The organism is Gordonia sp. McavH-238-E (assembly GCF_022348225.1).
GTDB lineage: Bacteria > Actinomycetota > Actinomycetes > Mycobacteriales > Mycobacteriaceae > Gordonia > Gordonia terrae.
Genome location: NZ_JAKRFE010000004.1, coordinates 343,092 through 399,514, shown reverse-complemented (window position 1 = coordinate 399,514; position 56,423 = coordinate 343,092). Strand labels below are relative to the sequence as shown.

The 56,423-nt window shown below is 67.7% G+C and carries 48 protein-coding genes; 21 read left to right on the top strand and 27 right to left on the bottom strand.

Features of this window, described 5'->3' with window-relative positions; genetic code table 11:
- Nucleotides 1–150: 150 nt before the first annotated feature.
- A complete protein-coding gene (locus MHN80_RS08160; protein WP_239400791.1) occupies nucleotides 151–1,143 on the bottom strand; it encodes an LLM class F420-dependent oxidoreductase in 993 nt (330 codons plus the stop codon).
- A 142-nt stretch (nucleotides 1,144–1,285) separates the two neighbouring features.
- Here MHN80_RS08160 and MHN80_RS08155 point away from each other — a divergent pair, with 142 nt between their 5' ends.
- Entirely contained in the window at nucleotides 1,286–1,954 is a 669-nt protein-coding gene (locus MHN80_RS08155) for an HAD family hydrolase (protein ID WP_239400789.1), read from the top strand.
- 75 nt (nucleotides 1,955–2,029) lie between these two features.
- Nucleotides 2,030–2,992 (top strand): 4-(cytidine 5'-diphospho)-2-C-methyl-D-erythritol kinase, encoded by a 963-nt coding sequence (locus tag MHN80_RS08150; RefSeq protein ID WP_004019662.1) that lies wholly within the window; start codon nucleotides 2,030–2,032, stop codon nucleotides 2,990–2,992.
- Nucleotides 2,993–3,069: 77 nt separating this feature from the next.
- Here MHN80_RS08150 and MHN80_RS08145 read toward each other — a convergent pair whose 3' ends face one another.
- Both MHN80_RS08145 and MHN80_RS08140 read right to left on the bottom strand, forming a co-directional pair.
- A complete protein-coding gene (locus tag MHN80_RS08145) occupies nucleotides 3,070–5,004 on the bottom strand; it encodes an FUSC family protein (protein WP_239400787.1) in 1,935 nt (644 codons plus the stop codon).
- Entirely contained in the window at nucleotides 5,001–6,032 is a 1,032-nt protein-coding gene (locus tag MHN80_RS08140; protein ID WP_239400785.1) for a linear amide C-N hydrolase, read from the bottom strand. The genes MHN80_RS08145 and MHN80_RS08140 overlap by 4 nt, the downstream gene beginning before the upstream one ends.
- 745 nt (nucleotides 6,033–6,777) lie before the next feature.
- On the opposite strand from MHN80_RS08140, the gene MHN80_RS08135 reads away from it, so the two are divergent.
- The 7 genes from MHN80_RS08135 (at nucleotide 6,778) to MHN80_RS08105 (ending at nucleotide 15,072) form a co-directional block, all read left to right on the top strand.
- The gene (locus MHN80_RS08135; RefSeq protein WP_239400783.1) at nucleotides 6,778–7,545 is read left to right on the top strand and encodes an ATP-binding cassette domain-containing protein; all 768 of its coding nucleotides are present in this window, start codon (nucleotides 6,778–6,780) and stop codon (nucleotides 7,543–7,545) included.
- Nucleotides 7,546–7,547: 2 nt separating this feature from the next.
- Nucleotides 7,548–9,512, top strand: coding sequence for a YhgE/Pip domain-containing protein (locus MHN80_RS08130; protein ID WP_239400781.1), 1,965 nt, complete (start codon nucleotides 7,548–7,550; stop codon nucleotides 9,510–9,512).
- An 84-nt stretch (nucleotides 9,513–9,596) separates the two neighbouring features.
- Nucleotides 9,597–11,009: a glutamate decarboxylase gene (locus MHN80_RS08125; RefSeq protein ID WP_239400780.1), complete on the top strand. Its 1,413-nt coding sequence runs from the start codon at nucleotides 9,597–9,599 to the stop codon at nucleotides 11,007–11,009.
- 75 nt (nucleotides 11,010–11,084) lie between these two features.
- Entirely contained in the window at nucleotides 11,085–11,750 is a 666-nt protein-coding gene (locus MHN80_RS08120; protein ID WP_239400779.1) for a hypothetical protein, read from the top strand.
- Nucleotides 11,747–12,775, top strand: a complete 1,029-nt coding sequence (locus MHN80_RS08115) for an AraC family transcriptional regulator (protein ID WP_239400777.1) — start codon at nucleotides 11,747–11,749, stop codon at nucleotides 12,773–12,775. The genes MHN80_RS08120 and MHN80_RS08115 overlap by 4 nt, the downstream gene beginning before the upstream one ends.
- Before the next feature lie 40 nt (nucleotides 12,776–12,815).
- Nucleotides 12,816–13,868 carry an AraC family transcriptional regulator gene (locus tag MHN80_RS08110; RefSeq protein ID WP_239400775.1) on the top strand — a complete coding sequence of 351 codons (1,053 nt, stop codon included), beginning with the start codon at nucleotides 12,816–12,818 and terminating at the stop codon, nucleotides 13,866–13,868.
- 94 nt (nucleotides 13,869–13,962) lie between these two features.
- A complete protein-coding gene (locus tag MHN80_RS08105) occupies nucleotides 13,963–15,072 on the top strand; it encodes a lipase family protein (RefSeq protein ID WP_374206316.1) in 1,110 nt (369 codons plus the stop codon).
- A gap of 3 nt (nucleotides 15,073–15,075) precedes the next feature.
- On the opposite strand, the gene MHN80_RS08100 is transcribed toward MHN80_RS08105, so the two are convergent.
- Both MHN80_RS08100 and MHN80_RS08095 read right to left on the bottom strand, forming a co-directional pair.
- Complete coding sequence (locus MHN80_RS08100) at nucleotides 15,076–16,884, bottom strand: ABC-F family ATP-binding cassette domain-containing protein (RefSeq protein ID WP_239400771.1); 1,809 nt, start codon at nucleotides 16,882–16,884, stop codon at nucleotides 15,076–15,078.
- A gap of 32 nt (nucleotides 16,885–16,916) precedes the next feature.
- Nucleotides 16,917–17,729 (bottom strand): SGNH/GDSL hydrolase family protein, encoded by an 813-nt coding sequence (locus MHN80_RS08095; RefSeq protein WP_275447525.1) that lies wholly within the window; start codon nucleotides 17,727–17,729, stop codon nucleotides 16,917–16,919.
- A gap of 227 nt (nucleotides 17,730–17,956) precedes the next feature.
- Here MHN80_RS08095 and MHN80_RS08090 point away from each other — a divergent pair, with 227 nt between their 5' ends.
- Nucleotides 17,957–18,655, top strand: coding sequence for a type IV toxin-antitoxin system AbiEi family antitoxin domain-containing protein (locus MHN80_RS08090; RefSeq protein ID WP_239400767.1), 699 nt, complete (start codon nucleotides 17,957–17,959; stop codon nucleotides 18,653–18,655).
- Here MHN80_RS08090 and MHN80_RS08085 read toward each other — a convergent pair.
- Nucleotides 18,630–19,787, bottom strand: a complete 1,158-nt coding sequence (locus MHN80_RS08085; protein ID WP_239400766.1) for an acyl-CoA dehydrogenase family protein — start codon at nucleotides 19,785–19,787, stop codon at nucleotides 18,630–18,632. The two genes, MHN80_RS08090 and MHN80_RS08085, sit on opposite strands and share 26 nt — an antisense overlap.
- A 58-nt stretch (nucleotides 19,788–19,845) precedes the next feature.
- Nucleotides 19,846–21,042 carry an acyl-CoA dehydrogenase family protein gene (locus MHN80_RS08080; RefSeq protein WP_239400765.1) on the bottom strand — a complete coding sequence of 399 codons (1,197 nt, stop codon included), beginning with the start codon at nucleotides 21,040–21,042 and terminating at the stop codon, nucleotides 19,846–19,848.
- A gap of 378 nt (nucleotides 21,043–21,420) precedes the next feature.
- On the opposite strand from MHN80_RS08080, the gene MHN80_RS08075 reads away from it, so the two are divergent.
- From MHN80_RS08075 to MHN80_RS08060, 4 genes are all read left to right on the top strand, one after another.
- A complete protein-coding gene (locus MHN80_RS08075) occupies nucleotides 21,421–22,845 on the top strand; it encodes an MFS transporter (RefSeq protein ID WP_239400763.1) in 1,425 nt (474 codons plus the stop codon).
- A gap of 161 nt (nucleotides 22,846–23,006) precedes the next feature.
- Complete coding sequence (locus MHN80_RS08070; protein ID WP_004021906.1) at nucleotides 23,007–24,140, top strand: thiolase family protein; 1,134 nt, start codon at nucleotides 23,007–23,009, stop codon at nucleotides 24,138–24,140.
- A gap of 323 nt (nucleotides 24,141–24,463) precedes the next feature.
- Entirely contained in the window at nucleotides 24,464–25,228 is a 765-nt protein-coding gene (locus MHN80_RS08065) for an SDR family NAD(P)-dependent oxidoreductase (RefSeq protein WP_239400761.1), read from the top strand.
- A 58-nt stretch (nucleotides 25,229–25,286) separates the two neighbouring features.
- Complete coding sequence (locus MHN80_RS08060; RefSeq protein WP_239400759.1) at nucleotides 25,287–26,933, top strand: class I adenylate-forming enzyme family protein; 1,647 nt, start codon at nucleotides 25,287–25,289, stop codon at nucleotides 26,931–26,933.
- A 54-nt stretch (nucleotides 26,934–26,987) separates the two neighbouring features.
- On the opposite strand, the gene MHN80_RS08055 is transcribed toward MHN80_RS08060, so the two are convergent.
- Nucleotides 26,988–28,172 (bottom strand): acyl-CoA dehydrogenase family protein, encoded by a 1,185-nt coding sequence (locus MHN80_RS08055; protein WP_239400757.1) that lies wholly within the window; start codon nucleotides 28,170–28,172, stop codon nucleotides 26,988–26,990.
- A 150-nt stretch (nucleotides 28,173–28,322) separates the two neighbouring features.
- Here MHN80_RS08055 and fabG point away from each other — a divergent pair, with 150 nt between their 5' ends.
- Nucleotides 28,323–29,084 carry a 3-oxoacyl-ACP reductase FabG gene (fabG, locus tag MHN80_RS08050; protein WP_004023362.1) on the top strand — a complete coding sequence of 254 codons (762 nt, stop codon included), beginning with the start codon at nucleotides 28,323–28,325 and terminating at the stop codon, nucleotides 29,082–29,084.
- 52 nt (nucleotides 29,085–29,136) lie between these two features.
- Complete coding sequence (locus MHN80_RS08045; RefSeq protein WP_239400755.1) at nucleotides 29,137–30,360, top strand: acetyl-CoA C-acetyltransferase; 1,224 nt, start codon at nucleotides 29,137–29,139, stop codon at nucleotides 30,358–30,360.
- A 58-nt stretch (nucleotides 30,361–30,418) separates the two neighbouring features.
- On the opposite strand, the gene MHN80_RS08040 is transcribed toward MHN80_RS08045, so the two are convergent.
- The 6 genes from MHN80_RS08040 to MHN80_RS08015 form a co-directional block, all read right to left on the bottom strand.
- Nucleotides 30,419–31,291: a LysR family transcriptional regulator gene (locus tag MHN80_RS08040; protein ID WP_239400825.1), complete on the bottom strand. Its 873-nt coding sequence runs from the start codon at nucleotides 31,289–31,291 to the stop codon at nucleotides 30,419–30,421.
- Between the two features lie 8 nt (nucleotides 31,292–31,299).
- Nucleotides 31,300–32,202, bottom strand: coding sequence for a LysR family transcriptional regulator (locus MHN80_RS08035; RefSeq protein WP_239400753.1), 903 nt, complete (start codon nucleotides 32,200–32,202; stop codon nucleotides 31,300–31,302).
- A gap of 66 nt (nucleotides 32,203–32,268) precedes the next feature.
- Complete coding sequence (locus MHN80_RS08030; RefSeq protein ID WP_004022627.1) at nucleotides 32,269–33,030, bottom strand: crotonase/enoyl-CoA hydratase family protein; 762 nt, start codon at nucleotides 33,028–33,030, stop codon at nucleotides 32,269–32,271.
- Between the two features lie 33 nt (nucleotides 33,031–33,063).
- Complete coding sequence (locus tag MHN80_RS08025) at nucleotides 33,064–34,191, bottom strand: MBL fold metallo-hydrolase (protein WP_239400751.1); 1,128 nt, start codon at nucleotides 34,189–34,191, stop codon at nucleotides 33,064–33,066.
- 130 nt (nucleotides 34,192–34,321) lie between these two features.
- Nucleotides 34,322–35,185: an alpha/beta fold hydrolase gene (locus MHN80_RS08020; RefSeq protein WP_239400749.1), complete on the bottom strand. Its 864-nt coding sequence runs from the start codon at nucleotides 35,183–35,185 to the stop codon at nucleotides 34,322–34,324.
- Nucleotides 35,186–35,241: 56 nt separating this feature from the next.
- Complete coding sequence (locus tag MHN80_RS08015; protein WP_239400747.1) at nucleotides 35,242–36,834, bottom strand: ABC-F family ATP-binding cassette domain-containing protein; 1,593 nt, start codon at nucleotides 36,832–36,834, stop codon at nucleotides 35,242–35,244.
- A gap of 214 nt (nucleotides 36,835–37,048) precedes the next feature.
- Here MHN80_RS08015 and MHN80_RS08010 point away from each other — a divergent pair, with 214 nt between their 5' ends.
- Nucleotides 37,049–38,059, top strand: coding sequence for an enoyl-CoA hydratase/isomerase family protein (locus MHN80_RS08010; RefSeq protein ID WP_064569355.1), 1,011 nt, complete (start codon nucleotides 37,049–37,051; stop codon nucleotides 38,057–38,059).
- A gap of 74 nt (nucleotides 38,060–38,133) precedes the next feature.
- Here the strand turns inward: MHN80_RS08010 and MHN80_RS08005 are convergent, their stop codons facing one another.
- From MHN80_RS08005 to MHN80_RS07990, 4 genes are all read right to left on the bottom strand, one after another.
- The gene (locus tag MHN80_RS08005; RefSeq protein ID WP_239400823.1) at nucleotides 38,134–38,844 is read right to left on the bottom strand and encodes a hypothetical protein; all 711 of its coding nucleotides are present in this window, start codon (nucleotides 38,842–38,844) and stop codon (nucleotides 38,134–38,136) included.
- 46 nt (nucleotides 38,845–38,890) lie between these two features.
- Nucleotides 38,891–40,501, bottom strand: a complete 1,611-nt coding sequence (locus tag MHN80_RS08000) for a peptide chain release factor 3 (protein WP_101819224.1) — start codon at nucleotides 40,499–40,501, stop codon at nucleotides 38,891–38,893.
- Between the two features lie 103 nt (nucleotides 40,502–40,604).
- Nucleotides 40,605–41,477: a type IV toxin-antitoxin system AbiEi family antitoxin domain-containing protein gene (locus MHN80_RS07995; RefSeq protein ID WP_239400745.1), complete on the bottom strand. Its 873-nt coding sequence runs from the start codon at nucleotides 41,475–41,477 to the stop codon at nucleotides 40,605–40,607.
- Nucleotides 41,478–41,585: 108 nt separating this feature from the next.
- Nucleotides 41,586–42,602, bottom strand: a complete 1,017-nt coding sequence (locus MHN80_RS07990) for a beta-ketoacyl-ACP synthase III (RefSeq protein ID WP_004022635.1) — start codon at nucleotides 42,600–42,602, stop codon at nucleotides 41,586–41,588.
- A gap of 290 nt (nucleotides 42,603–42,892) precedes the next feature.
- Between MHN80_RS07990 and MHN80_RS07985 the strand changes: the two genes are divergently transcribed.
- Together MHN80_RS07985 and MHN80_RS07980 are read left to right on the top strand one after the other, a co-directional pair.
- The gene (locus MHN80_RS07985; protein WP_239400743.1) at nucleotides 42,893–43,966 is read left to right on the top strand and encodes an ATP-binding cassette domain-containing protein; all 1,074 of its coding nucleotides are present in this window, start codon (nucleotides 42,893–42,895) and stop codon (nucleotides 43,964–43,966) included.
- A complete protein-coding gene (locus MHN80_RS07980) occupies nucleotides 43,963–44,727 on the top strand; it encodes an ABC transporter permease (RefSeq protein ID WP_239400741.1) in 765 nt (254 codons plus the stop codon). Before MHN80_RS07985 ends, MHN80_RS07980 begins: the two co-directional genes overlap by 4 nt.
- Here the strand turns inward: MHN80_RS07980 and MHN80_RS07975 are convergent.
- The 4 genes from MHN80_RS07975 to MHN80_RS07960 all read right to left on the bottom strand — a co-directional run bounded on the left by MHN80_RS07975 (nucleotide 44,724) and on the right by MHN80_RS07960 (nucleotide 49,037).
- On the bottom strand, nucleotides 44,724–45,749 hold the full coding sequence (locus MHN80_RS07975) for a beta-ketoacyl-ACP synthase 3 (protein WP_239400821.1): 1,026 nt from the start codon (nucleotides 45,747–45,749) through the stop codon (nucleotides 44,724–44,726). The two genes, MHN80_RS07980 and MHN80_RS07975, sit on opposite strands and share 4 nt — an antisense overlap.
- Before the next feature lie 102 nt (nucleotides 45,750–45,851).
- Nucleotides 45,852–47,684, bottom strand: coding sequence for an SLC13 family permease (locus MHN80_RS07970; RefSeq protein ID WP_239400739.1), 1,833 nt, complete (start codon nucleotides 47,682–47,684; stop codon nucleotides 45,852–45,854).
- Between the two features lie 69 nt (nucleotides 47,685–47,753).
- Entirely contained in the window at nucleotides 47,754–48,320 is a 567-nt protein-coding gene (gene pth, locus MHN80_RS07965) for an aminoacyl-tRNA hydrolase (protein ID WP_239400819.1), read from the bottom strand.
- Nucleotides 48,321–48,395: 75 nt separating this feature from the next.
- Complete coding sequence (locus tag MHN80_RS07960) at nucleotides 48,396–49,037, bottom strand: 50S ribosomal protein L25/general stress protein Ctc (protein WP_239400737.1); 642 nt, start codon at nucleotides 49,035–49,037, stop codon at nucleotides 48,396–48,398.
- Nucleotides 49,038–49,272: 235 nt separating this feature from the next.
- On the opposite strand from MHN80_RS07960, the gene MHN80_RS07955 reads away from it, so the two are divergent.
- Entirely contained in the window at nucleotides 49,273–49,734 is a 462-nt protein-coding gene (locus MHN80_RS07955) for a limonene-1,2-epoxide hydrolase family protein (RefSeq protein ID WP_239400735.1), read from the top strand.
- Nucleotides 49,735–49,752: 18 nt separating this feature from the next.
- Here the strand turns inward: MHN80_RS07955 and arsC are convergent, their stop codons facing one another.
- The 3 genes from arsC to MHN80_RS07940 all read right to left on the bottom strand — a co-directional run bounded on the left by arsC (nucleotide 49,753) and on the right by MHN80_RS07940 (nucleotide 52,425).
- Complete coding sequence (gene arsC / locus MHN80_RS07950) at nucleotides 49,753–50,094, bottom strand: arsenate reductase (glutaredoxin) (protein ID WP_033203654.1); 342 nt, start codon at nucleotides 50,092–50,094, stop codon at nucleotides 49,753–49,755.
- A gap of 59 nt (nucleotides 50,095–50,153) precedes the next feature.
- A complete protein-coding gene (locus tag MHN80_RS07945) occupies nucleotides 50,154–51,779 on the bottom strand; it encodes a 4-hydroxyphenylacetate 3-hydroxylase family protein (protein WP_239400733.1) in 1,626 nt (541 codons plus the stop codon).
- A gap of 70 nt (nucleotides 51,780–51,849) precedes the next feature.
- The gene (locus MHN80_RS07940; protein ID WP_239400817.1) at nucleotides 51,850–52,425 is read right to left on the bottom strand and encodes a flavin reductase family protein; all 576 of its coding nucleotides are present in this window, start codon (nucleotides 52,423–52,425) and stop codon (nucleotides 51,850–51,852) included.
- A gap of 196 nt (nucleotides 52,426–52,621) precedes the next feature.
- Here MHN80_RS07940 and MHN80_RS07935 point away from each other — a divergent pair, with 196 nt between their 5' ends.
- A complete protein-coding gene (locus MHN80_RS07935; protein ID WP_374206314.1) occupies nucleotides 52,622–53,632 on the top strand; it encodes an AraC family transcriptional regulator in 1,011 nt (336 codons plus the stop codon).
- Between the two features lie 84 nt (nucleotides 53,633–53,716).
- On the opposite strand, the gene MHN80_RS07930 is transcribed toward MHN80_RS07935, so the two are convergent.
- Nucleotides 53,717–54,694, bottom strand: coding sequence for a ribose-phosphate diphosphokinase (locus MHN80_RS07930; RefSeq protein WP_004022643.1), 978 nt, complete (start codon nucleotides 54,692–54,694; stop codon nucleotides 53,717–53,719).
- Between the two features lie 57 nt (nucleotides 54,695–54,751).
- Nucleotides 54,752–56,212, bottom strand: coding sequence for a bifunctional UDP-N-acetylglucosamine diphosphorylase/glucosamine-1-phosphate N-acetyltransferase GlmU (gene glmU, locus MHN80_RS07925; protein ID WP_239400813.1), 1,461 nt, complete (start codon nucleotides 56,210–56,212; stop codon nucleotides 54,752–54,754).
- Between the last annotated feature and the right edge of the window lie 211 nt (nucleotides 56,213–56,423).

Genomic DNA, 56,423 nt, shown 5'->3' with positions numbered 1-56,423 from the left:
GCCCACCACCAAGGAACCCCAGTGAAAAGGCTGACACAGGTCAGCGAATACCCCGCGCCCACAACACAATCAGACGCTCACGCACCGCAAACCCACCCGCCTGAAACCTCATCCACGGATTCAGGCTCAGGGAGCAGGGAATCGCGGGACTCAGTTCGACGCGGCGCGCAGCTTCTCCAGCAGCTCGGGAGCGGCGTCGCGCAGGAACTCCTCCTGGGTGTCGCCGCCGATCTGGACGAGCGCGATGTCGGTGAAACCGGCCTCCCAGAAGGGTTTCACCGCTTCGACGATCTGATCGAGGTCGGGGCCACACGGGATGTTGCCCGCCACGTCGTCCGGCGTCACGAACTGGGTCGCGGCGGCGAATCCCGCGGTGGTGCGCAGGTCGGCGTTGACATCCCAGCCGCCGGCGAACCAGCGGAACTGATCGTGAGCGCGCTCGATCGCCTTGTCGCGATTGCGATCCCAGCTGATCGGGATCTGTCCGATCGCGCGCGAGCCCTGCCCGTCGACGGTCGGGGTCGACGAATGGGCGTTCCAGGCGTTGATGAACTCGGCGTCGGGTTCGACGGCGATCAGGTGGTCGGCGAGGGGACCGAACGTCTCGATACCCGCGTTGCCCGCGACCGCGACACCGATCGGGACCGGCTGATCGGGGAGGTCCCAGATCCGGGCCGCGTCGACCTGGAAGAACTCGCCGCGGAAGTCGACGAGCTCGCCGGTGTGCAGCTTGCGGATGATCTCGATCGCCTCGGCGAGCATGTCCTGACGGTCGGCGACCGACGGCCAGCCCTCGCCGACGACGTGTTCATTGAGGTTCTCCCCGGAGCCCAGGCCGAGGGTGAAGCGACCGTCGGCGAGGATCTGCAGTGTCGCGGCCTTCTGGGCGATGATCGCCGGGTGATAGCGGATCGTCGGGCATGTCACGTAGGTCATCAGGTCGACCCGCTCGGTCGCGTGGGCCACGGCGCCGAGGACCGTCCACGCGTACGGGGCGTGTCCCTGGGCCGAGAGCCACGGGAAGTAGTGGTCGCTCGACACCTCGAAGTCGAAGCCGGCGTCTTCGGCGCCGACTGCGTACCGCACCAGCTCTTTCGGGCCGGCCTGCTCGGTCATCAAGGTGTAGCCGAATCGGGTTGCCATGGGGTTCTCCTCTGCGAGATCGGTCGCGTCGGTGTAGGCGTTGAGTCGTAGGTCCGAAACCTGGGCGCTCGAGACGGTGGTGCCCGGGCAGGCGGACATTCGACGACGGGGCGCGGTTCTCGACCCCGGAAACGAGGTGCAGATGCCTGACCACAAAGCGGATGGGTCGATCGACACCGTGCTTCTCGATGTCGACGGTACGCTCGTCGACTCCACCTACCTCCACGCGTTGGCGTGGATGCGGGCCTTCGCCGGCCACGACCTGACCCCGCAGTGGTGGCAGGTGCACCGGGCGATCGGCATGGGTGGTGATCGTCTGGTCGGCGAGATCCTCGGCGACGACGTGGAGGAATCGCTGGGGGACACCCTCCGGGACGAGTGGGAGAGCGCGTACCGTGGCCTGCTGCCCGACGTGCGGCCGCTGCCGGGCGCTGCCGACCTGGTCCGCGGGTTGCTCGACGCCGGGTATCGGGTCGCTCTGGCGTCGTCGGGCAAGTCGGAGTTCACCGACGCGGCGCTCGAGTCGATGGGATTGTCCCGGAACGACTTCGCCGCCGTGACCACGTCAGACGACGCCGATTCGTCCAAGCCGGCACCCGACATCCTGTCGGTCGCCCTCGACGAGGCCGGCGGCGGCAAGGCCGTCGTCGTAGGCGACACGGTGTGGGACGTGGCGTCGGCGCACCGACTGCCTGCGGACTGCGTGGCGGTGCGGTCCGGTGGGTTCGCGGAGGGGGAGTTGCGCGATGCGGGCGCGGTGCTCGTCGTCGAGCATGTCGGCGAACTCGTGGACCGCGGCTGGCGCCCCTGACCGACCCCGGCTGGGCCCCCGACCGGTTGCGGCGGTGGGCACGGGGCCGACCCCGGGGCGCTAGGCTGGATCATTGTGTCGCGAACGTCGCTGTCGGTGGTGTCGGACTCCGTCACCGCGCGGGCTCCGTCGAAGGTCAATCTGCACCTCGGGGTGGGTCCGCGCCGCGATGACGGCTACCACGACCTGGTCACCGTCTTCCAGGCGCTGTCCCTGCACGACGACGTCAGGGTGGCCCGTGCCAACGAGATGACCGTCACCGTCCGCGGCGAGGGCGCCGCGTCGGTCCCGGCCGATGAGTCCAACCTCGCGGTTCGGGCGGCCCTGGCACTGGCCGACTGGGCGGACCGTTCCGGCAAGGTCGCCATCGACATCGACAAGACGATCCCGGTTGCCGGCGGCATGGCCGGCGGCAGCGCCGACGCCGCGGGGGCGCTCGTCGCACTGGCCGCGCTGTGGAAACTCGACATCGGCCGGGACGACCTCGCCGCGATCGCCGCGGGTCTGGGCAGTGACGTGCCGTTCGCGCTGCACGGCAACACCGCACTCGGCACCGGACGCGGCGAGCGGCTGATGCAGGTCCTCTCTCGCGGAGAATTCCACTGGGTCCTGGCCCTCGCGCGGGAGGGGCTGTCCACGCCGGCGGTGTATGGCGAGCTGGATCGGTTGCGCGACAGCCGATCTGGCGAGTGCGCCGACGACGCCGGGCGCGATCTGCTGCGTCGTCCCGACGAACTGATGCAGGCGCTGGCGTCGGGCGACCCGCACGCGGTGGCGCCGCTCCTGCACAACGACCTGCAACCCGCCGCCCTCTCACTGCAGCCGACCCTCCGCCGGACCCTGCGCGCCGGGGTCGATGCCGGGGCGCTGGGCGGCATCGTCTCGGGCTCGGGTCCGACGTGTGCCTTCCTCTGCGCCGACGAGACCAGCGCGGTGAACGTTGCCGCGGAACTGTCCGGCGCCGGCGTCGCGCGCTCGGTCCGCACCGCCAGCGGTCCGGCAGCCGGGGCGCGAGTGCTCGGGGCCGACCGAACCTGACCGTTCGTGCCGGCGCCCGCACGTGACCCTTCGACGAGGCGCGGGCAACAGCCAGCCGTCGAGTTCGACGAGGACGGTTATCGTCTGTCGGTCTGCGTCGTGCTGTCCAGTTCGTGGGGCGCAGGTCGGGATTCGCGACCGATCAGTGACCGCAGATGTGCGAGTTCGTCGGCGAGTTCACGCACAGCGGGGTCGGGGGAATGCGCTGCGCGTGCGGGTGGTGTCGGGGTACGGCGTGCGCGGTGCTCGGCGGTGACCTGATGGTCGAGGTCGGCGAGCTCGCCGGCGAGGACCCAGAGTTCGTCGGCGTCGGGGGTCGTCGCCGGTGGTGTCCGCGCTGCGGATGCGCTTGTGACCCGGTCGGCGACGCGCTCCGTCGCGCTGACCACCGGAATCCAGGCCCAGGCTTCAGCTCCCGCCGGGGGAGGCTCGGAGAGGGTGCGCTGCAACGAGGTTCGCGCATCCGATAGCCGTCGATACACGATCCGGCGATCGGCGGTCACGACGTCTGGTGACGCATTGCCCGCCACGTCTTGGGCGTACCGTGCGAGAACGGTCAGCGTGGCGCCGAATGACTCGACCATGTGCACGCGGCGAGCCCCCGGCCAGACGAGGTAGCCGACGACGATCACGATGACACAGCCGATCACTGTCGTGGCCACCCGCGCTTCACTGAGATGGAGGATCGATGCGTGGGGTACGACCACATCGAGCAGAATCATGATCAGCGGTGTGAGCACCAATGCTTGCCCCAGATATGACCGCGTCATGGCCCAGGGCAAGGTTGCCGCAAGGACCGCGATGACAAGCCCGGAGATGATCGGTTGATGAGGGAGAACACCGACCGCGACGGCGACGCAGGCGCCGCCGACGGTGCCGATGCCACGAAGGACCGCACGACCGAACACCGAACCGAGGTCGGGCTTCATCACCAGCGCGACGGTCAGCGCGATCCAGTACCCATGTGCGACGGGCAGGACGAAGTACATGGCGTAGGCGATGGCTGTGCACAAGGCCAGTCGGCCGGCCGACGCGAGCAAGGCCGGACCGGGCGGGGACGGCGTGGTGCGTTCGGGCGGTGCGGTCGATACCGGCGAGGGCGCGTCGCCGAAGATCGCGTCCTCCAGCATGCCGAGGCGGATCAACGTCCCGTCCGGTGGGCGAGCCCCGGGTCGGCGCCGATGGGTGAGTGCAGCGGCGCATTCGGCCAGCCGCGGCGCCGTCTGTGTGGATAGGTCCCGATCTGCATCGTCGGCGAGCAGGCGGGCCATCAGCTGATCGGCAGCCCGCGAGATGGCTGCTGCCCGGTCGTACTCGGGGGTCGGTCCACCTGCGGTACCGCGCCCGGTGATGGCCATGTGATCGAAGGCGTCGAGCGCACTGATGGCCTGCGCCCGCTCCACGGCGAGATCGGTGTTGCCGGCAGCTTGTGCGCGAGCGAGCACGGACAGTGACCGCAGCAGGGTCACCAATGAGTCTCGCTGGGGCCGAGACCGGCTGATGGCCACCTCGACCGCAAGTCCCGCGGCATAGAGAACCGCCCCGGCGAGGAACAGTACCGCCGGTTCCCAGTAGGGTCGAGCTGCTGGGACCCCGATCGCGATCGCCGCGACCACCATCGCCTGCATCGTCGCCACCGACACTGTTCCCGAGTACCCGCTGACGATGCCGGAGACGCCGGCGATCACGGCCATCACCGCAACGGTGACCGGGGCCGGTGCGGTGGACAGGACTCCGAGAAAGTACGCGGCGGCCGCGAGTGGTGTGGTCGTCGCGAACTGTCGGAAGCGGGCCCGGTACGCCACCGACTTCTCGCCGGCCGCGAGCAGCAGCGTTCCCATGCTGATCCACATCCCGACCAAAGGGTGACCGGTCAGCGCACCGAGGGTCACCGGGGCAGCAACGGTCACCGCGCCCCGGATCGACCGGCCCAGCGGCCATGTCGCCGACGGTGTGGCGAGGAGGGCCCGCATCCACACCGTCGGCTGCCAGCCGGGCAGGTCGGTGGTCACGACTGGTGCGACGGATCCTGCAGTGTGGCGAGTTGGGCGAGGAGTGCGAAGGAGAGGAACGTCATCGGACCCTGATCGGCGAACTGTCCGCTGACGTTGCCGGCGATCCCGCCTTGCACCGACAGTTTGCCCTGCAGGTCGAGTTTGAGTTGCGGAGAGCCCTCGGCGAAGTCGAGATCCTCGAGGTCGACCCAGACGATGTTCGGCCGTGTGGTCGACTCGAAGACGAAACGCTTGTTCGTCAGGTCGGTCACCGTCTGCCAAATCGTCTGCGAGGCATCGGGTTTTCCGGGATCGGGCAACCGGAAGGGTTGCGCAGCATTGCGGATGACGCTGAACATCCCGGCGATCGCCTCGACCTTGCTCTTCGGCTGGGGTAGTCGCCCGGAGTAGTACGCCGCGCGTGCGAATCGGTGCTCTGCCTCGGTGTCACCGGGGAGTGGCTGGTCGCCACCGAGGCCCTCCCATCGGCTGAGCAGTTCGATCTGCTTGTCGTACGTCGGTGAATTCGTCATCACCCGGAAGGAGCTGTCGTGATAGACACGCGGCTTCCCGTCGATGTACTCGATGATCGCCGAGTCGCCGGTTGCATCGTCGAGCCCGAGATGAATGGTCGGCGGGTTCCCGCCGGTCGGATCCGGCATCTGGATGACCTGAACATTGGTGTCCTCGACCCACTGCACGGCATCGGCGACGGTTGCGAAGTTGTCGAGGAAGTACTGCAGCCAGACCGCCTGGCTGAGCGCAGGCCTGGATTTGTCGTGCTCGCCGTATGTGGATTCTGCCAGCCAGAGGACGTGACCGGCGAGTCCCGCCTCGTTGATGCCATCGACCGAGATGATGTCGAACGCAGCAGCGATCACGCTCCCGTACTTCGAGGTCCAGGTCAGCTCTCCCTCGACGCCGTCGTCGCGACTGATCCCACGGGGCTGGGTCCACAGGTTGGTCATCAAGTCCTTGTGGAAATCCATGTTGCGGCCCACGAGCACTGCGCCGGCCGCGTCTGGCCAAATCACCCGGGTGCACATCGTCGATCACCACTTTCTGTATAGGACAAACGAATTGGTGAGCCGAAGCGTCTGTGGACACGACCTTATCAACGGACAGCGTCATGGTTCTGACGCGATTGTCCTGTGACGGATCGCCTTTCACGAATCGGTGACCACTTCAGTCGCCCAAAACCCTAATACGCGAATGCGGTCGGCCGGTGCTTCGAGACCCATCTGGCACAGAATCGAGGTTTTGTGGTCTCAAAATCCGGGCACGCGCGCGCGCTTTCGTCGAGGTGTTCGTTTGGGACATTTCAGGCACGGATTCGTGCCGTGTTTGACGCGGTCGGCGGTGCGCCGTGTCGGCATCGGTCGTCAGGTCGCCGCCGCGGTTCCCCAAGGTTCTGAGTCTTCGAGATCTGGGGGACCACCGTGAAAAGTGCTGTACAACAGCGTGCTCGATCGCTGTGCGTTTGCTCCGACACGTTGCGGCGCACGCTCCCGGAAGTCGGTGATGCTTGCGAATGGGCGCGCGCGAACCGGCGCCCGAGTCGATTTCAGATCGCGGAGTATTGCTGTCTCGTGGCGCATTTCAGCGCTAATGTCCGCCCGTAACGATTACTGAGTCGGGCACCGCGATGTCTCAATCAGTGCGTTGTTCGAGCAGAGTCTCAAGTCCCGAGAAACGGGGACGAAGGTTCTGTGTCATGTGCCGTCGGGGCGGAACGAGAAGCGATCTCCGCGTCATCACCGCGGGTCGCCACTCGGAGATGAGAGGTCCACCATGAGTACGACCGGAGTACCCGGGCCCGAAGGTCCGGGTCCTGGCGGTGCTGCCGACGGGTACCGCGACGTGGATGAGTTCCTCCTCGTCGCGGAGGAGATTGCGGTACGTGCCTCCTGGGGGCCGATCTTCGGACCCACCGACGTGGCGATCCGCGCGGGCGGGGTCACGGTCCTGCAGGGGTCGGGCGGTCGTGGACGAACGGCACTCCTGCTCACACTGGCCGGGCGGATGGCACCCACCAGCGGCTCACTCACCGCCTTCGGCCGGACGAACGACGCCCGAAAGCTCTTCAAGAACGCGGCGATCGCCGACATCGACGAGGTCGACGGCATCGACCAGACGATCAGGGTCCGTGACGTCCTGACCGAGCAGATCCGCTGGCAGGCCCCGTGGTTCCGATGGGTGGGGCAGTCGACGGCCGACGATCTGGAGCGGTTGTGCCGACCGGTGTTCGGGCCGCTGACCCTTCCGCACCTCGATGCCTTCGTCGAGGAACTTCCCGAACTGACGGCTGCACTGTTCCGAATCGCGATGGCGAACCTGCGACGACCGCCACTGCTCGTCACCGGCGGCGTCGACCGGATGACGCGGACCAGCAGCGCGCACCGGCTACTCGAGCGGTTGGTCGACCTCGGGCGTGAACAGACGGTCATCACTGCCGACGTCAACGGTGTCCACTCAGGTGTCGGCATACGTGAGGTCCTCCTGGTCGACAACCTCACCGACCACGAGTTCGTGCGAATCGTCTCAGAAGATCGGAACTGAACATGCTTGCCGCATTCTCGCCGGGCAGCGACTTCAAGCGTTACTACCGGGGCCGCATGCCCCGACTCGCGTTGATCGTCATCATCCTCATGCCGCTGATGTACGGCGCACTCTACCTGTGGGCTTTCTGGAATCCGTTCAACGCCGTCGACAAGATCCCCGTGGCCCTTGTGAACGCAGACAGCGGTGCCGTCGTCCAGGGTGAGCCTCTCAAAGCCGGTGATCAGGTCGCGGCAGGTCTGATCGCTTCCAAGCAACTCGACCTCCACCCCGTCTCGGCCAAGGAGGCCGAGGAAGGCGTCGCGAACGGGACCTACTACTTCTCGATCACCCTGCCCCAGGACTTCAGCGAGGCCCTGGCGTCCCCGACGAGCGGCACGCCACGCTCGGCCGAGCTGATCTTCACTTACAACGACGCGAACAACTACCTGTCGACGGTCATGGGACAGGACGCCGCCCAGCAAGTTGTCAACCAGGTCGGTGCGCAGGTCGGCGCGCAGACCTTCGACATCGTCCTGAACGACGTCAGCAAGATGATCCCGAAGCTGCGACAGGCGCAGGCCGGTGCGAACGAGCTGAACGCCGGGATGAAGACCGCGAACACCGGTGCCGGGGAACTGGCCACCAACCTGGTGACGGCGCGGGACGGCAGTCAGCAGCTGGCCGGCGCCCTCGATGAGCTCGACACGGTCGTCCAGCGCGCGACGACCCCGCTGATCGCCGCACTCGGTCAGGGCCCCGGTTCCGGACCGAATCCGCAGGAACTCGCGGCGACCGCGTCTCGGCTGGGCGCCACGAGCGGGTCCATCGCCGAGCAGCTCGGAGCAGTGTCCTCACGGCAGTCACAGGCGAGTCGACTGCTGTCCGACGCTGTGAATCGCCTGCGGTCCAGTCCTGACCCCAACGTGCGTGCCATCGCCGACACCATCGCACCAGCCCAATCGCTGCTCGACACCGGCGGATTGAGTCCCGACGCGAACAACCAGCTCACCCAGCTGCGAACCGACGCGCAACTGTTGTCCGGCCAGTTGTCGAACCCGCAGAGCCCGACGCGGATCGCGCTGGGCCTGTTCGCCGACGACGGCCTGCGCAATGACGTTCTCGCCGCGCGCTCGGCGTCCTCGCAACTGAGCTCCGGCGCCGACCAACTGAGTACCGGTCTGGTGGAGCTCAGCAACGGGGCCGACCAGCTCGCGGCGGGTACCGTCCAACTCGCGGCCGGTACCCAGCAACTGGCGAACGGGATCAACGAGGGCGTCGCGGCGATTCCCGCGTGGTCACAACAGCAGAAGGACGAACTGACCGCCACTCTGGCACGCCCGGTCGCGCTCAAGGAGAACACCCTCAACGAGGCCAAGACCTTCGGCACCGGTTTCACCCCGTTCTTCTTCGGGCTCGCGCTCTTCGTCGGCAGCATCATCGCGTGGATGCTGTTCAACCCGTTGCAATCCCGGCCGATCGCGCAGGGTCTCAATTCGTTCCGCGTGGTCCTGGCGTCGTTCGCGCCGACCTTCATGGTCGGACTGCTGCAGGCGACCATCCTCTATCTCGTGGTGGTCTTCGCGATCGGTCTGCGACCGGCGTATCCCGTTGCAACGTACGGCTTCATGTTGCTGATGGTCGCCATGTTCCTCGCGATGATCCAGATGTTCAACGCGCTGTTCGGTCCAGCGGTAGGACGAGTGGTGACCTTGGCGTTCCTGATGATCATGCTCACCTCGGCGGGAGGTATCTACCCCGTCCCGACCACCACGAAACCGTTCCAATACATCCACTGGGTGGATCCGATGACGTACACCGTCAACGGCCTGAGGCAACTGACGGTCGGCGGCGTCGATCATCGCCTGTGGATCGCGGTCGGTGTGGTGGCCGGACTCACAGCGGTGTTCCTCGCCGTGTCCACCTGGGCGGCACGCCGAAACCGCCAGTACAACATGGACCGTCTCTATCCGCCGGTCGAGGTCTAGGTAGAGGAGCTCCGGTACGACGCCGCGTGAAGTCGTGACATCCGAACAATCCGCCATCACCCAGCTTCTCTCGAGGAGGAAGACATGAGCACCACCGAACACTCGAATGCTCGAACCACCACCAACGCAACCGATTCGCTGTTCATCAACCCGGTCTTCGTGCGGCCCGGCGAGGCGACCGAGCTGCCGAAGTTCCAGATCCCGGACGGAATGAGCCTGCCCCAGACGGCGTATCAGATCGTGCACGACGAGGCGATGCTCGACGGCAACGCACGCCTCAACCTCGCCACGTTCGTGACCACCTGGATGGACGACGAGGCGCGGCAGCTCTACAGCGAGACCTATGACAAGAACATGATCGACAAGGACGAGTACCCGCAGACCGCGGCGATCGAGGACCGGTGCTGGAAGATCCTCGCCGACCTGTGGCACGTGCCCGACGTGGAGAATGCGATCGGGACATCGACCATCGGCTCGTCGGAGGCGGCGATGCTGGGGGGCTTGGCACTCAAGCGGCACTGGCAGGCGCGTCGCAAGGCCGAGGGCAAGTCGACCGAATCGCCGAACCTCGTGCTCTCCACCGCGGTTCAGGTCTGCTGGGAGAAGTTCCTCAACTACTTCGAGGTGGAGCCGCGGTGGGTTCCGGTCACCGAGGACCACGTCGTCTTCGACGGTCACGACCTCGAGAAGTACGTCGACGAGAACACGATCGGTGTCGTTGCGATCATGGGTGTCACCTACAACGGGCTGTACGAACCCGTGAAGCAGATCTCGGAGAAGCTCGACGAGATCCAGGCGTCGACCGGGCTGGACGTGAAGATCCACGTCGACGGCGCGTCGGGCGCGATGATCGCCCCGTTCTGTCAGCCGGATCTGGAATGGGACTTCCGGGTACCGCGGGTGGTGTCGATCAACACCTCCGGGCACAAGTACGGCCTCGTCTACCCGGGCCTCGGCTGGATCATCTGGCGCGAGACCGACGCCCTGCCGGAGAGCATGGTGTTCCACTGCAGCTACCTGGGCGGTGACATGCCCACCCTCGCGCTCAACTTCTCGCGTCCGGGCGCGCAGGTTCTGTTGCAGTACTACAACTTCCTGCGCCTCGGTCGGGAGGGGTATCGCCAGATCCAGCAGAGCTCACTGGACGTCGCGCAATACCTGTCCGGGAAGATCGCCGAGATCGGACCGTTCGAGCTGGTGAGTCGAGGCGATACCATCCCGGTCTTCGCGTGGCGACTCAAGTCCGATCACACCGACAACTGGACACTGTTCGACCTGTCCGACCGACTCCGGATGAAGGGCTGGCTCGTACCTGCCTACCCGATGGCGGACAACCTCGCGTCGATGACCCTGCAACGCATCGTCGTACGAGCGGGATTGAGCCATGATCTGGCGACCGCGCTGCTGACCGACATCGTGGCCGAGGTCGACTTCCTCGACAGTCTCGACGCTCCGATGCCGCGCGTGTCCGACACCGGTTCGCACTTCCACCACTGATGTCCCGGTGCCGGGGCGCCGTCGACGCCCCGGCACCGGTACGTGTGGTGTCCGACTCCTGAGGACGCACAACACATGAGCATCGCTGTCGAGCCCCGGCACTGGCGCCACCTCCTACTCGAACCGACCCTCAACAAGCAGTGCTGGGGTTTCGTCATCGGCTCTGCACTGTTCGCACTCGGATCGGCCCCCGGGTTCGGTTCCTGGGCCGGGGCGTCGAACTCCAACCTGTGCTACTTCGTCGGTGCCTGGTTCTTCACCGCAGCCGGACTGGTCCAACTGCTCCGCAGCGGACCCGCCACCGTCTCGGTCGACTACGGTTCGGGCACGATGGTGCGCGCGGAATGGCTTGCCGCATCGACCCAATCGGCGGGCACTATCATGTTCAACGTGAGTACAGCCTCCGCGCTCACCGCCCACACCGCCGTGGCCGACAAGCATTTCGTCTGGTCTCCCGACGCGGCAGGTTCGGTGGCGTTCCTCATCAGCGGTGTCGCCGCGATCATCGCCTACACCCGCACCGACCGATGGTGGAATCCGCGGAGCGTCGAGTGGTGGTCGACCCAGATCAACTGGTTCGGCTGCGTTGCGTTCGCGGTGTCCGCGGTGGGTGCCTACGTCCTGGCCGACGGCAACAGCCTGGACAACACCCTTGCCAACATCGGCACGTTCGTCGGCGCGCTGTGCTTCATGGTCGCGTCGCTCATCGTCGCGCCGGTCTGGAAACGGCCCGCGGCGTGACACCCGGCTGGCAGTCGGCGGACACGTCGTCTTTGTTCTCCGACGACATCGTCGAGCAGTGGTACGGGCGGATCGGTGCCTTCAGTCCGATCGGTCAGAGCGCAACCCGGCACGTGTACCGAGCCGGGGCGGACGGGGCCGCGCAATACCTGCCGGCGCTGACCGTGTCCGGCCCGGACGGGGTCGACAGTTTCGCCGAGATCGTGTTCTGGCGGCCGTTGACGCTGATCTGCGCGTTTGCCGCCCTGCGCTCGCCGTGCACGATGTCGGGCAGCGGCCCACCCGTGGTCGACGGACTCGAGTCCCACGTGATCGTCGGCACCCAGTCCATGTCGTCGTCCGGTGTCGTCACCCATGGCCGGGCGTCGACGACATATCAGGGAAGCGACTTTCTGGGAGTCCTCGACACCTCGCAGGAATTCACGCACACGGCGTTCGACATCAGCGATCCGGCCGGCGTGTGGATTCCCACCGCACTGCTCGCCGACGACTTCGGTTCCGGTCCGCTCATCGCCGAAAGCCCACTCGCCCGATCCGCCGCCGCCTTCCTACGCAACTTCGCTCATGAAGTCGCGGTGCGTGGCGCTGACACCGACGTCGAGGCCGAACTCGCCGCGATCGACGTCGTTCGTTGTGCATTGCGTAATTCGACGACGCGACCCACGCAGACGGACAACAATGCCCAGATCATCCAGGACGCCACGCTGTCGCTGATCGAACAGAACTATCGTGACCCGGGCTTCTCGGTCGATTCGATCGTCCGGAATCTCCACGTCAGCCGGCGACATCTCTACCGGATGTTCGCGGGCGCCGTCGAGTCGCCGGCCGCGCTGATCGCACGCCGCCGTCTGGAGCGGGCGCGGACGATGCTGGAGAGCCCCGGGGACATCACCATCGATCGGGTGGCGCAGGCTTCGGGATTCACCTCGGGTGCCATCTTGCGGAACAGATTCCGGTCCGAATTCGGAGTGACGCCGGATCAGTTCCGTCGCAACCGGTTCGAGCAAACGGCAGCGGACGAGTGACGGCGGGCATGTGATGGGGCCCGGTTATTCCAGGTCTGGTTTGGATTCTGCTGTGGTCGACGCCTGGTATCAGCGATGGGGTGTGCGCGATCCGGGTGATCTGTCCGCACCCGTTCGACTCCGGGGACGAGCGGGCCTGGCCGCCTACTCGACCGGTTTCAGTGCGGTCAGTGCTGATCAGCCGGAGACCTACGAGTCCATCATCTACCATCGAAAACTGTCGATGATGATGGCGCACTGCGAATTACATACGCCTCGACGAACCGAACTGACCGAGACGACGATTCGCGCGCAACCGATGGAACTCGTCATCGTGGCCGCTCACGTCCTCGACAGCGAGTTGCGGATCACCCAGTACGGCAGACGGATGTCCTATGGCGAAGGCCAATTGGTGGTTCTTGCGCTCGACAGCCCGTTCGTCAACGTCGTCGAATCGGTGGCCGATTCCGCGATGCTGATCATTCCCAAGCGACTGCTCGGACTCGGCAACGGAGCCGAGCAGATGCCGGCCCTCCCGGCCGCAGCTGACTCGCTCGTGTCGCGATCGACCGCACAGTTCGTGCGCCGCTTCGCCGGTGATGCCGCGATGCTGGGGCGCACGGTGACTCCGGACATGGAGATCGCAGCGATTCGCATGGTCCGGGAGACCATCGGTTTGCACGGATATCACGAGCGTCATCCCCAGCACGACAGCATCGTCGTCCGGGAGACCGCGCTGGAATTGATCGAGCGGAGCTATCGCGACCCGCACTTCTCCGCGGATTCCATCGCGTCCGCGCTCCACATGAGCCGACGGCATCTCTACCGGCACTTCGCGGACGCGGAGTTCTCACCCGCCGTCCTGCTCAAACAGCGACGGCTTGCCCGGGCGATGGAGTTGCTCGCCGGTGCTCGGGAACTGCCCCTCGACGAGGTGGCGCGGCGTTCGGGATTCGTATCGGTCTCGACCATGCGCAACCGGCTGCGGGCGGAGATCGGTATGACGCCCGTCGAGTTCCGTGCCTCGGTTCGCCCCCCTGCGCCGGAAGTCCTGGCGTCGGAAGTCCCGGCGACCACGCAACCCCGCGCCGAATCGGGTGAGGGTGCGACCTGACCCGACTCGGGTCGCCGTGTCGCCTCCGGTGCGTCGGTACAGTTGATCGATGCCTCGCATACGTCGGACGGTCGCCGAATCCATCTCGGTCGTGATGCTGTCGACTGTGCTGCTGTTGGGGGCGCTGGTCGTCGCGGCACCCGCTGGTGCCGCCGCACCCGCCGACGGTTTCGTGTTCACCACCACCGACGTCGTTGCCGACGAACTCCCGTCGGCGGCCGCATCGGGCACCCGGCTCACCTACGCGACGCGCGATCAGAACGGCCGTCCCGCGATGTCGAGCGGCGTGTACTGGGTGCCGAAGGGGACGCCGCCGGCAGATGGCTGGCCGATCGTCTCCTGGGCGCACGGGACGGTCGGCCTGGCCGACGAGTGCGCGCCGACCCTGCATCGACTCGGCGATGGCGTCGAAGCGCCCGTGCGGGCGGCACTCGCAGCCGGTTATGCCGTGACCGCAACCGATTACGCCGGGCTCGGATCGGCGGGGGAGACGGAGTACCTCGGCGGCCGGGCAGCGGCGTACTCGGTGCTCGACATGATTCGCGCGGCGCGATCGGTCGATCCCTCACTCGGGTCGCGATGGGTGTCGACCGGCCATTCGCAAGGCGGTCACGCCGCGCTGCAGGCGGGCCGCCTCGCCGCGGACCATGCACCCGAGCTGCCGGTGACCGGCATCGTCGCGATCGCCCCGGTCTCGTCGCTGGAGAACCTGTTCGGATTGTTCGGCCCCCGCGTCCCCGGTCTCGGCGCGCTCAACGTCCTCAGTGCGCCGTTCCTGTTCACCCTCGCCGGACTTGACCACGCCCACCCGGAGCTCGGCGTCGCCGACTTCCTGACCTCCGACGGCAAGCGTTTCCTCGACCGCGCGCGAGCCCGGTGCAACGGCGATCTCGTCGACGCGCTGCGGTCGGTGTCCCCGGGCTCGCTCGTCGCGTCCTCGTTCACCGCCGAGCCGGAGTTCCGGAACGCCTTGCGCGAGTATGCCGAGGTCCCCACCTCCGGGTATCCAACGAAAGTGACTCTCGCGCACGGTCTTCTCGATCCGGTGCTGCCCTATCTGCTGAGTCGCTCCCTGCGGTCGGCGATGCGCGACGCCGGTACCGATGTCGACCTCAAGACCTACGCACGCGCCGATCACAGCAGCGTCGTCGACGAGTCGCTGCCCGATGTGATGACCGCGATCCGGGAGTCGTTCGGCCGGTAGCGATCACTCGAGGGCTTCGCCGAGTTCCATCCAGCGCTCCTCGACCTCGGCCAGCTCGGCCTCCATGGCGCGGATGCTCTCCGTCTCCGCGGCGAGCCCCTGGTAATCGGATTGATCGTGGTCGGCCAGTGCGGCTCGGGCGGAGTCGATCTTGCTGTGCAGCTTGTCGATCCGACGTTCCAAGGAGGCCAGCTCTTTGTTGGCGGCACGCAACTCGGCGCCACTGAGAGACGGGCTCGAGTTCCCGCCGGTAGGGGTCGACGCGGTCGCCGAGGCCACTGCTGAGCTTCCCTTCGACTGTGCTGCACGCAGTTTCAGGAACTCGTCGACCCCGTTCGGGAGGTGACGCAGCTTGCCGTCGAGGACGGCGAACTGCTGATCAGTGACGCGTTCGAGGAAGTACCGGTCGTGCGAGACGACGATGAGCGTGCCCGGCCAGGAGTCGAGGAGATCCTCGAGCGCGGCGAGCATGTCGGTGTCGAGGTCGTTGGTCGGCTCGTCGAGGATCAGCACGTTGGGGGCGGCGAGCAGGATGAGGAGCAGCTGCAGCCGACGCTTCTGCCCGCCGGACAGGTCTTTGACGGGGGTGGAGAGCTGGGCGCTGTCGAAGCCCAGTCGTTCGAGGAGTTGCGACGGCGAGAGCTCCTGCGCCTTCGATCCCGAGCCGAAGGTGTAGGTGGTCTGTAGTTCGGCGATCACCTTCCGGACCGGGTCGTCGAGGTACCGGTCGAGATCGTCGAGGCGTTGGGTCAGCGTCGCGACCTTGACGGTCTTGCCACGCTTGACCCGTCCGCCGGTCGGCTCCACGGTGCCGGCGATGAGGCCGAGGAGCGTCGACTTGCCGGCGCCGTTGACGCCGAGGATGCCGGTTCGCTCACCCGGGGCGAGTCGCCACTCGACGCCGTCGAGGACGTCGCGGTCGCCATAGGACACCGACACGTCGAGGAGGTCGACGACGTCTTTGCCCAGACGCGCGGTGGCCAGGGACTGCAGGGCGACCGTGTCACGCACCGGCGGGACGTCGGCGATCAGCGCGTTCGCGGCGTCGATGCGGAACTTCGGCTTGGAGGTCCGCGCGGGGGCGCCGCGACGCAGCCAGGCGAGTTCCTTGCGGGCGAGGTTCTGCCGACGCGCCTCGACGGCCGCGGCCTGCCGGTCGCGTTCGACGCGCTGCAGGATGTAGGCCGCGTAACCACCCTCGAAGGGTTCGACGATCCGGTCGTGCACCTCCCAGGTGACGGTGCAGACCTCGTCGAGGAACCACCGATCGTGGGTGACGACCATCAACCCGCCGGCGTTGGCCGGCCAGCGCCGTTTGAGGTGCTCGGCGAGCCAGGTGATGGCCTCGACGTCGAGGTGGTTGGTCGGCTCGTCCAGCGCGAGGACGTCGTGCTCGCCGGCGAGCAGCCGGGCCAGCGACACCCGACGGCGCTGACCGCCCGACAGCGAACTGGTGGGCGCCGCCCATTCGACGTCCCCGAGCAGTCCGCCGATGACGTCGCGGACCTTGGCGTCGCCCGCCCATTCGTGTTCGGGGCGGTCGCCGACGACTGCATGCCCGACGGTCTCGTCCTCGTCGAAGACGTCGACCTGGTCCAGGACACCGATCCGCACTCCGCCACGCACGGTGACGCGACCGGAATCCGGCTGCATCCGTCCGGCGAGCATCGCCATCAGGCTCGACTTGCCGTCGCCGTTACGGCCGACGATGCCGATGCGGTCGCCCTCGTTGACCCCGAGGGACACCGACTCGAAGACCTTGGTGGTCGGGTATTCCAGGCCTAGGGTTTCCGCGCCGAGTAGATGAGCCACCCGTCAGACGCTAGTGGGTGGCCGGTGCCGGGCTAACGGCGGATGGCCCCGTTGACCATGGCCGCGAAGGCGACGGCGCCCGCCTGATTGACGTGGAAGGGCAGCGCGATGCGATTCGACAGCGAGCTCTCGTACCAGGGGTTGATCAGGTTGCACGCATCGTGGCCCGCCGATCGCCGGTTCGCGTCGATGAAGGTGCCGCCGACCTTGGTCGACGCCCGCCAGAGCGCGCCGTTGGCACGGTTGAAGACCTCGCGCATCCACCGGGCGTCGGGGTCGCTCAGCGGTACGAGCGGCCAGCATCCGCTGAAGCCGATGAAACCACCGAGCCCGACGACGATGATCTGGGCCTTCGGCGCCTTCTGCCGGATCGCACGCAGCGCCGGTGTCACCCGGTTCTCCATCAGGTCGATCCGCCACCGGACCTCGTTCTCGAGGGCGCGGTTGTGGCGACAGCGGCGGTCGGTGAACGCGGGGGTCCGGCACTGGTTCAGGATCGCGTTCCACCGCATGTCGTTGCCGCCGATGCTCACGGTGATCAGTTGCGCATCACGGGGGACCAGGTGCAGCTGGATCGGTTTGGTGCCGCCGCTGGTGTGCTGCGGGGACCGGTACAGGTGTGTCGCCTGCGCGCCCGCACACGAGGCGTCGATGAAACGCCGCGGCAGGGTCGCCCCGGCGACGAGGGTCGGGTAGTTGAACGCCGACCGCTTGCATCCCGCGAAGTACGCCGGGGTCGGGGTGTAGAAACTCCCGGACGCCCGCGAATCGCCGAGCGCCACATAGGTGCCGCCGGTGTAGCGCACGGGGGCTGCCTGCGCGGGCGCGGCCACCGCCGCCATCATCGACACCACGAACGCGGTGACCAACACCGTCGCCAACACCTGGAATCCGCCCCGGACAAACCCCACCACGCACACCACTTCCGCTACCCGCCGATTGCTCAGGAAATCTTAAGGCAACGACCCCGGGTCCGGCCGCAGAGTGCGGGATCGGTCTCGGAAGTCGGCACAAATACCGCACTCTGCCGCGGACGTGGAACCTGCACGGTTCGGCGTGCGTCTACCTGTGCATGGCCACTGCACCTGCCTTGCGGGCATTCGCTCTGGCGCGCGACGGCGTTGTCACCGCGGCCGAAGCCGGCGAGCACGGTCTCAGTCGCGGCGCGATCGGACGGCGGGTGAACTCCGGTGAGTGGGTTCGTGCGAGTTCCGGCGTCTATCGGCTGGCCGATCATCCGGTGACCGCGAGGACCCGAACTCGCCTGGCCACTCTGCAGGTCTCCGCAGACGCCGTACTCAGCGGACTGGCGGCCGCATGGTGGCACGGTCTCGTGACCACACGGCCGGCGACGACAACCGTCACCGCTTCGCGGAGTTGGCACGGTTCGCCGGTGAAGGGGACGCTCGTCGTGCGAAGAAACCTCGACGAGTCCGACGTCGTGGTCGAGAAGGGCCTCACGGTGACGGCCGTGCCGCTGTCCGTCCTCGAGGGTGCCATCGAAGGAAAGATCGACGTGCTCGACCGCGCCTTGCAGGACAAGAGGGTCACCGTCGATGCTCTGGTGCAGACGTATCAGCGTCGACGACGCTGCCGAGGTGCACACGAGATGGCGAAGATGCTCGCGCTCCTGGGTTCTGGTGCTCGTTCGGTCGCCGAGCGATCGCCTGATGGTCCTCACAGAGTGCGGGATTCGTACTGGAAACCGGCACGAATCCCGCACTCTGCGGACACGGGTCCTACACCTACAGGCCGAGATCCTTGGCGATGATCGTCTTCATGACCTCGCTGGTGCCGCCGTAGATGCGGGTGACACGGGTGTCGGCGTACAGCCGGGCGATCGGGTACTCCAGGACGTAGCCGTACCCGCCGTGCAACTGCAGGCACTTGTCGATGACCTTGCCCGCCGTCTCGGTGGCGAACAGCTTCGCGCGGGCCGCGTCCGGGACGGTGAGCTCGCCCTCGTTGTGGAGTTCGAGTGCCCGGTCGACGAATTGCCGGATGGCCTCCACCTCGGCGGAGCACTCGGCGAGTACGAACTTGGTGTTCTGGAACGCGGCAACGGGTTTGCCGAAGACGTCGCGCTCCTTGGTGTAGGCGATCGCGTGCTGGACGGCGGCGGCCGCGGTGGCCGACGCGCCGATGGCGATGGTCAGCCGTTCCTGCGCGAGGTTGTGCGCCAGGTAGGAGAAGCCCGCGCCCTCCTCGCCGAGCCGATCCTCGACGGGAACCCGGACCGAGCTGAACGAGAGCTCGGCGGTGTCGGAGGCCTTGAGTCCGATCTTCTCGATCTTGCGACCCACCGCGAAACCCTCGGATGCGGTGTCGACGACCAGGATCGACAGCCCCGCACGACGATTCGACTCGTCGAACGCCGCGGTTCGGGCGACCACCAGGATGCGATCGGCCAGCGCTCCACCCGTGATGAACGTCTTCGCGCCGTCGAGTACGTAGTGCGACCCGTCCTCGGACAGCTTGGCCGTGGTCGAGATGTTGGCGAGGTCCGAGCCGGTTCCGGGTTCGGTCATCGCGATCGCGAACATGAGTTCGCCGGAACAGAAGCCGGGCAGCCAGCGCTGCTTCTGCTCGGCGGTGGCGTACTCGACGAGGTAGGGGAGGATCAGGTTGGAGTGCACCGAGTAGCTGCCGAAGGTGACACCCGCGGCCGAGGTCTCCTCGGCGATCACCATCGAGTAGGTGAAGTCCGAGACACCTCCGCCGCCGAACTCCTCGGGCGCTTCGATACCCAGGACGCCGAGTTCGCCCAGCCGCTTGTAGAACTCGCGCGGCGGATGCCCCTGCTTCTCCCAGTCGTGGTAGACGGGCGCAACCTCTTTGGCGATGAAGTCCCTGATCGTCTTGCGGAAGGATTCGTGGTCCTCGGTGAAGATGCGGCGCTGCATGTGATCCCTCGAAACTGTTGTGGGCGGGTGGTTCTGACGACGTTCATCGCTGCGGCGGTCATCGCTCCCGATACTCGCGCAGCAGTCCCTTGGAGATGATCTGTTTCTGGATTTCGCTGGTGCCCTCGCCGATCAGCAGGAAGGGCGCGTCGCGCATCAGCCGCTCGATCTCGAACTCCTTCGAATAGCCGTAGCCACCGTGGATTCGGAAGCTGGCCTGCGTGACCTCGGCGCAGTACTCGCTGCACAGGTACTTGGCCATCCCGGCGGCGACGTCGTTGCGCTCGCCGGAGTCTTTCAATCGCGCCGCGTTGACCATCATCAGGTGCGCGGCCTCGACCTTGGTCGCCATCTCGGCCAGCGAGAACGCGATGGCCTGATGTTCGGCGATGGGTTTGCCGAACGTGGATCGCTGCTGTGCGTACTTCACGCCGAGTTCGAATGCGCGCTGGGCGATTCCGCAGGCGCGCGCCGACACGTTGACCCGCCCGACCTCGACGCCGTCCATCATGTGCGCGAAACCGCGGCCGGGTTCGCCGCCGAGGATGTCCGTGGCCGGCGCGCGATAACCGTCGAAGATCAGCTCGGTGGTGTCGATGCCCTTGTAGCCCATCTTGTCCAGCTTGCGCGGGATCGTCAGGCCGGGCAGCACCTCGCCGAATCCGACGGGTTTCTCCACCAGGAACGCCGTGAGGTTCTTGTGCGGCCGTTCGCTGCCCTCGTCGGTACGGACCAGGGCGGCAACGAGAGTCGACGACCCGCCGTTCGTCAGCCACATCTTCTGCCCGCTGATGACGTATGCGTCGGCTCCGTCCCGCTTCGCGATGGTCTTGATCGCCGCCACGTCCGACCCGAGTTCTGGTTCGGACATCGAGAACGCGCCGCGGACCTCACCGGTCGCCATGCGTGGCAGGAACCGTTGCTTCTGGTCGTCGGTCCCGTGCTGGCGGATCATGTACGCCACGATGAAATGGGTGTTGATCACCCCGGACACGCTCATCCACCCGCGAGCGAGTTCTTCGACGCACAGGGCGTAGGTGAGCAGTGACTCGCCCAGCCCGCCGTACTCCTCGGGGATCATCAGGCCGAACAGGCCCATCTCGGCCATGCCGTCGACGATGGCTTGTGGATACTCGTCGGCGTGCTCGAGCTCCTGCGCGGCGGGGATGATCTGTTTGTCGACGAACGAGCGGACGTTGGCCAGGATCTCCGTCTGGATCTCGGTGAGGCCCAGGGTCTGCGCGAGGCGGGTCATGGTGGTGGCTTGTCTCCGAAGTCGGTCGGGGTGCGAACGCACCATCGGCGGCGAAGTGGCGTGCGACTCCACACGGTCCGTCTCACAGCATGCACGCCTCGACCTCGGCGAGGTAGTCGCCGTGAACTAAGGGAGCGATAGCGCGTGCCAATGAAACGAGGGGTGCCGAACGCACCAACGCTAAGTCTCCGATAGGGCCTGCCAATGACCCCAGCTCGCGCCGGGGCGGGCCTGGACACATAGGCAGGCGCAGTCGGATCGTTTGCCGAGCGAACGTTGTCAGTGGTGTTCACGCGCGGTTTGAATCAGGACGGATGTGATCCACCCCACTCGGCGATCACATCGTCACCCAGACCACTCGTCGGAAGAGGTATCACCATGCCGGTCACGACCACCTCCGGATCAGGACCCGGGAAGAGGCCCGGGTTCGCGGCGCGCGCCTCATCCGGAGAGGCCACGCAGACCACCGACTTCGAAGCGGCCCGGACCCCGCGAGGCCTCGGCCCGCGCGGCGAATCCCGCGCCGGCGCCTGGGGTCTCACGGCTCTGCTGGTGAGCCTCTACGTGATCAACTACGCCGACAAGGCGGTGCTGGGCATCATCGCGCAACCGCTCCGCGAAGAGCTGGGCCTGAGCTCGTCCCAGATCGGTCTCGTCGGCAGCCTGTTCTTCCTGACGTTCACGATCGGCGGCTTCTTCGCGGGGCTGCTCAACCGCTGGATGACCCTGCGCTGGTCGCTGGTCCTGCTGGCGCTGTGCTGGGCCGCGGCGATGCTACCGATGGTCATGGTGGCGTCGTTCGCGGTCCTCATCCTCAGCCGGCTGTTCCTCGGTCTCGCCGAAGGTCCGAGTTCGGCGCTCCTGCACACCGCTGCCTACTCCTGGCACCCCCCGGCCCGACGCGCGCTGCCCGGCGCACTCCTCGCCGGGGCGGCGTCGATCTCGAAGATCGCGATCGCTCCGCTGCTCGCCGTGATCACCGTGAGCTTCGGATGGCGTTGGGCGCTGATCTCCCTCGCCGCCGGCGGCCTCGTCTGGTGCGTCGTCTGGCTGTCGACCTGGCGCAACGGCCCGTACATCGCGAGCGGCAAGGCGTCCAAGAAGACGCCCGCCGCGAGCGCCGACGCCGAACCGGCGACGCCGTGGATCTCGATCTTCCGCTCGCGCACCTTCGTCACCGGAGCCCTCGTGGTCATGAGTGTCTACGCGCTGGTCAGCGTCGTGCTGACCTGGCTGCCGTCGTACTTCGAAGAAGGACTGGGCTACAGCCGGCTGCAGTCCGGGTCGATGTTCGCGTTCCCCTCGATCGTCGGCCTGGTCCTGATGGTGCTGAGTTCGATCACGAGTGACCGGATGATCTCGAAGGGGGCGACGTCGCGGATGCTGCGCATCGTCGTGCCGTCGGTCGGGGTCCTCGTCTCGGGCGTCCTGCTGTTCCTGCTGCCCTCGGTCGGCACCCCGATCATCGCGGTAGCGATCCTGTCGATCGGCTATGGCTTCGCGGCCACGGTGTTCCCGCTGTTCAACGCCGCCGTCGCCGAGATCTGCCCGCCCCGGCAGACCGCGGGCACGCTGGGCGTCTTCCTGGCGATCATGGCGATCGGCGGTCTCGTCGCGCCGTACGCCACGGGTGTCATCGTCGACGCGGCCGCCACACCCGCCGAGGGCTACGCCACCGCGTTCCAGGTGCTCGGGATCGTCGCCGCGGTGTGCGCGCTACTCGCCCTGGTGTTCGCCGATCCCGAGCGGGACCGTGCCCGGTTGCGTCCGCACGCGCCGGCCGTCGAAGGCGCCACACCGTGACCTACGCGTCCCATAGGCAGGGCCTCATCGACTGTGAGTGTGAATCGACTTGTCTGCCAAGCGCCCCGGTGGTCGGCTCGTCACAACGGGCGATCGGCGTCCGCCGGCGTCGTGCACGTCGGACACAACCACATCCCTTGCCCTGACCTCGAGGAGTCCCCATGCGTGATGCAGTGATCGTCGACGCGGTCCGCGCGCCCATCGGCCGCCGCCGCGGCGCCCTGTCCGGTATCCATCCCGCCGATTTGTCGGCCCACGTACTCGAGGCGCTCGTCGAGCGGACCGGCCTCGATCCGGCCGTCGTCGACGATGTGGTGTGGGGTTGTGTCAGCCAGGCCGCCGAACAGGCCGGCAATGTCGCGCGGACGGCCGTACTCGCCGCCGGCTGGCCCGAGAGTGTCCCCGGGACCACCGTGACCCGTGCCTGCGGATCGAGCCAGCAGGCGGTCAGCATGGCGGCCGCGGCGGTTGCGTCGGGTCAGCAGGACGTCGTGATCGCCGGCGGTGTCGAGTCGATGAGTCGGGTGCCGATGGGCAGCGCTGCACCGAACGGCGAGCATCAGCCGCCCACGGTCCTCGACCGCTACGGCGTCGACAAGTTCAGCCAGGGGACCGGCGCGGAGATGGTCGCCGCGAAATGGGGATTGGATCGCACGCGTCTCGACGAATACTCCTTGCGATCGCACGAACTCGCCGCACAGGCAGCCGACCGCGGCGCCTTCGACGCCCAGCTGGCCCCGATCCCGGGAGTGCTCGAGGGCGATGAGGGAATCCGGCGCGGTGGCACCCTCGAGTCGCTCGCCAAGCTCAAGCCGGCCTTCAGCGAGGACGGTGTCATCCACGCCGGCAACTCCTCGCAGATCTCCGACGGATCGGCTGCCCTGCTGATCATGTCCGCCGAGACCGCGAAGTCGCACGGTCTCACGCCGATCGCCCGAATCCACACCGCGGTCGTCGCCGCCGACGACCCGGTGATCATGCTGACCGGACCGATCCCGGCCACGGCGAAGGCACTCAAGCGCTCCGGGCTGTCGATCGACGACATCGGGGCCTTCGAGATCAACGAGGCATTCGCCCCGGTGCCCCTGGCCTGGCAAGCCGAGACCGGCGCCGACATCGAGCGTCTCAACCCACTCGGCGGTGCGATCGCCGTCGGCCATCCCCTCGGCGGATCCGGCGCGATCCTCATGACGCGGCTCGTCCACCACATGCGCGACAACGGCATCCGGTACGGGCTGCAGTCGATGTGCGAAGCCGGCGGCATGGCCAACACCACCATCCTCGAACTGCTCTGACGGCAGAGCGCAGGCGACAGCCTACTGCTCCCTGAGGTGCGAGGAGCGCATGCCCCTCCGCCCCTAATCCGAAAGAAGCGCCCCCATTTGCTCCCTGAGGAGCGCCCGGAGCTTGCGGAGGGTGCGTCACGAAGGGTCTGCCACGCATCTCACCAGGACCCTTCGTGACGCTCGCAAGCTCGCTCCTCAGGGAGCAGGGTTGGGCTCGCTTCGCTCGCACCTCAGGGAGCAGAGAGGGCTCGCTTCGCTCGCACCTCAGGGAGCGGAAGGGGTTCGCACCTCGGGGATCAGAGACATAATCACTCGAAAGGTACTGGAAGACAGTGGAACTCAAGGGACTCTCCGTCGCGATCACCGGTGGCGCATCCGGTCTCGGTCTCGCAACCGCCCAACGTGTCGTCGACGCCGGTGGGCTGGTCACCCTGATCGATCTGCCGACCTCGGACGGGCAGGCCGTGGCCGACGGACTCGGCACCGCTGCCTCGTTCGCCGCCGCCGACATCACCGATGCCGAACAGTTCGCCGCCGCACTCGATGTCGCCGACAACCGCGGAGGTCTGCGCGGACTCGTGCACTGTGCCGGAGCCGGCCGGCGCATGCGCATCCTCGACAAGGAGGGCAAGGCGGGTTCGGTCGAGGACTTCGAATTCGTCATCAAGCTCAACCTCGTCGGGTCGTTCCATGCGCTCTCGCTCGGCGCGGAACGCATCGCGCGGCAGGAACCGGTCGACGGCGAACGCGGCGCCATCGTCATGACCGCGTCGGTCGCGGCGTTCGAGGGACAGATAGGCCAGATCAACTACGCGGCGTCGAAGGCGGGCATCGTCGGGATGACGCTGGTCGCCGCGCGGGACCTGGCCAGCAAGCTCATCCGTGTCAACACCATCGCGCCGGGCACGATGGACACGCCGCTGCTCGCGCGTCTGCGCGACGACGTGCGCGATGCGCTGGCCGCGAGCATCCCCAACCCCGCACGGCTGGGGCGTCCGGAGGAGTTCGGCCGGCTCGCGGCCTCGATCCTGGAGAACTCCTACCTCAACGGCGAGACCATCCGCCTCGACGGGGCGATCCGGATGGCGCCGCGGTAGCCGGAGCCGGCACGAACGATTCGGCACTCCCACAACGCCTCTCGAGAGGAACATCGCGATGTCTGCCCCGACGCCCACCACTCTCCGCTATCCCGAGACCACGATGGCGGTACTGCCGGCGAGTATGGCGGCCCTGTACGGCGATCGTGCAGCCGTCGTCGACGGCGCGACGACGCTCACGTTCGCCGGGCTCGACGCACGGTCGGCCGCGGTGGCGTCGGCGTTGCGCTCCGCGGGGGTCGCCGATCGCGATGTGGTCCTGCTGTACCTGACCAACAGCGTCGAGTTCGTCGTCGCCTACTACGGGTCGTTGCGCGCGGGCGCAACCGTGACCCTGGTCAATCCGTTGCAGCCCGTACCGGGTCTGCGGCGTCAGATCGCGGAAACCGGTGCGGTGGTGGGTTTCACGCAGGTCGAACAGTCCGGGCGTCTCCTGGAAGCCGCCACCGGTACGAGGTTGACGACGGTGGTGACGGTGGACGGGGCCGCGGATGCGCGGGACGGCATCGACGCCGTCCCCCTCGCGGAGTTCGTCGCCGGGCATGGTGCGGCACCGCAGGTTTCGACCACGAGTGATGACGTCGCGCATCTGGCCTTCACCGGTGGCACCACTGGTGTGTCCAAGGGCGTGCGGGTCCTGCATCGCAACGTCCTCGGCAACGTCACGCAGATGATCGGCTGGCGGGCGGGACATTCCGTCGAGGTGGGTGCCGACGGGCTCCTGACGTTGGCACCCCGGTCGGCGGAGAACCCGGGGGTCGTCCCCGGGCACGCGGCGACGGTCGTGGTGTCCCCGCTGTTCCACGCGCATGCCCTCATCAACATGTCGTTTCTCCTTCTGTGCGGCGCCACGCACGTGTTCGCCGGTCGTTTCGAACCCGGACGGATGCTGGCCCTCATCGAGGAGCGCCGGGCGTCGTACGTGACGGGTAGCCCAGCGATGTGGCACGCGCTCGCCGTGCACCCCGACGTCTCCGCGCGGGACCTGACCTCGGTGCGGGTCGTCTCCTCCGGCGCCGCACCGATCGACCATGTGACTCTCGAGCTGCTCGAAAAGGCGTTCCCGGCAGCGTCGATCGTGGAGGGCTACGGCCTCACCGAGGCGACATGCCTGGTGTCCTCGGCGCCCCTGACGTCCGCGGGACGATACCGGCTCGGCAGTGTGGGTCTGCCGACGTTCGACACCGAGATCGAGATCCGCGCCGTCGACGATCCGACCGCCGTCCTCGCGCCGGGGGAGAAGGGGCAGTTGTGGGTGCGTGGACCGCAGGTCACCGACGGCTACCTCGATCACCCCGACAAGACGGCCGAACAGTTCGTCGACGGGTGGCTCGACACCGGTGACATCGCCTACCGCGACGCCGACGGGTACCTCTACATCTGCGACCGCGCCAAAGACATGCTGATCTACAAGGGCTACAACGTGTATCCGCGCGAGCTCGAGGAGATCCTGGTGACGCATCCCGACGTCGAGGCGGCCGCTGTCGTCGCCCGGGAGGCGGGTGCGGTGGGTCAGGAACCGGTCGCCTTTCTCGTCGCCCGGGGCGGTCATGTCATCGACGCCGATGCGGTGTCGGACTTCGTCGCGGCACAGGTGTTGCCGTACAAGAAGATTCGCGATGTGTTCGTCGTCGACGAGCTGCCAACGTCGGCGGCGGGCAAGGTCCAGAAGGTGGCGTTGCGGGAGCGCCTGACGAAAGCCTGAGGTCCCGGGCGCCGGCGCACGAACGAGGCGCCGGCGCGGCGCACGCCGGCGGGGTCAGCGTTGCGCGCGCTTGACCAGGTTGCGCCCGATGATGAGTCGCTGGATCTCGCTGGTGCCCTCGTACAGGCGGAGCAATCGCACCTCGCGGTAGATGCGCTCGACCGGGACGTCGCGCATGTAGCCGCTGCCGCCGTGGATCTGCACGGCGAGATCGGCGACCTTGCCGACCATCTCGGTGCAGAACAGTTTGGCAGCCGACGGGGCGATGCGCCGGTCGGTGTCGTCGACCCAGGCACGGGCCGCCTCCCGGACCAGTGCGCGCCCGGCCATGACACCGGATTGCTGATCGGCGAGCATCGCCTGGACCAATTGGAACTCGCCGATGGCGGTACCGCCCTGGGTGGCGGTCGCGGCCCACGAGACAGACTCGTCGAGCGCCCGCTGGGCGGTGCCCACCGAGAGTGCGGCGATGTGGACCCGGCCGCGGGCGAGGCTCATCATCGCGGCCTTGTAGCCCACGTCCTCACTGCCGCCGACGAGGGCCGAATCCGGCACGCGGACACCGTCGAAGTGCACGTCGGAGGTCCACGCGCCCTCCTGGCCCATCTTGCGATCCTTGGCTCCGACGCTGAGCCCCGCGGCATCGGCGGGGACGAGGAACACCGCGATGCCGGTGCCGGCGTCGTCGGCCGGCCGGGTTCGCGCGAACACGACGAACAGATCGGCCAGCGGGGCGTTGGTGATGAACCGCTTCTCGCCGGTGATCACCCAGTCATCACCGTCGCGGATGGCTTTCGTGCGCAGTCCGGCCGGGTCGGACCCGGCCCCCGGTTCCGTCAGCGCGAACGAGGCGACCACCTCGCCGGACGCGATCTTCTCCAGCCAGGCGGTCTTCTGTTCGTCGGTGCCGAAGTGGACGAGGACCTGGCCGGCGATGCCGTTGTTGGTGCCGAACATCGACCGCAGTGCCAGGGACGTGTAGCCCAGCTCCATCGCGAGTTCGACGTCCTGGGTGAGATCGAGGCCGAGGCCGCCCCATTCCTGTGGGATGGCGTAGCCGAAAAGGCCCATATCCTTGGCTGTTTGGCGGATGTCGTCGGGGATCGCGTCGGTGTCGAGGATCTCCTGCTCACGGGGGACCACCGCCTCGCGGACGAACGCACGCGTCGCGGCGAGGATGTCGGCGAAATCCTCGGGGCCCACCTGGGAGGTCGTGGCTGGTTGCATCACACCGGTCATGAAACCACTCTGGCGTGTCCGCCTGCGACCGTCCAATACGAAACCGGGATCGATCCGATAGCCGCTGCGTATGAGCTCGGAGGGGTTCGACGGCGCCGGATCTCGATAGATTGAGGTCACTCAACCGTTCCCGGAAGGACGACACCACACATGGCTCCCAGCACCACCGCCGAGTTGCTGCTCGAAGGACGCACCGCCGTCGTGACCGGCGGCGCGCAGGGCATCGGTCTCGAGATCGCCCGGTCGTTCGTCGGCGCAGGCGCCCGGGTCGTCCTCGGTGATCTCAGCCTCGACGCCGCGCAGGCCGCCGTCGACGAACTCGGCGGCAGCGAGGTGGCCCGGGCGGTACGGTGCGACGTCGTCGACGCGGGCGAGGTCGACACACTGCTCGCGGCGGCGGTCGAGGGCTTCGGATCCCTCGACGTCCTGGTGAACAACGCGGGGATCACCCGGGACGCGACGATGCGGACGATGACCGAAGACGACTTCGACCAGGTCATCTCCGTGCATCTCAAGGGCACCTGGAACGGGACTCGCAAGGCGGCGGCGATCATGCGCGAGGCCAAGCGCGGTGCGATCGTGAACATCTCGTCGTTGTCCGGCAAGGTCGGCATGGTGGGACAGACCAACTACTCGGCGGCCAAGGCGGGCATCGTCGGACTGACCAAGGCCGCGGCCAAGGAGATGGCCCATCACGGTGTGCGGGTCAACGCGATCCAGCCCGGCCTGATCCGGTCGGCGATGACCGAGGCGATGCCGCAGAAGGCGTGGGACCAGAAGATGGCGGAGATCCCGATGCGACGCGCCGGTGAGGTCGGTGAGGTCGCGAGCGTGGCCCTGTTCCTCGCCTCGGACATGTCGTCGTACATGACGGGCACCGTCCTCGAGGTCACCGGCGGTCGCTTCATGTGACGGTCCGCGCCCACCGAACCCCGCACGCTTCTCTTCACCCGAAAGGTCACCCATGCGCGACGTCGTCATCTGCGAACCGGTACGCACCCCTATCGGCCGCTACGGCGGAATGTTCACGAGCCTCACCGCCGTCGACCTCGGGGTCGCCGCGCTGACCGGAATGCTCGACCGCACGGGGCTCGACCCGGAGAAGGTCGAGGACGTCATCCTCGGACATTGCAACGGCAACAGCGAGGCGCCGGCGCTCGGTCGTGTGATAGCCCTCGACGCCGGGTTGCCGATCACGGTGGGCGGCATGCACATCGATCGACGATGCGGCTCGGGCCTGCAAGCCGTCATCCAGGCCGCCTACCAGGTGTCCGCGGGCGACAACGACCTCGTCGTCGCGGGCGGGGCCGAATCGATGAGCAATGCGTCGTTCTACTCCGTCGACATGCGGTGGGGTGGGGCCCGCACCGGTATCACGATGCACGACAGCCTCGTTCGTGCTCGCTCGACCGCCGGCGGCAAGAACTATCCGGTGCCCGGCGGGATGATCGAGACGGCCGAGAACCTGCGCAAGGAGTACGAGATCTCCCGCGCGGAGCAGGACGAGCTGGCTGTGGCATCGCACGAACGAGCGGTCCGCGCCCAGAAGGACGGCGTGCTGGCCGAGGAGATCATCCCGGTCACGGTGCCCGGCCGCAAAGGCGATCAGGTCATCGACACCGACGAACATCCGCGCCCCGATGTCTCGGTCGAATCGCTGTCGAAACTGAAGCCGATCATGGGCACGACCGATCCGGACGCGACCGTGACGGCGGGCAACGCCAGTGGCCAGAACGACGCCGCGTCGATGGCGATCGTGACCACACCCGAGGTCGCGGAGAAGCTGGGCCTACGTCCACTGGTGAAGCTGGTGTCCTGGGGTCTGGCGGGGGTACCGCCGCGCACCATGGGGATCGGACCGGTACCCGCGACCGAGAAGGCGCTCGCGAAGGCCGGACTGACACTCGCCGACATCGACGTGATCGAGTTGAACGAGGCCTTCGCGGCGCAAGCGCTGGCGGTGACGCGCGAGTGGGGATTCGGCCGGTTCGGCGCCGGTGGCGACTTCGAGCGCACCAACGTCAACGGTTCGGGTATCTCCCTGGGACACCCCGTCGGCGCGACCGGCGGCCGCATGCTGGCCTCGCTGGCCCGCGAACTGCACCGTCGAGATGCGCGCTACGGGCTGGAGACCATGTGTATCGGCGGCGGCCAGGGACTCGCGGCGGTCTTCGAGCGCGTCGCCTGACACCGAGACTCAGCGGGCCCCACCTGATCCGCACCGGTGGGTTCCGGTGTTCCACCCGTCATCCCGCCGATTCGCGCACGAGGTCGACGAATGCCTGGCCGACGGCCGACAGAGACGGCGGGTGGAAAGCGATCGCGAAGGGACGCACCACATTCGGCTCGATCTCGCGGATGACGACCGGTTCGTCGGCCGACTCCGCGACCGACCGCTCGAGGAGCGTACCGCCGATCCCGGACTCCACCATGGGAAGCCGTTCCTCGCGGATCTCCGACAGCACGGCCAGCGGTGGCCGGACGCCCGCGACTCGGATGGCCTCCTCGAACTCGTCGGCCACCGAGTAGCCGCGCGGCACGAAGACCATCGGGATCGACGGCAGGTTGTTCAGCGGGATCGGGCCATCGGGCACCTCGGTACCGGGTGGGTAGACCAGCACGTGTTCGTGTTCGCCGATCACGATCACCTCGAGATCGTCACCGGCGATGGGCAGGTGGGCGACGGCGAACTCGCAGTGACCGTCCTCGATGGCCGACGCGGCCCTGGTCTCGTCGCGTAATTCGCCGAGCCGCACCGACACTCGCGGATACGTGGCCCGGAACCGGGCGACGAGATCGACGACGGGCCCGACGGCGGTCGCGGCGAAGGCGAGAATGTCCAGGTGGCCGGTGAGTTCGTCCGCCGATGCGGAGAGCAGATCGTCGACGGCGTCCATGTCCCGCACGATCTGCCGTGCGGGACCGACCATCGTGCGCCCGGCCGCCGACAGGACCATCCCCCGACCGATGCGGTGGAACAGCTGAACCCCGAGTTCGCGTTCGAGCGCCCGGAGTGCCTGGGACACAGTGGGTTGGGCGACACCCAGGGCCGATGCCGCACCACCGATGCCCTTGTTCTCGACCACTGCCAGGAAGTATTCGACCTGCCGCAATTCCATGGTGGAACTCACCAATCCCGTGGTTCGGCGGGATCGGGAGCGATCCCGCAGTGGACCTTCGCCGCGGAGATGAAGGCGAGTGCGGCCGGCGAGGGGAGCCCCGATCGCAGGACGAGGCCCCACGGTCGGGTCAGGGGCGGGTCGAGTGCCAGGCGCCGGAGTCCCGCGAGCTGCCGGTCGGCCACGGTGCGCGGGAGAACCGTTGCCCCGGTTCCCTTCTTGACCAGGCTCCACACCGCGGACGGCAACTGGCAGTCGACCACCACGTTCTTGCCGTCGTCGTCGAGGAGCCCGTCGAGAAGCGCCGCGGTGATCGGGTCGCTGTGATCTATGACGAGAGGTAACGAGCGGACCGCCGCGTGCGGCATCGGATCGGGCAGGCTGTCGGCGAGCGTGGCCGGCGCCGCCACGACCAGCTCCTGCTCGGCCATCGGGATGGCCGTGAACGTCGCGTGCTCGGCGGCCGAGTCCATGATTCCGACCTCGGCGTCGCCCGATCGCAACGCCGACAGCACTCCGGCGGGGCTGTCGGCGGAGACGACCCGAACCGACAAGCGCGGGAAACGTTCCCGGAACAGGCGGACGACGTTGACCACCGGATCCACACTGAACGCCGCGTAGGTCACGACGTCGACGCGGCCGGCGCGCAACTCGCGAACCGCATCGACCTTGGCCTTGGCGCGGTCGACGTCGGCCAGGATGCGCCGGGCGGCGACGTCGAGTTTGCGACCGGCCTCGGTGAGTTCGAGACGACGGCCGGTGCGGTCGAACAGGGTGACGCCGAGTCGCTTCTCGAGTGTCCGGATGGCCTGGGACAGCGAGGGTTGTGAGATGTACAGCGACTGGGCGGCCTTCGTGATGCCGCCGTGGTCGACCACGGCGACGAAGTAGGTCACGAGGTGCAGGTCCACCCCGGTCACCTTATCCGGCGCCGGGAGCGGAGCGAGCGGGCCGAGTTGATACGGCGTCCGGGGAGGTCACTTACCCGTCCATCGCGGCGCCCGCTTCTCGGCGAAGGCGATGGCGCCCTCCTTGGCGTCGTCGGAGGCGAACACCGGGCCGAGGAAGTCCCACTGCTTCTTGATCAGTTCGGGATCGGTGTAGCGGATCGCCATCGAGGTGACCTGTTTGGTCGCCCGGACGGCGAGGGGGCCGTTCGCGGCGATGACGGCGGCCAGTTCGCGGGCGCCGGCGAGTGCCTCACCCGGTTCGGTGACCCGGTTGACCAGCCCGAACTGGTGCGCGCGTTCGGCGGTGAGCGGTTCGCCGGTCAAGGCGAGTTCCATCGCGACCTGGTACGGCAGGATCTTCGGCAGGCGGAGCAGCCCACCTGCTGCGGCGGCGAGCCCGCGCTTGACCTCGGGGATACCGAATTTGGAGTTGTTCGCCGCGACGACGAGGTCGGCCGACAACGCGAGTTCGCACCCACCTGCCAGCGCCCAGCCTTCGACGGCGGCGATGAGTGGCTTGGTCGGCGGCGAATCGGCGAGCCCGCCGAATCCGCGGCCTTCCAGCGACACCACTTCGCCGCGCGTGAAGGCCTTCAGGTCCATCCCTGCGCAGAACGTCCCGCCGGCGCCGGTGAGGATGCCGATGGTGAGGTCGTCGCGTGCCTCGAGTTCGTCGATGGCGGCGGCGATGCCCTCGGAGACCTCGCGGTTGACGGCGTTCTTCGCTTCGGGGCGGTTGATCGTGATGACGGCGACGCCGTCGGCGAACTCGGTGAGCACTGCACTCATGGGGACTCCTGGATCGGTGGGTGGAGCGGGATGTCAGGTGTTCTCGGTCATGGAGATCGGTTGCGGCTCAGCCGATGTGGCGCTGTCGGTGAGGAACCAGCGAACCGGGTTCGTGGCAGCCGTGTCGTCGTCGGGAGCACCGGCGGGCATGCGTGCGTCGAGGATCCCGCGTTCCTGCAGGACGACCAGATGGGCGTGTGTCTCCCGCAGTGCCAGGCGGCTGAGCGTGAGCGACAGCTCCTCGAACGGGCGCGACCAGGTCACCGATCGGGTGATCTCCCACGCCGTGCTCTCCGGATGCCGGGCCACCGTCTCGGTGATCTCACCGAGTCGTTCCTCGTGATGCGTGAGCAGCCCCGTCACCCGGTTGCCGAGGCCCCGGAATCGGTACTCGTGGGACGGCAGCGCCTCGTGGTCGCGCATCTTCTCGGTGTTGGCCAGCGAGATCAGGTAGTCGGCGAGGGGGCTGTCGGTCTGCATGGGATTGGTCGAGATGTTCGGACTGATCCGCGGCAGCAGGTGGTCGCCGGTGAAGATGACGCCGGCGGTGTCGTCGGCGAAGCAGAGGTGTCCCGCGGTGTGGCCGGGGGTCCAGATGGCGCGGAGATCCCAGCCGGGGATGTCGAGCGGGGCGTCGCCGGTCAGCTCGCGGTCGACCGTCCGGCCGTCGGGCATGCGGATGAAACCCACCAGGCCCTCGTCGGCGACCTCGGCCGGTGCGCCGAGCAGCCGGAGTTCCGACCGCGCCTGCTCCAGCTGGCTCTCGACCTCGTCGTCGGAGTGGTGACGCAGATACCGGGCGTCGTCGCGATGCATCCACAGCTCGGCGTCGACGTGTTCGAGCAGGCGCGGCACGAGCCCGAAGTGGTCGGGATGGAGGTGGGTCACACCGATCGAGCGCACGTCGGTGAGGTCGTGGCCGGTGGAGCGGATGCCGGCGACGAGGACATCCCATGACTCGTCGGACGGCCAGCCGGCATCGATGAGCGCGAGACCGCCGTCGGGCAGTCCGAGGGCGTAGACGAGGACGTATCGCAGCGGATTGGGACCCATGGGTACCGGGATCGACCACAGCTGCGGCCGGACCTCCTCGACCGGCGGCAGGACCTTGTCGGCCCAGGCCTGCTTCTGCAGTACGCCGGTGACCTCGATCGGGACCATCCAGCCTCCTCCTCGGGTGCGTCGTTCGCGCCGGGCACCGCGACGAGTGGTGCAGTGAACTGCTGTCATCCGATCACGAGACGACTTCGACGCTCAAACTGGGTGCGGCTCAGACACCCTGAGGTAGGACCTATGTGTCGAGTTCGGCGACGCACACGGGTCGGCCGTCGGCCGGGTCGATGGGGCGGCCTTCGGCCGGGTCGCCACCGGCGGCCTCCACGGACCCACCGAGTGCGGCGGTGTCACACGCCGCCGCGACCTCGCCGATGAGACGACCGGCGAGTTCCGGCTGGATGAGCGGGAAGAGGTGGCTCGCACCGGGAATGACGGTGAGCGATCCATTCTGGGCCGCCTCGACGAACCGCTGCTCGTGCATCCGGAACTGGTCATGGCTCCCGTTGACGAACACCGTGCGACCCGGATAGCGGCGGATCTCACCGAGAGCGTCGAATCGCTTGATCCCGGCGACGACGTCGGCGATCGAACCCAGGGCGAGCCCGCCGATCTCCATGTCCGCCGACACCTGCCGCCCCACGGCGAGGCGGGTGGCCACCTGGCTGATGATGGCGGCCTGACGCGGGAGGAACGCTGTCACCGCCCCGAAGGTCTCGAACGGGGCGGCGAGCAGCGGACTCGGTTGCGTGGTCGCGCACATCGGGACCAGGGCCGCGGCAGCCTCCGGGTGGCGTCCGGCGACCGCCATCGCCACATAACCGCCCATCGACATCCCGGCGACGACCGCGGGTCGGCCCAGTCGGCGGATCTCGGTGAGCACCGTGTCCACCGCACCGGACATCGAGAACGTCTCATCGCGTCGCGCACCGTGGCCGGGGAGGTCCGGGGTGGCGACCTCCCGCCCCGGTGCGGCAGAACCGGCGACTGCCTCGGCGACGCGGTGCAGCGTTGCGCCGCTCACTCGTAAGCCGTGGACGAGGACGACTGGTGTGGGCTCGTCCACCGGGGAATCGACGGTGACGGGTGCGGGCGCGGCCATCGCACGCAGTATGCAGGCGAATCGGCCTCCACGCCGCGCGCGTCATCGACTGTTCGTCAGCGGGCTGCTTCGGAGTCCGTTTGTTCGGTGTCTGTTCGTTCGAGATCTGCTTCCGCGGCGGGCGGGGACACCCGCCGCTCGATCCCGATCCGATCCAGGAACCCGGCGTCGTGGGAGACCACCAGGAGCGCACCGGTCCAGGCCTCCAGAGCGTCGACGAGTTGCGTGACGGTGTCGAGGTCGAGGTTGTTCGTCGGTTCGTCGAGGATCAGGAGCCGCGGTGTGGGGTCGCCGAGCAGGGCGTCGGCCAGGGCGACGCGTAGTCGTTCCCCGCCGGACAGTTCGGCGAGTGCGCGATCCGCGCGGGCCCCCCGGAACAGGAACCGCGCGAGGTGCGCCCGCACCTCCTGGGTGGAGATGTCCGGGTGGGTCCGCGCCAGGTGTTCGGCGATCGATCGCGCCGGGTCGGGGAAGGCGATCCGTTGAGGCACCGATGCGTACGGCACGACGACGGATTCGCGCGCGATGACGTCGGCGATCAGCGTGGATTTCCCGGAACCGTTGGGACCTACGAGGGCCACCCGCTCGGGTCCGTCGACGCGCAGACGGTCGTCGACGATGATCTGGGCGCGCGGGGCCACCTCCGGCGTCGGTACGACGATTTGGGCGGTCCGGTCGGCGCGGATGTCCTCGCGCGCCTCGTCGAGACGTGTTGCCGCGGAGGCGACGTCGTCGCGATGGGCGTTGCGGAGCTTGCCCGCCGACACCTGTGCCTCACTCTTCCGATTGTGCGCGACGATCTTCGGTACCCGCTTCTCGCGTTCGGCGGTGGCGCCGGTCCGGGCCCGCCGGTCGAGTTTGATCAACGCCTCGGACATCTCCCGGCGCTGTTTGCGCAAGTCGCCGGCCGCGGTGGCGACCGCGGCCTCGGCGGCTTCCTGCTCGGCGTCGACGATCTCGCGGTACTGCGAGTACGGGCCGCCGAACAGTCGCACGCGACCGTGGTACAGCTCCACCGTTGCGTCGACGCGCTCGAGGAGCTCGAGGTCGTGACTCACCACGACCACCGTGCCCGTGAACGCGGTGATGGCGTCGAAAAGCCGTGCGCGCGAGTCGGTGTCCAGGTTGTTGGTCGGCTCGTCGAGAAGCAGGATCGTCGGATTGGCGAGAAGCCCGGCGACGATCGCCAGCAGGGTGGCCTCGCCGCCGGACATGGCGCCGACCGGGCGGTCGAGGTCGCGCGGCAGGCCCATCTGCTCGAGGAGTCCGATGGCGCGCTCCTCGACGCCCCAGTCGTCCCCGACGGCGTCGAAGTCCGCCGGATCGACCGAACCGTTCTCGATTCGCGCTATGGCGCAGCGGATCTCGTGGATGCCGAGAGCCTGCGCCACGGTGGACGACGGATCGGATTGCGGGTCCTGTGCGACCACGCCGACCTCGGTTGTCGACGCCCCGCCCGCGAGGGTGACACTGCCGGACGCCGGCCGCAGCCGGCCCGCGATCAGGCCGAGGAGCGTCGACTTGCCCGCTCCGTTCGCACCGATGAGAGCGTAGGTCTCGGCGCCGAGAGCGACGTCGAGGTGATCGAAGACGACGGTCCCGTCAGGCCAGGCGAACGAGACGTCGGACAGCACGATGGAAGATGGCATGAGCACTCCTGAAGTGGGTCGGGTACACCGACGAGGGCGTCGATGATGTCCGCCGGCGGTGCCGACGGGCCGGGGCCACTTCAGTTCTTCATCGCGGTGGATCACTCCTGACAGGTCTGCGTGCAGTGGTGACCACCGTAGCGGACGAGTCCGGCGTTGCCAACGGAATTACGGCCGGAGTGTTCTGGTCCGGGGTCACCGCTACGGTTGGGGTATGTCTCACCTCCGAACCTCGGTGTCCAACGGCGTCGGCGAGATCGTCCTGGACCGGCCCAGGGCTCTCAATGCGTTGGACCAGAGCATGATCGACGACATGTACGTCACCCTCGGCGAATGGGGCGACGACGACGCGATCGACACGGTCCTGATCACCTCGGCGAGCGACCGCGCATTCTGCGCGGGCGGCGACATCCGCGCGATCCGCGAGCACGCCATCGACGGCGACGCCGCGGCCATCAGCAGGTACTTCGGCAGCGAGTACCGCCTCGATCAGCTCGTCGCCGACTACCCGAAGCCCTACATCAGCCTGATCGACGGGGCGGCGATGGGCGGCGGGCTGGGGATCAGCGTGCACGGTGAGATCCGGGTGGTCACGGAGAAGGCGATGATCGCTATGCCCGAGACCGCGATCGGCTTCTTCCCCGACATCGGCTCGACCTACTTCCTCCCGCGACTCCCCGAAGGCGTGGGCATGTGGCTCGGCCTCACCGGCGCCCGGATTCGCGGTGTCGACGCGGTGGCCGTCGGCCTGGCAACGCATTTCGTGTCCTCCGCAGACCTGCCGGCGGTCGCCGACAGCATCCGTTCGGGTGCTCCGCTCGCCGACGCGCTCGCCACCTCCGGGACCGAGGACACGAGCGACGTGCCCCTGCGAAAGATCGGTGAGTACTTCGCCGACGACAACGTCAACGCGATCCTCGGGGGTCTGCGCGGTGCGGTCGGCGACGACTGGGCCCAGGAGATGGTGGGCCTCCTCGAGAGCGCCTCACCCACCAGCCTCTGGGTGACCGCGGCGATGATCAGTGCCGGCGCGAAGTCGGGGATCGACGAGTGCTTCGACCGCGAACTGTATGCGGCAGAACAGATCACGCAGACCCATGACTTCCGCGAAGGCGTGCGGGCGGTACTCGTGGACAAGGACCGCAGCCCCGCGTTCGACCCGGCCACCATCGACGACGTCGACCCCGCCCTCGTGGCGCGGATCGTCGGTGCCGCCGCTGGTTGAGTCGGTCGCCCCCGCTGGTCGAGTCGGCTGCCCCGCTGGTCGAGCCATGTCGAGACCACCTGGCGACACCCGTGTCAGGGCGTGAGTCGGAACCACCCCGACAGTGCGACACTGTCTGTCGAATTGCCCTCGGCGTCCGGTTGTTTCGTCGTCGACGACTCGTCGAGGTCGTAGGCGACGTCATCGTTCGGGGCGAGTGGGTTGGCGTCGACCCGCGTCGCCGTCGGGCAGGAGAACGACCCGGCCGCGAGTGTGCCCGACATCCCGCTGACACTGAGCTGGCAGGTGGACGAGTGGTGATAGACGCCGTTGATCGAGACACCGATCTGGGCGTTGATCGGCCTGGTCAACGGCCCGACGGTGGGGCGGGTCGCGCCAACGGGCGGTAACAGGCCGCCGGTCAGTTCACTGATCAGGAACTCGATCTGTGCGCCGCCGGCACCGGCGTCCTTGAACACGAACAGCAGCGAGTCCGGTGGCACGTCGGGCCGTGCGGGTCCCCACCGGTCGAATTCGTAGCAGCTCGAGTCGGCGGCGCGGCTCGGACCCGCCGCGGGCCCGCGGCCGGAGTCCGCCGGGGTCTTCGTGACCGCGACCTTGATGTCGCCGTGGCGGAATTCGAAGTTCTGGCCGCTGCGGTCGACGCTGCCCTGGGGTGGCTTCTCGGCGCAGATCGCGGAGTCGACCGGGCGTGCGGTGGGCGTCGGGGTCGAGGTGGTGGTCGTCGACTGCGGCGGGGTGTCCGAGCCGCAGGCGGCGATGAGTGCCGACACCGCCGCGCCCATCAGCACGGCAGCGCGCACGGGCCGTCCCCGGGAACCCACCGTCCGGTCAGTCCGCAGCCGCGACAAGGGGTTCGAGAGTGAGGTCGGGGTGTTCCTTCTCGATGTACTGCAGGCGCCACTTGTCACTGAAGAGGGCCAGCACCGCGCCGTCGGTGCGCGTGAAGACCTCCACGCCGCGTTGCCGGTTCAGTTCGGCCGCGCTGTCGGCGTCGGTGCGCCGGGCGAGGGTGTAGCCGAGGGGTTCGATGATCGTGTCGACGTTGTACTCGGCCTTCATCCGGGCCGTCACGACCTCGAACTGCATCGGTCCGACCGCGGCGAGCACCGGCGACGCCTCACCGCGGGTCTCGTTGCGCAACACCTGGACCACGCCCTCGCTCTCGAGCTGGTCCATGCCCTTGCGGAACTGCTTGTACTTGTCGGCCGTGGTGGCGCGCAGCGTCGAGAAGTGTTCGGGCGCAAACGACGGGATGGGCGGGAACTGCACCTTGGGACCGTCGTAGAGGGTGTCGCCGGGGGCGAGCGCGGTGGCGTTGACCAGGCCGACCACATCGCCCGGATAGGCGGTGTCGACCGTCGAGCGGTCGCGGCCGAACACGGCCTGGGCGTACTTGGTGGCGAACGGTTTTCCGGTCTGGGCGTGGGTGACGACCATGCCGCGTTCGAACTCACCGGACACGATCCGCATGTAGGCCAGGCGATCCCGATGACTCGAGTCCATCCCGGCCTGCACCTTGAAGACCACCGCGCTGAACGGATCCGTCACCGGCCGGTCGGTGCCGTCGACATCGGCTCGGGGGCCGGGCGGGGGAGCGAGCTCCACCAGGACCTCGAGGAGTTGCCGCACACCGAAGTTGAGCATCGCCGAGGCGAAGATCATCGGCGAGGTCTGTCCGGCGAGGAACAGTTCCTGATCGTGGTCCTGGCCCATCTCGGTGAGGAGTTCGCTCTCCTCGAGTGCCGATGTCCACTCGTCGCCTTCGCGGGCCTGCGCGTCGTCGGCGGACATGATCTCCTCGGGCGCGATCTTGGCGCCGCCTGCGGTGCGGGTGAAGTGCACGTATTCGCCGGTGCGTCGATCGAGGAGACCGCGGAAGTCGCCCGCGATGCCGACGGGGAAGAACAGCGGGGTCGGCGTGAGGCCGATGCGCTCGGTGATCTCGTCGATCAGCTCGAGCGGACTCTGCCCGGGCCGGTCCCACTTGTTGATGACCGTGATCACCGGGATGCCGCGGTGGCGGCACACCTGGAAGAGTTTCAGGGTCTGCGGCTCGAGTCCCTTGGCGGCGTCGATCAGCATCACCGCCGCGTCGACGGCGGTGAGCACCCGATAGGTGTCCTCGGAGAAGTCCGCGTGACCCGGGGTGTCGACGAGGTTGATCACACTCGGGATCTCGGGGTCCGGCTGAGCGGCCGCGGAGTAGTTGAACTGCAGCGCCGTCGAACTCACGGAGATGCCGCGTGCCTTCTCCATCTCCATCCAGTCGGAGACGGTCGACTTGCGGCCCGCCTTGCCGTGGACGGCGCCGGCCTCGCTGATCATCCGCGCGTGCAGCGCCAACGCCTCGGTCATCGTCGATTTACCGGCGTCGGGGTGGGAGATGATGGCAAAGGTACGACGACGCGTCACTTCGCGACTGATCACCTCGGAACTCACGAGGTTCCAGGCTACCGGGCGTGCAGAGGGCGGCCAAACTCGCGGACTGTGTTGGGTTCAGCAATAGGTATCGCAGACCGATACCTATTGCTGAACCGGGTCATCACTCGGCAGTGAGCGCATTGTGGATGCGGGCGGCGACATCGTCGGACCGCTCGGTGAGGTCCGCCCACGTGAAATTGAGGACGGTCCAACCCGCGGCGAGTAGGTCGTTGCGTCGCTTGCGGTCGTACTGGAATGCGTCGGCGTCCCGGTGGTGGGCAAAGCCGTCGATCTCGACGATGAGGTGCCGGCCCGGGAAGGCGAAGTCCGCGGTGTAACCGTCGGTCGGATGATTTGCGATCCAGCCACCGATCGCGGCCTCCTCGAGAAGGCTCACCGCTACTCGCTCGGCCTCGGACCGCGCGCCGGAGCCGAGGGCGTCGAGGACGCGGCGGAAGCCGGGTGCGTCCGATGAGCCGGTCCGGCGAGCGGTCGCGTCTCGCAGCTGACGCATCGAGACCCGTCGTCGCAGAAGTGCGTTGTCGACGACGGAGATGCTGTCCTCGAGTGAAGCCTCGAGAACTGCCAGTGGGAGTGCGGTCACCCGTAGGCCCGACCTCACCAGCACGTCCGCGTCGTCGAGGCGTCGGTACCGGAGATGGACGCCCCGCAGGTCATGGCGGTGGTGGCCGCGTGGTACCGAGATCGTGACCGTCCTGGGCGGAGCGTCGGCGAGTCCTTGCCACCAGACAGAGGCGACGCCGGACAGCACCGCGTGGGGTCCGGCCCTCAGTACGGCTAGGCGGACCCTGGTGCGTGCGGTGACCGGATGATCGGCAAGGGTGTAGACCCCGCGAGCCTCTCGCGACCAGGCGCCGGCGGCGACCCGCCGAGCGACTGCGGTGCGATCGAGGCCAGAGGCGCGAGCGTCGGCAGCGGTGACGACGCCGTCGTGCGCGAGAGCGATTCGGCGGAGTTCGGCTGGTGATTGCATACGGAATCAGACGGTCCGCACCGGCGTCCGGTTCCCATCACGACGTCGTTCAGCAATAGGTATCGGTCACCGATACCTATTGCTGAACGGGAGCTTGCTGGGGGGGTCCTACTCGAACGGCACCGGCGGCATGGTGACGACCTGCGCGGCGTAGGAGAGTCCGGCGCCGAAGCCGAGGAGAAGCGCGGTCTGCCCGGGCTGCGCCTTGCCGGTGGACAGCAGGTCCTCCATGGCGAGGGGGATCGAGGCGGCGCTGGTGTTGCCGGTGTACTCGATGTCCTTGGCCACCACGGCGTCGTCGCGCAGTTTGAGGTTCTTCGCGAGCAGTTCGTTGATGCGGGCGTTCGCCTGGTGGGGGACGAACACGTCGAGGTCCTCGGAGCCGAGCTTCGCTGCCTCGAGGGCGCGGTGGGCGACCTTGCCCATCTCGAACGCGGCCCAGCGGAACACCGCGGTGCCCTCCATCCGCAGGTACGGGCGCTGGGTGCGGTCGCTGTCGAGGAAGGTGACCCAGTCGAAGTCCTGGCGGATGGCGTTGAACTGGGAGCCGTCGGAGCCCCAGATCACCGGGCCGAGCTGCTGCTGTTCGGTGGGTCCGACGACGACCGCGCCCGCGCCGTCGCCGAAGATGAAGCAGTTGGTGCGGTCGGTCATGTCCATGGTCACCGAGAGCTGTTCGGCTCCGATGACCAGCACGTGCGTGGCACTTCCGCCGCGGATCATGTCGGAGGCGAGGGCCATTCCGTAGCCGAAGCCGGCACAGCCGACGGTCACGTCGAAGGCGGGGACGCCGTTGCAGCCGAGTTCGGTGGCGACCTTGGTCGCGCCGGCCGGGGTCAGCAGCAGGTGGGTGTTGGTGGCGAGGATGACGGCATCGATGTCGGAACCCTGCAGCAACGCGTTGGCGATCGCCTTGCGCCCGGCGTTGACCGACATCTCCATGACGCTCTCGTCGCGACGCGCGAACCGGCGGGTCTTGATCCCCGTTCGGGTGTAGATCCACTCGTCGGAGGAGTCGATGTGCTGACAGATCTCCTCGTTGGTGACGACGCGTTCGGGGCGGTACGCGCCGATGCCGAGCATGCCGATGTTGTTGATGCCAGTGGTGTCTGCGATGACCGCCATGGTGAACCCTTCCCGAAAACGTGCCCGGCGAATATGTGACCCGACATACGACGGTACTCACACGGTCTCTTACTGGGAAGTAGCGGGACCCCGCCCGTATTCGTTACGGACTTGCGAAATGCGGACCGAATTCGTCCTCGATGCGGGGGAACCTGGTCGGTAGGTCGATCGACCACGGTCGGGGCGTCGGAAAGTCGCCCCGAGGTCCGACGATCAGCACACGACGACGTGCGTGCACCGCACAGCGCGCCCGTCGACACACCGTTCAGGCATCGAGAAGGGGAGTCCGCATGATCCACGCACGCGGGTTGGTCCAGGTGTTCCACACCGGGAAAGGAAAGAAGAAGCGCGAGGTGAGGGCCGTCGACGGTGTCGACCTCGACATCGCGGAAGGAGAGGTGGTCGGGTTCCTCGGTCCCAACGGCGCGGGCAAGACCACGACGCTGCGAATGCTGACGACCCTGCTGCGGCCGACCGCGGGAACCGCGACGGTCAACGGTTTCGACGTGGTCGCCGACCCGGTCTCGGTCCGGCGCAGCATCGGCTATGTCTCGCAGGCCGGCGGCACCTTCAGTCAGGCGCAGGCCGGCGACGAGATCGTCGATCACGGCATGCTCTACGGGCTGTCCCGTGCCGAGGCGACCCGCCGCGGTCACGACCTGTTCTCCCAGCTCCAGCTCGACGGTCTGTGGGAGCGGCAGCCCAAGAACATGTCCGGCGGCCAGAAGCGCCGGCTCGATATCGTCATGGGATTGGTCCACGAACCGTCCCTGGTCTTCCTCGACGAGCCCACGACCGGTCTCGACCCGCAGGCGCGCGCGAACCTGTGGGACCACATCCGGCGCCTTCGCACCGAGCGTGGCGCAACGGTCTTCCTCACGACCCACTACCTCGACGAGGCAGACGAGCTGTCCGACCGGATCATCATCATCGACAACGGCCGCATCGTCGCAGCGGACACCGCCGACAACCTGAAGGCACAGGTCTCCGGTGATCTGGTGGCACTCGAGGTCGCCGACTCCGCGGCCGTGCCCACGGCTGCCGAGAAACTGGCCGCGGTCACCGGTGGTGGGGGCGAAGGCCGGATCGAGATCGACGGCCGACATGTCCGAAGCCGTGTGCCACGGGCCGGCCGGGCGGTTCCCGGGTTGCTGCGCGACCTCGACGCCGCGGGCATCACCCTGGACTCCATCGAGGTCATCCGGCCGACCCTCGACGACGTGTTCCTCACCCTCACCGGCCGGTCGCTTCGTGACGCCGAAACCGAGCGAGGCGACGACATCGCTTCGCAGACAACCGAAACCGAATCCGACTCGGCCGCCGCTGCGTCGTCCGAACTCGATCAGCAGGGGGCCAACCGATGACCACGTTCCTCCGCGAGAGCACCATCGTGTTCCGCCGACAGATCCGCATGAACCTGCGGAACCCGGCCTGGATTCTCATCGGCGTGATGCAGCCGATCCTCTATCTCGTACTGTTCGGGCCTCTGCTGAAGCCGCTTGTCGCGCAGTTCCCGGGCGGCGCGGACAATCCGTACACGTTCCTGGTGCCCGGTCTGCTCGTGCAGCTGGGCCTGTTCGGTGCGCTGTTCGCCGGCTTCAGCCTGATCGGCGAATGGCGCGAAGGGGTCATTGAGGCCGAACGGGTGACTCCCGCAAGCCGCACGGCCCTGCTCACCGGCCGGCTCATGCGGGACATGCTGCAGCTGCTCGTGCAGGCGCTGATCCTGGTGGTGCTCGGCTACCTGATGGGCATGCGCGGTTCGGTGGTCGGCGTGATCCTCGGCATCATCATCACGATGCTGATCGGTGGCGCGTGCGCCGCGGCGTCGAATGCCCTGGCGCTGACCACCAAGAGCGAGGATGTGATGGCGCCGCTCATCAACATGGTGATGATGCCGGTCCTGTTGCTGTCGGGCATCCTGCTCCCGATGACCCTCGGGCCGTCGTGGCTGCAGAGCCTGAGCGACTTCATGCCGTTCCGGTGGATCGTCGACGCGGTGCGCGACACCTTCTCCGGCGACCTCGCCAGTGCTCAGGTCCTGTGGGGCGTCCTCGCGTCGCTTGTCCTCGCCGGACTCGGAACCCTGTGGGGCACTTCGGTGTTCCGTAAGGAAAACGCCTAGCGCCCGTCGAAACTGGTGATCGCCGGGGCCGGGGGCAGGGTCACGACCGCGCCCGCGTAGCTGAGGCCTGCGCCGAAGCCGAGGAGCAGCGCGGTCTGCCCGCCCCTGGCCTTGCCGGTCGCGAGCATCTCCTCCATGGCGAGGGGGATCGAGGCCGCCGAGGTGTTCCCGGTGTTCTCGATGTCGTTCGCCATCGGCAGGTCGTCGGGGAAGCCGAGGTTCTTCTTCATCAGGTCGTTGATGCGGGCATTGGCCTGGTGGGGCACGAAGACCTCGATGTCCTCGACGCCGACGCCGGAGGTCTCCAGCACGGTGGCGAGGGCCCTGGGCAGGGTGATGGCCGCCCAGCGGAACACCTTGGGTCCCGCCATCGTCACCACCATGCGACCGACCGGGTCGGTCTCGGGGTCTTTGTCCTGATAGGCCTGCGCGCGGTCCATGTACTCGGGGATGTCCCAGTTCTGCCCGATCGCCTCGGCGTTCTCGCCGTCGCTGCCCCAGACGGTCGGGGAGATCCCGTTGTCCTCGCTCGGCCCGACGACGACCGCCCCGGCGCCGTCGCCGAAGATGAACGCGGTGTTGCGGTCGGTGGGGTCCATGACCACCGACATGGTCTCGACGCCGACGAGGAGGACGTACTCGGCGCTGCCGGCACGGATGGTGTCGGCGGCGACCCCGAGTCCGTAGCCGAAGCCGCCGCACCCGGCGGCGACGTCGTAGGCGGGGATCCCGTTCAGCCCGATGTCGGAGGCCACGATCGGCCCGCCGTGCGGGATCTTGGTCTTCCAGCTGTTGGTGGCGAGGATCAGCGCACCGATCTTCTCCTTCGCGATGCCGGAGTTCGCGATGGCCCGCTCGGCGGCCGCGGCGGCCATGGACCGCGCCGACTCGTCGCCGCTGATCCACCGGCGGTTGCGGATGCCGCTGCGCTCGAAGATCCACTCGTCGGAGGAGTCGAGGACCTCGCACACCTCGTCGTTGCTGACCAGGCGTCGCGGACGGTAGGCGCCGATGCCGAGCATCGAGACGTTCTGATGTCCGGTCTTCACCGAGAGGTTGACCACTGTTGCCGATCCCTTCGCATTGCCTGCCGCCGTGATTCTAGAGCCACGGTCTCGACCGTCTCAGCCCGACAGCGGCCAGACGACCGGGATGACCAGAACGGCGATCACGAGCCAGCACATCATCGTGACCGCACCCAGCCGCCAGTAGTCGCCGAATCGGTACCCGCCGGGGTTCATCACCATCATGTTCGCCGGCGTGGCGATGGGGGTCAGCAATGACGCCGCTCCCGCGACGCACACGAGCATGAGGACCGGTCGGGCGTCGACGCCGACGTCGTGCGCCGCGGCCACCGCGATGGGGATGACGATCAGTACGGTCGCCGCGTTGGAGATGAACTGCCCGACCGCCGCGGTGAGCAGGAACAGCACGATGAGCAGCACATGGGGACTGTGACCGGCCACCAATCCGACGATGGGCCGCGCGATCATCTCGGCGCCGCCGGAGTCGGAGATGGCGGTCGACATCGGGATGAGCGCCGCGATGAGCACCAGGGTCGGCCAGGACACCGCACGATAGGCCTGTTCCGAGTTGATGACGCCGGAGACGACCATCGCCAGGGCCGCGAGCAGACCGGCGACCACGGGCGGCACCACGCCGGTCGCGAGGAGCGCGATCATCGCGACGAGCACGAGTCCCGCCCGCGGTGCGGACCGGGCGAGCCGACCGGTCTGGCGTCGTACCTGTTCGGCGGAGTCGACGACGAGGACGCGCTGGTCGTCGGCGAGTGCGTCGATGGCGCCCCAGGGTCCGTGAACCAGCACCATGTCGCCCTCCTGGAGGTCCACGGTCCGCGCCCCGACGTCAGTGTTGCGCCGCCGGATGGAGAGGACGAGCAGGCCGTCCTCGCGGATCATCCCGGGGAAGGCCGGTGTCCCGACCCAGGCGGATCGCGGTGGCACCACCAGCTCGCAGATGCCGTCATCGCGCCCGATGAGCGACCCCTGCCTGCGGCGCCGACCCGCGACGTCCTCCATCGTCAGTTCGTGGTCGCGGGCCAGCTGTTCGACCACGCGCCCCGCCCCGGAGATCACGAGCACGTCGCCCACCTGAAGTGGCGTGGTGTCGTCGACGATCCGGGCGCCCGGACGTTCGGTGGCGACGAGAACGACGTCTGCGCGCTCGCCCTCGGTGTCGTGTCCGGCGTTCACGAGTTCGGCCGGGGTGGACGAGACGGCGACCGAACCCGGGCCGACGTGCAGCCGGTAGATCCGCCGGTCCAGCTCGTAGTGTTCGGCGACTGCTCCCAGATAGTTGCTGAAATCTCTTGGCAGCGTGGTGGACTCACGCCGGGGGAGTAGCCGGTCGCCGAACAGGACGGCGATGGCCGCGGTCGCGGCGAGCAACGGGAGTCCGACGAGGGCGAAGGAGAAGTATCCGAAACCCGTGCCGGTGTATTCGACCGCGGCTTCGTCGATGATGACGTTGACCGGACTCCCGGACAACGTCAGCAGTGCGCCGGCGCTGCATGCGTAGGCGAGGGGGATCAGTACCCGGGAGGGCATGATGCCGGCGTGCCGGGCGATCGCGACCGTCACCGGCACCAGCGCCGCCGCCGCACCGTTGACGGTGATCAGGGCGCTGAGGCCACCGGCGAGACCCATGATCGACAGGACGGCTCGCGCTCGCCCGGTGCCGGCGACGCGGCCGACGGTTCGGCCGATCCACCCCGTGATGCCGGACGCCTCGAGTGCCTCGCTGACAACGAACAGCGATGCGATGAAGACGATGACGGTCGCGCCGAGGCCGCTGGTCATCGACTCCACGCTGACGAGGCCACACAGGTAGAGCGCGAGCGCCGAACCGATGGCGACGACGCCGACGGGCAACCGGTTCCACACGAACAGGACGACGGTCACTGCGAGGATGATCAGACTCGTGGTGGCGTCCGACATCGACCCATCGTCGCATCACCGCCGAGCGCGCGCCGCGATCACGTGGACGATGCGCGTCGGGGGAAATCCCTACCAGGCGTGCACGGTGTTCTGCGCGGACTCCAGATCTTGTCCGAGCAGCAGTTCGACGGCGTCGCAGCCGTTCGCCAGGAGGAGTTCGACCTCGCTGCGGGCGGCGGACGGGAACGGCTTCAGCACGAAGTCGGCCGGGTCCTGACGGCCGGGCGGGCGGCCGATTCCGATGCGCACTCGCAGATAGTCGCGGGTACCCAGTACCTGGCTGATCGACCGCAGGCCGTTGTGGCCGCCCTCGCCGCCGCCCCGTTTGAGGCGGACGGCGCCGAAGTCGATGTCGAGTTCGTCGTGGACGACGATCAGGTCGTCGACGGACACGGAGTAGAACTTCGCGAGCGGGCCGATCTGACGACCGGACTCGTTCATGTAGGTGCGTGGCTTGGCCACGAGCACCGACTGGCCGCCGAGGCGTACCTCGGCGACCTCGGCGCCGGACTTCTTGTGCACCTTCCAGCGCTCGCCGGCCGAGGCGACGAGGCCGTCGGTGACCATCGCGCCGACGTTGTGCCTCGTCTTCTCGTACTTGGACCCGGGATTACCGAGTCCGACAACCAGTTTCACCACTGTGGGAGCTTCACTGCCGGGTAGGCCCACTCATGGGAACCTCACCACTCGACCGAAGGGCCGAGGGTCGGATCACTCCGACTCCGCGGCGGCTTCCGCGGAGGCCTCGGCGTCGCCCTCACCCTCGGCGTCGGCCGAGCCGTCGGCCTCGGACTCGGTGGCGGCGAGCTGCGCCTCGGTGACCGACACGATGAGGGTCTCCGGATCGGCGGTGAGGGTCACGCCCTCCGGCAGGTCCAGATCGGCGGCGTGCACGGACAGGCCGACCTCGGCGTCCTCCACGCTGACGACGATCTGCTCGGGGATCGACAGGGCGTCGGCCTCGACCTCGACGACGCTCGCGTCCTGGACGACCAGGGTGCCCGGAGCGGCATCGCCCTCGACGATGATCGCGATCTCGACGGTGACCTTCTCGCCGCGGCGGACGATCAGCAGGTCGGCGTGCTCGATGTAGTTGCGGATCGGGTGGACGTCGACCTGCTTGGTCAGCGCGAGCTGGCTGCTGCCCTCGATGTCGAGATCGATGACGGCGTTGAGGCCGCTGTTACGCAGGATCGCGGCGAACTCGCGAGCCGGGAGGTGCAGGTGCTGGGGGTCGGTGCCGTGGCCGTACAGCACGGCGGGGACCTTGCCCTCGCGACGTGCGCGACGCGCCGCGCCCTTGCCCTTCTCGGTGCGGGTGCTGACGGACAGCTTGCTGGTCTGGGTGGCCATGATGGTCTCCTCGCGATCGGTGGGTGTGTTCGGTCGGCGTCGCGACGAGCGACACCGGGCACGAGGACCGACGCGGGCATCCATCAGCCCGTAGGGCGTGCAGAGTGCTGCGATGGCCGCGCCGATCACGGTGACTGGGTCACCCTCGCCGAGACAACGGCGACCAGAGTAGCCGATGACCAGCCGGGATGTCACATCCCCCGCTGCCGACGCCGAGCTCGGGGATACTGCTGACATGACCTCACAGACGCCGATCGAGATCGTGACGACCCTGCTGACCGAGTTCGCGCGGGGCGACGTGCCCGCCGCACTGGAGACCATCGACGACGACATCGCCTACACGAACGTCTCGTTGCCGACGATCCGCGGGAAGCGGAAGGTGGCCGGCGTCCTGGGCGGGGTGGCGCGTAAGAGTTCGGTGGGATTCAACTACCGGATGATCAACGTGAGCGCCGACGACACCGGTGTGGTGCTGACCGAGCGGGTCGACGAACTCCGGTTCGGCCGGCTGCACCTTCAGTTCTGGGTGTGCGGTCGCTTCGAGGTGCGCGAGGGCCGGATCACGGTGTGGCGCGACTACTTCGACTACTTCGACATGACGAAGGCGCTCGTCCGCGGGGTCGCGGCCCTGGCCGTGCCCTCGGTGCAGCGGCCGTTGCCCGCGCCGGCGGTCTCGGCCCGACCCGCACCCGCCTGACCCGGCCGCTGCCGGCGGTCAGAGGATCTCGTCGAGTTTGTCGATGGGCCGCGGGATGCGAGTGCCCTTGTCGGTCACGACGATCGGGCGTTCGACGAGGATGGGGTGCTCGACCATCGCGTCGAGGATCTGATCGTCGGTGGCCGAGGCGAGATCGAGTTCCTTGTAGAGCGCCTCGCGTGTCCGGACGGCCTGTTTGGGTGTGATCCCGGCGTCGGCGAACAGCTCGACGAGTTGCTCGCGGCTGTACGGCTCGTCGAGGTATTTGACGATGGTCGGCTCGATGCCGGCGTCGCGGAGCGCCTGGAGCGCCTTCCGCGAGGTTGAACACTTCGGGTTGTGATAGATCGTCGCGTCCACGGACCTCACGGTACCCCGCCGGACCGACGGGGTACCGGGGTCGGCGTGAGGCAGCACGGTCACCGGTTGCCGAAGTAGCTGACGTCGTCGTTGCCGATGAGGTCGGGCACCGTCCAGCCGTCGAGGTCGTACTCGGAGAGGCATTGTTCGGCGAGCCCCTTCATCTGCGTTGCCGTGCCCCGGCTCTCGGCGAACATGAGCAGCTCGGCCTTGACGCCCTCGTGGTTGCCGGCATAGTTGCGCTCGTACAGTTCGTGACGCCCGCCGAACTCGCTGCCGATCGAATCCCACAGTGCCTTCATCACCTTCACGCGGTCGACCGCGACGATGCCGTCCGACCCGCGGACGTACTTGTCCAGGTACGGCCGCACATGCGGGCTCTTGAAGTCGGCGGCGCTCGAGGGCAGGTAGATCAGGCCCGACGCCACGTCCTGCTCGATGATCTCCTTGACGCGGGGATAGCCCTGCTGGGCGAACATGCGGTAGGTGAGGCCGTACTCCAGCCGTGGGATGACGGTGTCGCCGATCCACGGTTCGGGGTTGTGGACCATGGCATCGGTGAGGGACCAGAACAGGTTTCGCCATCCGATGACCTCACCGACGCGGGTCTGCACGCCGCGGAATCCGCCGGCGCCGGTGCAGTCGAGCGCCTTCATGAGCAGGCCGGCGATGAAGTCGAGTTTGACCGCGAGTCGGGTGCACCCCTGCAGGGTGAACCGGGGGAGGAAGCCGGACTGCGGGAAGAAGGAGTTGATCTTGTCGACGTCGCCGTACATGAAGACGTTCTCCCACGGCACGAGAACCTTGTCGAACACGAAGATCGTGTCGTTCTCGTCCATCCGGCTCGACAGCGGGTAGTCGAACGGGGTGCCCATCACCGCGGCCTGCTGCGTGTAGGACGAGCGGCAGATGAGTTTCACTCCGGGTGCGTCCATCGGAACGGTGCAGATCAGCGCGAACTGCTTCTTCTTGATGGGTAGCCCGTAGTGGGAGATGAAGTTGTAGTTGGTGATCGCGGAACCGGTGGCGACGACCTTGGCGCCCGAGACGATCAGGCCCGCGTCGGTCTCCTTCTCCACCTTCATGAAGACGTCGCCGACTTCGTCCGGCGGCAACTGGCGGTCGACCGGCGGGTTGATGATCGCGTGGTTCCAGTACAGGACCTTCTCCTGCGATTCCCGGTACCAGCGCTCGGCATTGGCCTGGAACGGGGCGTACAACTCCGAATTCGCATGCAGGGTCCCGAGGAAGCTGGCCTTGTAGTCGGGGCTGCGGCCCATCCAGCCGTAGGTCATCCGCGCCCAGGTCGCGATGGCGTCGCGATCCTTCACCAGGTCCGCCGACGATGTCGGCGCCCGGAAGAACGGCATGGTGACGCCGCCGTTCCCGGTGTCGGTCGGGGCGGTCACCGCGTCGGCGGTCGCCGGATCGTGCATCGCATCGTAGAGCCGTGCGGTCATCCGTACCGGGTTGCGGAAGGCCTCGTGGGTGGTCACATCCGGGACACGCTCACCGTTGAGCCAGATCTCGCGGTCGTCGCGCAACGACTCGATGTACTCGTCGCCGGTCATCGGGCGTGTCGCGAACGTCTCGGTCCTGTTGGCCTCGGAGTCGGCGGCCACGTTGACCTTGCTGCGGTCGATGCCCGCAGAAGCGGTGTCGGGGAAGATGTCGGTTGCGGTCATGATGATCCTCATTCGTGTTGTGGGACGGTCGTGCTCTGCTGGTCGGGGTGTCGGGGCGTTTCCATGTGGCTCAGGCGGATGCCGCGACGGGCACCGGAACGCAGCTCGGGGTGAAGCGGGCGCTCGCGTCGAACCACCGGCTGTGCGGGTCGTCGAGGCTGCCGCAGTACGCGGTCGACCCGGAGCGGTCGCCGAGCTCTTGGAAAGTGCTGCGGTAGAACAGGAGCGGCTCGGCAGAGCTGTCCACCACGGCATCGACGATCTCGCCGACGCAGATGATGTGGTCGCCGCCGTCGTACGCCGCACACGGCGAGCAGATGAGCGTCGCGGCGTTACCCGCCAGCGCCGGCACGAGCCAGTGCGAGGACCACTCGGGGCCGGGGCTCTGCGGCTTGCCCGCGAAGTGCATCGCGGTGTCGAGCTGGTCAGACGCCAGGATGTTCACCGCGAACGGGGTGTCGTCCAGGTAACCGCAGGCCTTGGATTTGCGGGTCAGGGTGACCTGGCACAGGCGGGGTTCCAGCGATATCGCGGTGAATGCGGTCACCGTCGCGCCGTGGGCCTCGCCGTCGTCGTTGGTGCAGGTGACGACAGTGACGCCGCTTGCGAATTGGCCGAAGATGTTCCGCATCGCTCGTTGGTCCATCGGGATCAGCTCCTCAGTGCTCGGCACCGGTTGTGTCTCTGGGACGTGGTGCGTGGTTGCTGTGGATGCGAATCTATGACCGCGGTCACAGATCGTCGATCCGCATTGCGAAGCCGTGATCCGGATTGCGCAGGGGATGAAATCCGAACCGCCATGGCGATGGGCAGTGATCGTCGTCACAGCTAGGGTGGACGCCGTGAGGGTTGTATCGACGCCTGCCCCGGGGGATGGCCAGGTATCCGCGCCGGCCCGCGACTCGTCGGTCAGACGGGTGGTGAGCTCCGGAAATGCCGACTGGGACGAAGTCCACGAAGTTGTCGCCGATGCCTACTTTCCGCATGAGCTGAGGCCGCTGTCGCGGGATGACGCGTCGCATTACCGGCTGGAGTCCGCGCCGATCGGATCGACGGTGTTGGCGCGTATCGGCTTCGGCGCCGACGTGTCCATCGACACCGATCACCCGGGTGCGTGGGCGATCAACATCCCGCTGTCGGGAAGTCTGTCGTCGATCACCGAGGGTCGGGAGATCGTGTCGGAGCCAGGCCAGGCCACCCTGAACCCATCAGATACGCCGACGCTGATCACCAACTGGAGTCGGTCGTGCGAGATCGTCGGCTTCAAGGTGGAGCGGGACTATCTACAGCGTGAGATCGACCGCATCGCGGGCCGGCCCGGGCGGTCGCTCACGCGCCAACTCGATCTCCGTTCAGGCGCGGGCGCGGAGTGGCCCGCACTGCTGCGGTCGGCTCGCCAGCAGGTGGCGCAGTCGGAGATCGTGTTGCTGCGCAACGAGAGAATGGCCGAACAGCTCGGCGGTATGCTCACCACCGGCCTGGTGCTGGCCGCGCTACCGGAGTCCGAGGACGCCCTCGCCGGCACACGGCCGCGCACCGTGAAGCGGGTGATCGACGCGATTCACGGTGATCCGGCACATCCGTGGACGGTCGGTGAGCTCGCCGAGATCGGCTGCGTCAGCGCCCGGCGCCTGCAGCAGGGTTTCCGCGAATGTGTCGGCATGAGTCCGATGGAATACCTGCTCGACGTCCGGCTCGAGTGCATCCACAACGATCTGCTGGCCGGGGGCGCCTCGACCATCACCGATGTCGCCACCCGGTGGGGCGTTCTGCACACCGGCCGCTTCGCCGCGGCTTACCGCCGCAAGTACGGCGTGGCACCGTCGGAGACGAAACGGATGGCGGGTGCCTGAGTCGTCGACGTCCGCATCCCTGATGCACCAGGTTCCTGCCCTCTGAGGTGGGAGGAGCGAAAGCGACGAGCCGGTGCCGACCCGTCAGGCGATGCCGTCGAACAGGCTTGTGACAGAGCCGTTCTCGAAGACCTCGCGGATCGTCTGCGCGAGCAGGGGAGCGATCGAGAGGACGGTGAGGTTCTCGAACCGCTTCTCCGCCGGGATCGGCAGGGTGTCGGTGGCGATGACTTCCTTGGCACCGCAGCTCGCGAGACGCTCGGCCGCGGGGTCGGAGAACACGCCGTGGGTGGTGGCGATGATGACGTCGCCGGCACCGGCGTCCTTGAGGACGCGCACCGCGCCGGCGATGGTGCCGCCGGTGTCGATCATGTCGTCGATCAGGATGCAGGTCCGGCCCTCCACCTCGCCGACGACGCGGTTCGACTTGACCTGGTTCGGCACGAGCGGATCACGGGTCTTGTGGATGAAGGCGAGCGGGGCGCCACCGAGGGTGTCGGCCCACTTCTCGGCGACACGCACGCGACCGGAGTCGGGGGACACCACGGCGATGTTGTCGGTGCCGTACTTGCCCCGGATGTACTCGGCGAGCTGTCCCTGCGCGTGCATGTGGTCGACGGGGCCGTCGAAGAATCCCTGGATCTGATCGGTGTGCAGGTCGACCGTGATGATCCGGTCGGCGCCCGCGGTCTTGAGCAGGTCGGCGATGAGGCGGGCCGAGATGGGCTCGCGACCCCGGTGCTTCTTGTCCTGGCGGGCGTACGGGTAGAAGGGGAGGATGACGCTGATGCGCTTCGCCGAACCGCGCTTGAGGGCGTCGATCATGATGAGCGCCTCCATGACCCACTGATTCAGCGGGTACGGGCAGCTCTGCAGGACGAACGCGTCCGAGCCGCGCACGGAGTCCTCGAAGCGGACGAACAGCTCACCGTTGGCGAAGTCGCGGGCGGTCTGCGGCGTGACCTTGATGCCCAGTTCGTCGGCGACTGCTTCGGCGAGTTCGGGATGGGCACGACCAGAGAACAGCATCAGGTTCTTCTGGTTGTCAGTGGTCCAGGTCATGAAAACTCTTCTGTTCGTGTCGTTTCGGATCTGCAGGGTCGAGCACGGGTCGGGGTGTCAGGCCGTCCCGGAGTCGTTCTCGCGTGCGTCGAGGGCCGCCCGCGCCGCCGCGGTGTCGGGCCGCTTGCGCACGACCCAGTCCTCGATGACGCGTTGTTCTCCCGCCGAGACCGCGAGGGCCCCCGGCGGTACATCTTGCCGCACGACGGTTCCGGCGCCGGTGTACGCCCCGTCGCCGACGGTGACCGGGGCGACGAACATGTTGTCCGAGCCCGTGCGGCAGTGGTCGCCGATCACCGTGCGGTGCTTGGCGACTCCGTCGTAGTTGACGAAGACGCTCGACGCACCGATGTTGGAGTGCTCGCCGATGGTGGCGTCGCCGACGTAGGTGAGGTGCGGGATCTTCGATCCGTCGCCGATGGTCGCGTTCTTGGTCTCGACGAACGTGCCGATCTTGCCCGCGACCCCGAGCGCCGTCCCGGGACGAAGGTAGGCGAACGGACCGACGGTGGCGTCGGCACCGATGACCGCGTCGCTGCCGTGCGTCCGGATCACCTGCGCACCCGTTCCGACGGTGACGTCGGTGAGAGTCGTGTCGGGTCCGATCACGGTGTCGGCGGAGATGTGTGTACGACCGTGCAGCTGTGTGCCGGGCCGGATCTGCGCATCGGGCTCGATGGTGACGTCGATGTCGATCCACGTGGTCGCCGGGTCGACGACGGTCACCCCGTCGAGCTGATGACGACGGATGATGCGTCGGTTCAGTTCGGCGCCGAGCGCGGAGAGTTGCGCGCGGTCGTTGCACCCGGCCACGACTACCGGATCGGCGACCGTGTGTCCGCGGACCGCCCGCCCCTCGCCGCGGGCGATCTCGACGATGTCGGTCAGGTAGTACTCGCCCTGCACGTTGTCCGTCGACAGCTTCGACAGACCGACGCGCAGCGCGGCGGCGTCGAAGGCGTACACGCCGGCGTTCACCTCGGTGATCGCCCGCTGCTCGGGGGTCGCGTCCTTGTGTTCGACGATTGCCGCGACGGCGTCCCCGTCGCGGATGATGCGTCCGTATCCGGTCGGGTCGTCGGCAACGAAGCTCGTCAGCGTGACGGCGGCCCCGCCGCCGTCGAGGTGGGTGTCCACGAGGGCGCGCAGGGTGTCGGCGTCGAGGAGTGGGACGTCGGCGGCGGTGACGATGACGGTGCCGTCGAAATCCTCGGGGAGCGCGCTGAGTCCGACCCGGGCGGCGTCGCCGGTTCCGCGCGGCGAGTCCTGCTCGGCGATGCCGACCTCGACACCCAGGAGCGCGGCGATCTCACCGATGGCCGCCGTCACCCGTTCGCGTTCGTGGCTGACGACCGCGACCAGGTGCTCGGGTCCGATTCCTGCCGCGCCGTGCAGCGCATGGCCCACGAGGGACCGTCCGGCGATGGTGTGGAGGATCTTCGGGGTCTTGGACTTCATGCGGGTACCGGCGCCCGCGGCCAGGACGATCACGGCCACGGATGGCGACGTTCCCGTCATCGAATGCCCACCCTCTTCCGGATCGGTGACTGCCACGATCATGTCTCCTCGACGGCGCCGACGGGGGTCGCTGACCCGGCCCGCGGTCGCACGTCGGGTGCGATCCTACGCATCGGTGCCCCACGGCCGAAATGCAGCGCGCTGTTTGTGCCCGATCCTCCCGACGGGGCCTGATAGAACACATAGGGACCGCGAACGCCGAGCGATCAAT

Excerpts from the sequence above, each read along its gene's own strand:
- MHN80_RS08160 (WP_239400791.1), bottom strand. The coding sequence starts at position 1,143 with ATGGCAACCCGATTCGGCTACACCTTGATGACCGAGCAGGCCGGCCCG.
- MHN80_RS08155 (WP_239400789.1), top strand. The coding sequence starts at position 1,286 with ATGCCTGACCACAAAGCGGATGGGTCGATCGACACCGTGCTTCTCGAT.
- MHN80_RS08140 (WP_239400785.1), bottom strand. The coding sequence starts at position 6,032 with ATGTGCACCCGGGTGATTTGGCCAGACGCGGCCGGCGCAGTGCTCGTG.
- MHN80_RS08135 (WP_239400783.1), top strand. The coding sequence starts at position 6,778 with ATGAGTACGACCGGAGTACCCGGGCCCGAAGGTCCGGGTCCTGGCGGT.
- MHN80_RS08130 (WP_239400781.1), top strand. The coding sequence starts at position 7,548 with ATGCTTGCCGCATTCTCGCCGGGCAGCGACTTCAAGCGTTACTACCGG.
- MHN80_RS08125 (WP_239400780.1), top strand. The coding sequence starts at position 9,597 with ATGAGCACCACCGAACACTCGAATGCTCGAACCACCACCAACGCAACC.
- MHN80_RS08120 (WP_239400779.1), top strand. The coding sequence starts at position 11,085 with ATGAGCATCGCTGTCGAGCCCCGGCACTGGCGCCACCTCCTACTCGAA.
- MHN80_RS08105 (WP_374206316.1), top strand. The coding sequence starts at position 13,963 with ATGCTGTCGACTGTGCTGCTGTTGGGGGCGCTGGTCGTCGCGGCACCC.
- MHN80_RS08095 (WP_275447525.1), bottom strand. The coding sequence starts at position 17,729 with ATGATGGCGGCGGTGGCCGCGCCCGCGCAGGCAGCCCCCGTGCGCTAC.
- MHN80_RS08090 (WP_239400767.1), top strand. The coding sequence starts at position 17,957 with ATGGCCACTGCACCTGCCTTGCGGGCATTCGCTCTGGCGCGCGACGGC.
- MHN80_RS08085 (WP_239400766.1), bottom strand. The coding sequence starts at position 19,787 with ATGCAGCGCCGCATCTTCACCGAGGACCACGAATCCTTCCGCAAGACG.
- MHN80_RS08080 (WP_239400765.1), bottom strand. The coding sequence starts at position 21,042 with ATGACCCGCCTCGCGCAGACCCTGGGCCTCACCGAGATCCAGACGGAG.
- MHN80_RS08075 (WP_239400763.1), top strand. The coding sequence starts at position 21,421 with ATGCCGGTCACGACCACCTCCGGATCAGGACCCGGGAAGAGGCCCGGG.
- MHN80_RS08070 (WP_004021906.1), top strand. The coding sequence starts at position 23,007 with ATGCGTGATGCAGTGATCGTCGACGCGGTCCGCGCGCCCATCGGCCGC.
- MHN80_RS08060 (WP_239400759.1), top strand. The coding sequence starts at position 25,287 with ATGTCTGCCCCGACGCCCACCACTCTCCGCTATCCCGAGACCACGATG.
- MHN80_RS08055 (WP_239400757.1), bottom strand. The coding sequence starts at position 28,172 with ATGACCGGTGTGATGCAACCAGCCACGACCTCCCAGGTGGGCCCCGAG.
- fabG (WP_004023362.1), top strand. The coding sequence starts at position 28,323 with ATGGCTCCCAGCACCACCGCCGAGTTGCTGCTCGAAGGACGCACCGCC.
- MHN80_RS08045 (WP_239400755.1), top strand. The coding sequence starts at position 29,137 with ATGCGCGACGTCGTCATCTGCGAACCGGTACGCACCCCTATCGGCCGC.
- MHN80_RS08040 (WP_239400825.1), bottom strand. The coding sequence starts at position 31,291 with ATGGAATTGCGGCAGGTCGAATACTTCCTGGCAGTGGTCGAGAACAAG.
- MHN80_RS08030 (WP_004022627.1), bottom strand. The coding sequence starts at position 33,030 with ATGAGTGCAGTGCTCACCGAGTTCGCCGACGGCGTCGCCGTCATCACG.
- MHN80_RS08025 (WP_239400751.1), bottom strand. The coding sequence starts at position 34,191 with ATGGTCCCGATCGAGGTCACCGGCGTACTGCAGAAGCAGGCCTGGGCC.
- MHN80_RS08020 (WP_239400749.1), bottom strand. The coding sequence starts at position 35,185 with ATGGCCGCGCCCGCACCCGTCACCGTCGATTCCCCGGTGGACGAGCCC.
- MHN80_RS08015 (WP_239400747.1), bottom strand. The coding sequence starts at position 36,834 with ATGCCATCTTCCATCGTGCTGTCCGACGTCTCGTTCGCCTGGCCTGAC.
- MHN80_RS08010 (WP_064569355.1), top strand. The coding sequence starts at position 37,049 with ATGTCTCACCTCCGAACCTCGGTGTCCAACGGCGTCGGCGAGATCGTC.
- MHN80_RS08005 (WP_239400823.1), bottom strand. The coding sequence starts at position 38,844 with ATGGGCGCGGCGGTGTCGGCACTCATCGCCGCCTGCGGCTCGGACACC.
- MHN80_RS07995 (WP_239400745.1), bottom strand. The coding sequence starts at position 41,477 with ATGCAATCACCAGCCGAACTCCGCCGAATCGCTCTCGCGCACGACGGC.
- MHN80_RS07990 (WP_004022635.1), bottom strand. The coding sequence starts at position 42,602 with ATGGCGGTCATCGCAGACACCACTGGCATCAACAACATCGGCATGCTC.
- MHN80_RS07985 (WP_239400743.1), top strand. The coding sequence starts at position 42,893 with ATGATCCACGCACGCGGGTTGGTCCAGGTGTTCCACACCGGGAAAGGA.
- MHN80_RS07980 (WP_239400741.1), top strand. The coding sequence starts at position 43,963 with ATGACCACGTTCCTCCGCGAGAGCACCATCGTGTTCCGCCGACAGATC.
- MHN80_RS07975 (WP_239400821.1), bottom strand. The coding sequence starts at position 45,749 with ATGCTCGGCATCGGCGCCTACCGTCCGCGACGCCTGGTCAGCAACGAC.
- MHN80_RS07970 (WP_239400739.1), bottom strand. The coding sequence starts at position 47,684 with ATGTCGGACGCCACCACGAGTCTGATCATCCTCGCAGTGACCGTCGTC.
- MHN80_RS07960 (WP_239400737.1), bottom strand. The coding sequence starts at position 49,037 with ATGGCCACCCAGACCAGCAAGCTGTCCGTCAGCACCCGCACCGAGAAG.
- MHN80_RS07955 (WP_239400735.1), top strand. The coding sequence starts at position 49,273 with ATGACCTCACAGACGCCGATCGAGATCGTGACGACCCTGCTGACCGAG.
- MHN80_RS07945 (WP_239400733.1), bottom strand. The coding sequence starts at position 51,779 with ATGACCGCAACCGACATCTTCCCCGACACCGCTTCTGCGGGCATCGAC.
- MHN80_RS07940 (WP_239400817.1), bottom strand. The coding sequence starts at position 52,425 with ATGGACCAACGAGCGATGCGGAACATCTTCGGCCAATTCGCAAGCGGC.
- MHN80_RS07930 (WP_004022643.1), bottom strand. The coding sequence starts at position 54,694 with ATGACCTGGACCACTGACAACCAGAAGAACCTGATGCTGTTCTCTGGT.
- glmU (WP_239400813.1), bottom strand. The coding sequence starts at position 56,212 with ATGACGGGAACGTCGCCATCCGTGGCCGTGATCGTCCTGGCCGCGGGC.